This is a genomic window from Paraburkholderia sp. RL18-085-BIA-A (assembly GCF_046027075.1).
GTDB lineage: Bacteria > Pseudomonadota > Gammaproteobacteria > Burkholderiales > Burkholderiaceae > Paraburkholderia.
The window spans coordinates 54,617-105,368 of sequence record NZ_JARESU010000004.1 but is presented as its reverse complement, the minus strand read 5'-3'; the positions used below and the strand labels follow the sequence as shown (position 1 = coordinate 105,368).

Sequence of the window (50,752 nt, the reverse complement as noted above, 5' to 3'; positions counted from 1 at the left end):
CTAAATATGACTATTGGCTAAATAAAACCCGCGAACGGTCGATAACATGTTTAGCCGCTTCCTTCCCGGCGGTTGGACCTAACATGCAGAGCTCATATAACTTTTGGCTCGTGGCGATCTCGTTCGTGGTCGCGACGCTGGCGTCGTACACGGCGCTCGACCTGACCGGCCGCATTTCCCTGCTGGCGTCGGCGCGGCTGCGGCACGCGTGGCGCCTGGGCGGCGCACTCGCGCTCGGCGTCGGCATCTGGTCGATGCACTTCATCGCGATGCTGGCATTTTCGCTGCCGATCCCGCTCGGCTACGACCTCGCGACCACCGCCTGCTCGCTCGGGCTCGCGATCGGCGTGTCGTACCTGGCGCTATTCGTCACGACCCAGGCCCGGCTCACACCCGGCCGCCTGCTGGCAGGCGGCGTGCTGATGGGCTTCGGCATCGCCGGCATGCACTACACCGGCATGGCGGCGCTGCAGATGACGCCCGCGATCCACTATCAGCCGGCATGGCTCGCAGGCTCGCTGGCGATTGCGATCGGCGCGTCGAGCGCCGCGCTGTGGATGGCACACGCGCTCAGCAACGACGACGAGCGGCACGTGGTGCACAAGCGTTTCGCTGCGGCGCTGGTGATGGGCGTCGCGATCTGCGGCATGCACTACGCGGGCATGGCCGCGGCCGGCTTCGCACCAGGCGCCGTGTGCGGCGCGGCCAAAGGCGTGAACGCCGCATGGCTCGCGACCTCGGTGATCCTGCTCACGTTCGCGATCCTGATCCTCACGCTGATGCTGTCGCGCTTCGACGCACACACCAGTTTGCTCACCGGCGCGGTGTCGCGGCTGAACGGGGAGATCCTGCGGCTCGCCACGCTCGATACGCTGACCGGACTGCCGAACCGCAGCACGCTGACCGAGCGCATCGAACGCGCGATCAACGGCTCGCGCCGTCAACACGCGCCGTTCGCGATCCTCTTCATGGACCTCGACGGCTTCAAGACCATCAACGATTCGCTCGGCCACTCGGCCGGCGATGCCGTGCTGTCCGCGTTCGCGCAGCGCCTGCAGCAATGCGTGCGCGCCGCCGACACCGTCGCGCGGCTAGGGGGCGACGAATTCGTGGTGCTGGCGGAAAACCTCGGCTCGCGCGAAGCCGCGGCCGCACTGGCCGAAGCCGTGCTCGAACGGATGCGCCGCGGCATGTGGGCCGATTCGCAGCCGCTGCAGGTGATGCCGAGTATCGGCATCGCGCTGTATCCGCACGACGGCGACACCGTGGAAACGCTGCTCAAGCACGCGGACGCGGCCATGTACGAAGCCAAGCGCGCGGGCCGCAGCACTTACCGCTTCTTCGAGCGCAGCATGAACGAGGCCGCCACGCGCACACTGGAAATTCAGAGCGCGCTGCACGCCGGGCTTGCCGCGGACCTTTTTTCGCTGGAATTCCAGCCGAAGTTTCATGGCGGCAATGACTCGCTCGCGGGTGCCGAGGCGCTGATCCGTCTGCGTCACCCGCGACTGGGCACCTTGACGCCGGCCGAGTTCATTCCGATCGCGGAGCTCTCCGGCCAGATCGTACCGATTGGCTACTGGGTCGCGCGCGAAACCTGCCGGCGGATTCGCGGCTGGATCGAACAGGGCCTGCCGGCAATGAAGGTGGCGATCAACCTGTCGCCGCGTCAACTTCTGCAGCCCGACCTCGTCGCGAACATGCTGGAGATCGTCAAGGCCGAAGGTGTCGCGTGCGAACAGATCATGTTCGAGATCACCGAAACCGTCGCGATGCAGGACGCGCAGAAAACCGTCGAGATGATCCACGCGTTTCAGGCGAGCGGCTTCGAGATCGCAATCGACGATTTCGGCACCGGCTATTCGAGCCTCGCTTATCTGCAACGCTTTCGCGTGAAGCAATTGAAGATCGACCGCTTCTTCACCAACGGACTCGACGAGCACGGCGCGGAAGGCAGCGCGATCGTGTCGGCGATCATCGCGCTCGCGCACTCGCTGGAAATGGACGTGGTGGCCGAGGGCGTCGAAACCGAATCGCAACTCGGCCTGCTGCGCTCGATGAGCTGCGACGAGATGCAAGGCTTCCTGCTCGGCAAGCCCGTCAGCGCCGACGACTTCGGCGCGCTGCTGAGGGGACGCATGATGGCCGCGTGAGCACACCGGCTTTTTTGCAGCATTGTTGCGGTACGCAAGGCTGTGCCGCCGTGAGCCGCGCCATCACCGGCTGACGGATTCGGCTAACGGATTCGGCTAACGGATTCGGCTAACAACAGGCAACCGGCTTTTACGCGCTCGCCGCGTCGACGGCGTGTTTCGCGCTGCACCTCACGTGGCGCTGCGACCGGCCGATGGTAGCCGCCGCAACGTTCGCGCTGCAAAACCGCATCCTGATCTGGGAAGGCATGCGCGAGCTGGTCGGCAAGCCGGGCGCCGTGACGGGCCGGGCTCGGGCTCACGGCGCTGTTCTGCGTGCTGTACGGCAGCGCGTGGATGCGCGAGGCGCCGGTCGTGCTGCGTGTCGTGCTGCTCGTGCCGTTCTTCCTGCCGTGCCGCGCCGGAACACTCCATGAAGTCTGCCGCCAGCGCCGTGCGCATCTCAGCCTCGCGCATCTGATGGCCGTGCCGCGACGCACGCTCGGCCGCTGCCGGACACCGTCTGACGCGCGGCGGCGCGGGGCCGTGCTAGCCGGCCTTGCGTTCGTTATGTTCGTCGCGTGAGGATTCGTCCACCGCGACCAGAAGCGGCGGCGTGGCCTGCACGACCTCCGCCGCTTCACGCCGCGCGAGTTTGCCGTCGACCGACGCCCCGCAGTCCATCCTTAGCTGCTGGTAGTAGATGTTGCCGACCACATGCGCGTTGCCCTGCAACTCGACGAAGTGATCGGCAATCAAATCCCCGACGATCCTGCCGTTGACCACCACGTCGTATCCATGCACGGTGCCCTCGATCGAGCCGCGGTCGCTCAGCACCAGCAGCGCCTGGCTGCCCGGCGCGCCGCTGACGTTGCCCTTCACGTGGCCGTCCATGCGCAGACCCTCGCTGAACTCGAGGTCGCCGGTGATGCGCACGTCCTGGGCGATCAGCGTGACGAGCTTGGTCTGTTCGATGCCGGTGTTTTTTTTCTTGCTGAACATAACGGTTTCCTGGAAATGAAAAGGATCGTCGCGTGACGGCGCTGGGCCGACGGGACGGGTGGTTTGTCGCGGTAGCCTTTTGAGGCAGCTTGCCGCGGTCGCCCGCTGCAGTGCCCGCTCAATGTCGCGGCGCGTCAGGCTTCGCGTTGCTCTGAACGCGCAAAAACAACAATTCCGCACTGAGCCGGGCGACCTCGGCGGCCGCGCTGTCCGCCGCCTTCTGCACCGCCGCGCGCGCGGCCGATTCCTCCGCCAGCGCCAGCCGCGCACGGGCCAGTTCTGTCTGCTGGCTGCCTTCGTCAATGGATTCTGCCGAGCATGCTTCCGCCGCCGCGCCGCCGCGCGACGCGTGCCAGCCGGTCAGCGCCGCCGCGCCGAGCACGGCGCTGAGCAGGCACGCGACGCCCCACAAGGCGATCCGCCAGGCTAATGGCCGCGCAGGCTGCAACGTATAGTCGCGCCGGCTGAGAGCGCGCGCGATGCGACCTACCCGACGATCGATGCGCCCCTCAGCCATGAGGCGTCGGCGCGAACAGCGCGAGGTAGTCGGCGGGATTGACCGGCGTGCCGTTGACCAGCACTTCGAAATGCAGATGCGGGCCCGTCGAGCGGCCGGTCGAGCCGACATCGGCGATATATTGGCGCGGCAGCACCAGCTCGCCGACATGCGCAGCGATCCGCGATGCGTGACCGTAGCGTGTCATGAGCCCGTTGCCGTGATCGATTTCGACCGCGTTCCCGTATCCCGCCTTCTCGCCGGCGAACACCACGCGCCCGCCCGCTGCCGCCAGAATCGGCGTGCCGGTCCGGGCGACCAGATCGATGCCCGGGTGAAAGCTCAAACGATGCGTGAAGGGATCGCTGCGATTGCCGAACGGCGAGCCGAAGCGCGCGCCGTCGACGGGCAGGCGGCCGGGAAAAGCGGCGTACGCGATCGCGTGATCGGCGGTCTGCTGCTCCAGCGCCGACAGCGTCGCGGCGATGCAATCGACTAGCTGGCGCGTGTGTTCGGCATCGGCGTGGCTGCGCGTGGGCGGCGCCAGCTCGCTGCAGCGCCGTGGCGGCAACGCGGGACCGCCTGCGCCGTCGGTGGCGGACAGGTCGGCTTCGGACGCCGGGCCCGGCTTACCCGGCGCGCTCGGCGCACTCGGCAAAGCCGATGCGCGCGGTGCCGGCCGGGGCGTATTCAGGCGTGCTTCGAAATCCCGCAACGTGTCGACTTGCGCGGTCAGCCGCGCGATGCGCGGCTCGATCTGCGCGACCGACGCGCTCAGTTTGCCGAGCTGATCGATTGCGTAATCGTGTTCGATGGGGTTGTCACCGTGCGCGCCGGGCGCTTCATGCGCGGGCCAATGCCTGCCGATCGCGACGCCCCCGGCGAGCGCCAGCACCGCCGCGCCGCAAGCCGCGCCAAGCGCGATCGACAGCGCCGTGCGGCGCGTGACGAAACGGACCGAGCCGCTGGAAAGCCAGTTGCCGGCGCTGAACACGGAAGCCATTAACGGCTCCTCGTGCACGCGGCGCCTGCTGTGCGAACGCGTGCAAGTGGGGCCCCGCGCACGCACGGCGATGTAGACACGGTGAACGCGTGCGCGACGCGACGCGAGGAGAAACGGGACAGGAGATTGGTGAACGGGACTGACTGCATACGGCATCGGCCGGACACAGCCCGGCGGCGGATAAAGGACAAAGGGCGTCGATTATCGCCCGGCTGCGCCACGCTCCATCTCAAATACGGGGCGGCACGCGGACGTGCCGCGTGCGGTGCATCAGCGGCGTCCCGATTGCGCCGCCGCAATCCCGGTTGCGCAAGCTGTGCGATGGTCCGCTCAAGCCAATCGTTCGGAATCCTGCACGATTTGATCGAGCCCATCGAGCCCATCGAGCCCATCGAGCCCATCGAGCCCATCGAGCACCTTGAGCCGCGCGGCTAGCACGTCGCTCGCGCGCGTCATCGGCATGCGCAGTTCATCGCGGATCAGTCCTTGCGCGGCGAGCAGCGCCTTCACCGGCCCCGGATTCGGCTCCTCGAACGCCGCCTGGATCAGCGGCGTAAGCGCGTGGAAAATGCGTCGGCCCTCAGCGAGCCGCCCCTCGGCCAGCGCGCGATACAGCGCGACGAAGCGGTCCGGGCGCAGATGCGCGGACGCGGCGATCGCCCCGCTGCCGCCCAGACACAAGGTGTTGAAGATCGCCATGTCGTCGCCGGCGAGCACTTGCAGGCGGCCGTCGCGGATCAGCGCGAGCGTGATATCCAGCGAACCCGCGCAATCCTTCACAGCGCGAATCCGCGGATGCGCCGCGAGCGTGAGCAGCGTGTCGAGTTCGAGCCGCACGCCGGTGCGGTACGGAATGTCGTACAGCACGACCGGCTTGTCGCTTGCATCGGCAAGCGCGGTGAAATGGCCGACGATGCCCGCTTGCGACGGCCGGATGTAGTACGGCGCGGCGATCAGCAGGCCGGCGATCGGCAGCGGGTTCAGTTGCCCGATCCGCTCGCGCATGCTCGCCGTGTGATTGCCGGATACGCCGACCAGCACCGGCAGCGCCCGCGCAGCGGGCGCGTGATGAGCGGCGGCCTGCGCGGCGTCGAGAATCGTTGCCAGCACGGCGTCCTGTTCGGCGGCGTCGAGCGCGGCCGGTTCGCCGGTCGTGCCGAGCGCGACCAGCCCGGCGATGCTCGCGTCGGCATAGCGGCGCACCAGCGCGCGCAACGCAGCGTGATCGACAGCGCCGTAGGCGAACGGCGTGATGAGCGGAACCCAGATACCCGAAAAATCAGACATGTTTTTACCTCGATGACGCGACCGTATCGATTCCGTTCAGCGGTACGAGGGAGAAACTCAGGACAGGCCGCGGGCGGGCGGTTGACCGGCTGTTCCGTCGCACATCTGACGACGGAACAGAAGCGCAATGGATTTTCTGATTGCTCGCAAGCCAATCCTGGAAACCATTCTGGCCTGCGACATCTACCCCTGTCTAATGCCATGTCTAAGCGCTGTCTAATACATTGCTGACTTCACGCGCTGCGGGGAATTTTTAGACGCACCTTGCTGACCGGCACGGACCGCCGCTTGATGTAATCCTCGGTCTGCCTCGATGTCGAATGAGCCGCCGCTTCCTTCAGGTCTTCGATGTCGTAGCCAGCATTGCGCGCGTCGGTCAGCCCCTTGGCGCGGATCGCCTTCACCGTGTAGCCCAGCCCGTCAAGTTTCACCCGCTTCGCTGCCCTGAGCCATGCCGCCCGGACTGCAGTGGCCCCATACTCCGACCCATCTAGTGCGTGGATGACGTTCGCCTCGCCGATGCGCTTCACCTTGCCGTCAATATCCCGGATGCGCGCAAGGACCGCGGCGATCTCCGGCGAGATCACGATGTCGACTGCGATGCCGCTGGAATCCTCAGTCTTGGTCGGCAGGAAGTGAATCACGCCCTCCGATTCGTCGACCTGAGACCACTTCAGCAGCCGGATTTCGGTTGAGCGCTGCATGGTCAGATAGCACAGGTCAACAAAGCACTGCATCATCGGCCCGGTGTTGATGTGGGCGGTTAAGGTCTTGCCTCGCCATGTGTATTCATAGCTGGCCATCGCGGCTCGGATGGCGGCAAAGTGATCGTCCGTGATGTAGACCTTGCTCGCCTTGGGCTTCGCCAGCCACTTCTTCAGCTCGTTGCAAGGATTGGTCTTCATCTTTCGCTCTTCAATGCACCACCTGAAGAACCCGGACAGGAACGCGCGCATCGTGCGCTGCATGGGCAGCTTGCCCTTCCAGTGCTTCAGCACGTCCATCACAGTCGCCGCGTCGATATCCTCCACGTCGATGTTGCGCAGAGCGTTGCCGGCGTACTTTCCGTAGCTCGGCCACGCCTTCTCCCTATGTGCGTCCCGGTGCTTGAGCACGTACTCATCGATCAAGGGCCGGGCGTTGCCGGCTCCCTGCGGGCGCTCGAAGCGCTTGCGCTCCTGCGACAGGCGCTCGAGCAGCTTCGATTCGGGATCGGTCTGTTCGCATAGCCGGATCCACTTTCCGGTGCGCGGCTCGACCCAGTACCACGCGCCGTGTTTCGGATAGACGCGTGGATATTTTGCTTTCTGGCGAGGTGTCATGATGCCTACGCAAACGGTGAACAAACTTCGGCCTTTGGCCGCGCGCTATGAGACGTCGCGAGCCCGACCTTTTGTGCGGCGAGCGCTTCGTAGGTTGCCCATGTCATCACGACACTGCGATCGTCCCGCTGCGTCACTGTAACGCCGAACTGCGCCTTGAACCATTCCGCCTGCTTCGAATACCGGCGTTTGCCGGTGATCTCGACCAGGTCGGCCGGCGACATGAGGCGACTAGCCATCACAGCTCCTTGGATGTTCATTTCTCTTTCTCCCAATGTCGACAAGCCGGCGACCGAAACAATATGTCGCTGCCCGGCCCGCCCGTCCAATTTGCTCGCATCAGCGCGCACTTGCGATATGTGTTGGCAGTGCCGCTATTGACTAGCCTGGCGTGCTCACATGTCCCGCACTGCCCGCCTGCTGGTCCGGTTCCCGGCGGCGCTGCATAGCCGTTCGGCCTAGTCGGCTTGCGAACTCCCTTCGCCTCGCTGATCTCAATCACGACCGTCTCGCCGAACAGGTCGACTACCTCTCGTCGCTCCATTCCCCGCCTCCCAACCAATATTTGCGCGTGATTTCCAAGATTCTTTGTGCTGCTTCGATCATGCCCGTTTAAACTCCACCACCCACACCCACGGGTTGTCTGCCCATGTCGCGCCGGCGGCTGGCTTCAGTCCATCCCAAAGGCACATGTACAGCTCGCGCGGCGTCAACGTCTCGTCGGCGTCGGGCACGTGGCGAAGGAAGTTGATTCCTTCCGCTTCTGCATCCGTGTCGCTGCAGTCCTGCAACCGCTCGACGCGCACGCCGATGACTTCGAGCGTGATGCGCGACGCCGCGCGTGGCATGTGAATGCTTGGCGTCCATCGGACAGGCTGGCTGTCACCGACGTGGTGCCATTGCGCTTTGGGCATCGGACCATCTGCCGCGTACACATAGCGGCTTTTCCAATCGGGCCGCGCCGGAGATCCAGACGTTCCGATCGGGCCAGCCGGACGTCCCGCGGGAATATCGACCTCGAATACCTCGGCATGCGTCTCACGCACCCACAGGCGGTCGCCGGGCTTACCGTATGGGCAACGGATGTGCTTGCTAACAACGCTCTCAGAACTACCCCACGCCCATTCGCCGGTCGGTTCGTCGGCGCCGCACGCGTCATCCGTGCCGCGAAATTGGAAAATGTGGTGCGCTCCTGTCGGCTTCACGATGCGGCGCGTCTGCGTCTTGCTGCCGTCGAGCAGAGCGCGCACCATCGGGCCGCTAAATAAAATTGGTCTCTCTTTCACAGTCCCTCTCCTTCCCCATCCCCCAAAATCACCCCACCCACAATCGCCACCAGCGCCAGCGGCCATAACACTGCCAGGCTTGCCGATGGACGCCGGCCTTGCGACTCGATCAGGGACATGGTTGCGCCTATCAGGGCGTACACGGTTAAGAGCGTCATAGCATGAACCCCTCTTTCTTCAGTTCCTGAATCCGTTTCGTGGTGGCCTTGGCGATAACCTTTCGGGCCTCGTCAACCATCTCGCCCCAGTGCACCTCGATCTCGCGAGCCGAAATCAGATCGCACTCCGGGCACGACTCAGCCCATGTCTTTCCGTGGGAACAGCGTTCGCCTAGCATTGGGCCTCCTTGGCCAGATTCGACTCGACCCACTTACGCATGCGCTCCCAGCGCTGGGCACCGAGTGTCTCTTCCGGTATCGGAACGCGAACACTGCGAACGTGTTTGCCCCAGTCGGGAAACCCGCGCTGGACCGGTCCGCACAATACGAACTCCATCCATTCATAGTCGTCGATGCCCTCGTCGTTTTCATAGACGATCTCGCGCACCATGGCTGGAGCGATGTTGAAAGCCCTCGCTACGGCGTCCCAGTCGTCAGGGTCTAGCGGGTTCATGTTGAGGCCCCGCGCCTGACCAAGAACACCCAGCGTGCAGAACTCGCCATCCTCGGTCACAAGGGACTCGACTGCGAGTGTCTTCTTCGGCATTGCATCCATTGCTTCAGCCAGTTCCTTCAGCGCCGCCTGGCCACGCTTGCCTTTGATAGAACGCATCACGGCACCGCGCCAGAGGCCGCCAGTCCCCTCGTCGTCGCAATCGTCGCTATATCCGCTTCTGCTCATGCTGCCCTCCCTCTTCTCGGCTCCCGCACCACCCGAAGTCCAACGGGCAGCGCAAGAGTCACCGGACCGTCGAAATAGTCCGCGGCCATCTGGGTAAATTTTCCACACAGGTCGTGAACCTGCTGCGCGGTCGGCTGCCTGGCAAGCGAGAACGAGCGGGATGATTCTTCGTATGCGCGGCGGCTGTTGGTGTGGGTCATCGGCTATCCTTGTGCAACTCATAGCCGCCGCGCTTTCCGTTGAAGCGCTCGCGCGATGCCCAAGTCTTGCGGCCCAGAGCGTTCGTCGCAAGATCGATCGTTGCCAGCTTGATAGGCCTGACGGTCGTATCGGCAATTTCAACGACTTGAATGTAGCGGTCGAATCGCGGGTCAACTTCACGCCATATCTGCCCAACCTTGATTTCTTGTTTCAACTCTGTTCTCCAAACATATCAACCGTCCGCGTGTCGCGCTCGGGTTCGGGCGTCATGCCTGCGAGAATTGTCTTGAGGCCTGCTTCCCCGTCTCCGCCATATGGAAGGCATTCACCATCCCAGCCGTGCCTTATCAATTCCGCGTCTGTCCGGACGACGCCTATCACGTCAAAACGCTTGGACGCATCATCCCGAAAGGCATCATGCCCATAGTCCTCGGCCACGTCTTGCGCTCCCTCCTCACTGCCAGCCATCACGATCATCGTGAAGCTGACTTCTACGGCGTAGGGTTTCATACCCTCTCCTTCGCTGCCTGCTCGATGGCACGCACGAATTCTTTCTTCGAAGGTGGAACACCTACACACCTGAGTGTCAAATACGCTTCGCTTCCGCATTCGATGTTCCGGCGCATAAGAACTTCGTATAGCGCCTTCAGCGGCTTACGCGGGGCGCACTCGGCTTGCGGGGCGGTGCTCTTTAAGGCCGCATACCAACCGGCGGCGAATTCGTTGCGTAGTCCCGTCATGAAGTGGTCTGGATAAACGTCGAACTCATGGCGTTCGTTGAACGCGTCTTGCCACGCCACCGCCTCACTCTTCCCGCCATCGGCTTGCGCATCGCTCGATGCGAGAGCGGCGCGGATAGCGCTCGCGTAGATGGACGCATTGTCAGCGGCGATACCATTTTCAGCGCGACCAGCTTCGAGTACATCGGCGAGTCGTTTGAGTATCGATAGTTGGTCTTCAGTCATTTCTTCTCCTTGGCAATAGCCTCGTCTGCCTGCTTGGTAGCGATATGCTCGTCAAGCCAGTACTTCACGGCATAACGCCACCGCGCGGCATCCTTCTTCAGCCCGGCCGCTTCCCTGTCGGCCTTGTCGAGCGATGCCTCGTACAGCCGGCACTTTGCTGAGAGTTCGGTGATACGGGCATTAGCGGCTGTGAGAGCGTCGGCGCGCACGTAGGCGATGTCCGTTCCGTGGATGTTGTCGGCACACCACGTCACCTCTTGCAACTCACTGAAGTCGACTTCACCCGGGTCGAAGTCGTCGCCGATCTGGAGATAGATTAGATAGGGCCCGTTGATCACTTTCACGTCATCACTCACGATCACCTCCGCTTGCAGACTGCGCGGCGGTCAGGAGGGCGCGTAGGTCTTGCGCACGTCGATGCATCAGCGATCCGGGTTCCGGCTCATCCGCTTCTGCTGTGAGCACAGCCCACCATACCGACTTACGCTGCGCATCCGTCAGCGCCCGCTCCGTCTGTGTCACTAGTTGCGCGATAGTGCAATCAGGGCATGGCTCGCCACCTTCATCGGGCGCGTAATAGGAGGGTCCACCGATCATGCCGCGCCCCTTGCACGTCGCACAGACGGCTGGTTGCGGGGATGCGGCGCGAACTTGGCCCTTCCCCTGGCAAATCTCGCAAGTTACAGACCAGTCAAAGGGCCACTTCCCCCGGTAATAACCAAGACCGCAACATTGCGTGCATTTCGTTTTCGCCGCCCGCTCATCGTCCAGCACAACGGCAGATTGCTCGGATGCCTGGTCGCACAGAGGATGATGGAATCCCCTCCAATCACCAAGACGACGGCATTTGCAAGTCTCGCCAGCTTCCACGGGCTGGGATGGTTGCGGGGCGGCGTAGAGCGGATGCACTTCGTGGCCCACTGCGCGCCACTGGTCGCGTTCATGCTCGTAGCCCGTCGCACGGTACACCTCGCCGTTGTCGTCAGCGATGAACCACGCCACCGGCTCCCCCGATTGCGCTGGCGCGGCAGGAGATGCGGCGTAGACGTCCATGCCGACGTAAGGAATGACCGGCGCATCCGCTGCGGGCGCGAAAGCGTAATTACCTGGTTTACCAGTCGCCCAAAGCTTCCCGATGGGCGCGGCAGGCTTGCTTGCAGATAGCAGGGCGCGTACGCCCTCAATCACGCGCACCCCATCAAGTTTCGGCGTTCCGGCTGCGTCGCGCAGCATCATCGCTCGCTGCTCGAATTCGTCGAGAATCTTTTCGTCTGTCAGGCTCGGCACTGCGTCTGTATTAGTGGTCTGCATTCTTTCTCTCCAATTCGCGCGCCAGCGCATGTGCTTGTCGGTGATGCAGTCGGCAAAGCCAAACGACATCGAGGGGCTGCTTATAGTCGGCGTGATGCCCCTCAGACTTCTCCTCGCCGCAAACCCAGCAGGGATGCTTTTTAACGATGCCTTTTTGAAGCGCGCGCTTGAATGCATCATTCGCTGCGATTCTCTCTGGATGCTGCTTGCGATACTTCTCGCGCAATGCGGCGTTCAAATCTCTTTGCTTCGCCCGTCTTGCTAGAAGTTGCTCGGGGCGAGCCTTCCAATACTCTCGTTTGCTTGCCTTGGTGCACTCTTTGCATTCGTTGGCGAATCCTCCGCGACCAAACTTACTGCGCCAGAACGCCTCAATCGGTTTAGTCTCTGAGCAGATGCGGCATATCTTTGAGCCCATGTTGTGATTTGTTATTAATCCGTTTGGCAAAGAACTGAAAAAGAGCGGCCGGGACTGCGCCGCTTTCAACACGCCGCGCGGATCACCGCACGGATAGGGGCACTCTTTACGCTGCCGGGTTCTTCACCAGCCGGTAGCCCAGTTTCTTTGCTGCGCTCTTGAGCAAGCGCACGACTGCTGTATCGTCACCCTCGCCACGCATCCAAGATTGCGAATCAACGTGAGTGAACGCGGTATAGCCGTCCAGCATGGCGAGCGTCTGATTGTCGGCATGGACGCATTCGACCACGGCTCCATAGCCGCCGACAGAAGCCATGTCACGCCGCGCCGGGTCGCTTGCGTAATTCATCGCTCGCGATATCTTCTCGCCGAGCATCGCGTCTTTCTCCCATTGGTGGCACATATCGTTGCTCAGCATCACGACTGTTCGAAATCCCATTTCTTCTCTCTCAATTGGGGCGCACCTAGCGCGAGACTTATGCAGGAACACGCTTTCGCCAATCAGGCTGCTCGGCTAGGTGCGGGAGGGGTCATGCTGCCGCGGGTGCTGGCAAGCCAAATGCGCGCAACAGGTAGGGGTCTGGATCGGGCTGGCGTGCGTACCATGCTCGATAGTCGTATGGCACATCGGCAATGGGCTTGCCCGCATGTTTGCCAAACGCCATGTGTGTCGGCACGCGGGCCTTCTCCGAGAACTGATAGACGTCTTCCCACGTTTTCAGGTCTTCGCCGCAATGCTCAATGACGGCGTACAGCACGCGAGCACAGAGGTAACAGTCAGCCAAAGCATTGTGAGCATCGCGCAACTCCAGGCGTACTGCCTCCAGGTTATCGGAGAGCATGTAACTCAGAGCGCCCAGCGTGTGCGATTCGGCGCCCGGCCAAACCCGTCTAGCCATCGCCAGCGTGCAGATACGCTTGACGTTGAGCGACCCAGCGACCTCCCAATCAAAGTCCACCTTGTGTCCGATCATGTATTGAATGTCGATCGGAAGGCGGAATTCCGTGTTGGGAGGGCACTCGGCCAGATCGGAAGGCAGAATGTGATGCACCGCCATAGCGCCGAAGGTGATAGCCTTGGTCGGCTGATAGCGCTGGAGAAACGAATCCCTCGGCGCACTATCGGCGAGGTCACCGCTAACTAAAATCCATGCTGCCTCGATCAATTGAGGGTCATCTGCACTGGTCGTTTCGGTGTCGAAGATGTAGGCAGCCATTACTTGATCTCCAAACGAGTTTTTGTTTCAAGGTGGGCGCCTGGCACAACCTGACCATTCTTCAACGCATCTTTGAGTTTCGTCTTGTCCAGCATCGGAGGCGGCGGCTCGGGCGTCTTCAGGAACGACGGGGGCACCTTGGATTCGTCGTCCAGAACCAGCGACGCGGGGTTTTTCCGGATCGCCAGAACGAAGAAGGGCGACTCGATTTTCTGGATCTTGGCGTGCTCCATATTCGCCCGCAGATAGTCCTTAATGTGATCGGCCTTCTTACGGATAGCCTTAGAACGCTCCTCCATCGATTCAATCTGCATTTCGATGGCGGCGGCACTGGACTCAAGATTCCGGACGAACATCGCAACATTGATCGACTTCTCTTCAATGTCGCCACTGATCGACTCCAGCGTGTCCTGGAACGTCTGCTCGTCCAAGCCCATCTGCTCGAGTTGGTCGAGCTGCTGGCGGTACTCGCCCGCGATAGCGAAAAGACTTAAGCTCATGATTGCCGCCCCCCAAGCATCTGCATAACGTCTGCGATGATTTCGGTAGAGTACTTGTCCTGGCCGTCGCTGCCCTGCCACTTGCGCGTGCGAATGCGTCCCTCAATGTACAGCGACGATCCTTTCTTGACGTGCTCAGCGACAATTTCAGCGAGTTTTCCGAAGAACGCCACACGGTGCCACTCAGTGACCTCCTTCGGCTCGCCGGTTGTCTTGTCCTTGTACTTGTCGGACGTAGCCAGTCGCAGATTGGTAATCGCATCGCCGCTGGATGCATACCGCGTTTCAGGGTCAGCTCCGACATTGCCGACGAGAATTACCTTGTTGATCGATGCCATTACGCCGCCTTCTTCAGTTCGCCCATACGGCGGTTGAATGTCTCATTCACCGCAGCCTTTTGTTCCTTGGTAAGGCCGCTCATGATCTTGACCAACTCCGGAACAGAATCAGTGCTGTTCATCTGCTCGACAATTGCCATGTCAACAGGAGCATCTGGTGTCTCGCCACCCTTCTTCGCGCTGGCTAGCGTTGCCAGCTTCGGCGATTTTCCCTGGGCACCAGAGCCAGCGCTCTCGTCATCATCATTCTGTGAGCCATGCAAGTCGCCCTTATGCCAGAGATCAAGGGCCGCGCCGAAGCGCATCGCCGCATTGCGCAGCGCATCGCCTATGCGCTCCTTCATCGCGTCAGGGCCGGTCTTACCTTGGGCGTCACCATACCCAAGCCGGGTTAATCCGCACACGGTCAACTTGATCCACATGCCGCCCGACTGGTCGATCATCGGCAGACCATCCGGCCCATAGGAAAGCGGCTCCCACGTCCAGTGCTCATCGCACTCAAGCAACCGATCGGTCAGGGCTGCATGCCCCACGTAACTCAAATGGATCGCCGGGAGGCCATGCCAGCCGCCGCACTCCGGACATCTCCCCTTCGGGTTGTCTTTCTTCGTCGGCTGCGGCTTCGTGCTGATCTGGTGTTCCGCGAATGGCTCGCGCAGGCGTTGAAGCCCTGTCTTTTTCGATTCTGCTGCTTCTGCTGTCATGTTGTGCTCCGAAGGTTTCAAACCAGCCAAGCGCCTCTACGGCTTCTTGCTGTTCACGCTCTTCCTGTTCCTGCTGTTGGCGCCACCCTGGGCCGTCATCGCTAGTCATGAGACGGCCTCGATGGCTAGATACTCCTGAATCTGGCGGTCGATATCTGTGATGCGTTTGTTGAAATCTGCCATCAAGCGTTTCTTCTCGGCCTTGAGGTTCTCTGCTAGTTGCTGGCGAGGGTCGAAGCTGTCTGGAATATCAGCGATGATTTCGTGCGGGCCGACCAACGCTAAATCGCGGAAATGCTCCGATTTATGCAGATCGCCTGACGTCCAGAACGAGTACTCCGGGCCTTCAACCATCTTGAAAGTAGCAACGTCGAGGTGACGCGTGCCCTTGGCGTAGATAAAACCGGGGATAGAGATTTTCATGTCTGATTCCTCTGTTGAGCCACAAACTGCCATCGCAGCGAGGCGGTATTGTCTTGATCAGCCTGGTATGCCCATTGAAGGCATCCGGCGATAATCAGCGTTACGCCAATGGCCGTGAGAATCTTGTGGCGTTTGGCGAAGTTGTCGAGGTGTGTTACTAGGCGCATTGCACACCCTCTGCTAACTTGGCAATAGGCCACGTCTTGACGGTCTGCACAGCGCTCGCCCAACGTGCATCTTCATATCCCCGCTCGAATGCCCGAATAGCCCACATCGGCACATTTGAATCGATTCGGCACTGCCCATGATTGACGAATGCGCGCCACCCTAGCGAGTAGAACCAGCGCTTGCCGGCGAGGGGTTTCACGATCCCACCTTGACCAGAACAACGACATAGAGCAGCGCTCCAATGCCGATTCCATACCCAATCGCCCAGCACCAGCCGCGCAGGTTGTAGCGCTTCGGCGGGATGTGAAGTTGTGCGTATGGCCCGAACGCGTCGCTCAGGGTGCGTGGCGCACGTAGGCGCTCGTACTGCGTATTTCGAGGAAAGCTCATTTCGGCTCCTCGCCTTGTTTGAGTGCAAGCATCAGAAGGCCGCCCATCATGTGTTGGCCGTGGGCGATGTTTTCGTTCAGGTCATCGCTGACCATCTTCGGGATTGGCTCTGCCATCTCATTGATGAACTCGGAGACACCCTCCAACCGACCAGCCAGGCGATCCATGTTGACCTCGCGTAGCACCATTGCGACGTCGTCTATCATGCGAGTCGCGTTCATGATCTTGTGCGCCCGAGCGGTGATACTCAGTTCTTGCCTTTCGTCAAACATGTCCGGCCTCCATAATCTTGTTAAGCACCAAGCCAGCAATGGCGATCAAGCTGGCGGCGGTAGTCCACATAACGATCTCTGCGTGAGCGTGGCGCTGCTCGTCGGCGAGCGCGGCTTGACCAACGTCGGAGATAGTCACTTCGGCGTCTTCGGTACGGAAGTAGGTTAGGCTCATGATTGACTCCGCTTCCGATCACCGAGCTCATATCGTTTCTTGGTTTCAGTCATGAAACGCTCCAAATCGGCGCGATTGCGAAACGCCGCGATCACACAACCTTCAGCGTCTTCGACCGTGTACGGGTTATTCAGGTTGAACTCCCTTCGCTCCATCACAAGTGGCAATGTCGGAACATGGTCTCCGTCGTCGTAGCCATACCAAACGTGTCCATTTGTTTTCATCGCGTAGCCTCCACCTCATCAAACAGCCGCACGCGGGTGATGGGGAGCGCGTAAGCCCATCGTGCCTCCGCGCGATCCCGCTCCAGTTCTTCAAGTTGCGCACGCTGTTCGTCGGTGAGTGGCGGCTCGATTTCGTAGTACGCGTCCAGGTCTTTGTCGAGCCACTTGTCGTAGCCGGGCCAAATTGCCTGATTGTTAAATTTACCCATAGCAGTCCTCAATTCTGTTGAAATTGGCTTGCCCTCAGTGGATCGCACTTCGACACAGCCCATCGGTGTAGCCAGCGCAGCTAGGGCATGTACTCTGCGTTGCCCGGTGTTTCCACCGCCGATGCGATCCGCTCAGGGCACCCGGTTAAGCGCCGGGTTCGCGTGGCTGTTGATTCAGTCCAACGGCGCCAGCAGGGCGGCCCGAAACCTAAGCCAAGCAGCCTCATCCAACTCGCGCTGCCTGCTCTGCTGCTCGTCAAGCCACGCGCGGGAGTCTGCCAGCCACTTCTCTGATGCTTCACTCATGATTGCCTCGCCAGATTTTTTTGATGTCGCCAGCAAACAGCACGTAGAACAGGCCGGCGAAGCAGAGCAGAGCCCCTAGACAGGAAGCCAGTTCAGGCAGAGTGAATCCGCGTTGCTTTCTCACGCCTGCCTCCATTCCGTCTTCCGCTTCTGCGACTCGCCGCGACGTTCATCGGAGCCGCGCACAAACAGCACGAGCAGCCCATCGGCGAGCAGGAGGATGGCTATCCATAGGTAGATGTTCATGGCTGCCCTCACTGCAAAACTACGTTTCGAAAGTCCACCGTCCGCCGATACACCCAACGTCCTAGCCACCATGTGTATTCGGCATATGAATTCGCGTGAAGGTGGATCATGTTGTGTACTGCGCGTTGGGCGGTCATGGTGGGCTCACACTCTGGTTGCGTTGCGGATGTTTTCGAACACGTCATGTGCGCGCGTCCGCTCGACGCCGACCGGGCAAGCCTTGAAGTATTCGTAGGCCGCCTTCTCTGCAGCGTGGATCAGGTCCAGCGCATTGCGCTTCAACCGTTGAAGTTGTTCCGCTTCGTACGCCGCGTCGTCAATCAGCCCGGTTCCGCGCAGGCTCTCCAGAACTGCATCCTCGGCAGCCCGAACCTGCGCTGCACGAATCTGGTTAATCAGATCGCTCATGTGATTCTCCGTTGTGCGCCGCAGCGCTGAGTAGTACTAATTGGCTAAGCCGCCTAGCGGGCGGCATCCCCTATCGCTATGGCCTGATGGCCGGTCGAATGCCCCTTTGTCCGCAGGGCGAGGAATTCAGCAGTTGGGGAAGGTGGCAGTGCGCGACCTCTACCCGCGTGGATAGTGCTCTCTCGAAGCGATTACGGGCTTACCGGAGTCATCCACGCTAGCTAGGCGCGATCATTCTCTTTCACCCCTGCATCCCTTCGCCTACACGGGCTGCCTCGTCAGGCAACCCCATTCGGTATCTGAGCTACACCTTCCCCAACTGCTGTTCAGTGTTCAGCGATGGCGGCTGGATTCGAACCAGCGAAGACCCATTACCCAAGGTCCGGTTAATCCACTTCCGTACACCATCGATGAAAACTGCATCCAGACCGACCGTGCATCTTTGGCCGGTCTGGCGGTCTATATCGAGTAGCGGTACAAGTCCCGGCAGCTAGTACTTCAGCCTGGCTCGGATGCACCATCTCGATTAACGACGCGACATGCGCCGTGCGGGAATTCCCTTTCGGTACTCGTCCGCAATCCGTTGCAGTGATCGAATGTCGTCAGGGCTGGCGGCTCATCTAGCCTTACGCTCTCCTTCCCAATAATGTTAGGGCGAGTCACTTCTCGGAAAGCCGCCAGCACTGGCGATACTCGAAGCTGCATTGTTAAAGAACCCGGAGACTTCCCGGTGCGCCGTTGCGCGTTGTGCTTCTACTGCGGCGCTATTCGCACTGCCCAATCTCGAGACTGGGCGCTGAGAGCAGCTTTCAAATCTCGCCGAGCATGAACTGCAAAAGGGTTATTCCGATGCTCTCTTGACTTGCCTCGCCGTATTGCGCCAGCCAGCAGTTTGTGTAATCGCCCATCGTGTATTCGCCGCCCTTGTAGCCGGTGAGCGTGCGGCCGCTTGCGCTTTGAGCAGATTCGAGCATTGCGCCAACGGTTGTATCGCGCACTTTCTCGAACGCCAACTCTTCGTAGTAGCCTCGGTAGCTATGCGGATTGCCGAAACCAATCTTCACAGACTGCGACGGATCGCGGGCTTGAAGAAATTCGATCAGATTGATTAGGTACATCCCCTTCCCCTTGTTGCCGCGGTGATCTGCGGCGGTTTCGACCTTTAGGCGGTTGCGACCAGCGCCATGCCGTGCATGTCAACGCCGAGCCGGTACAGCTCATCCTCTCCGGTGATCACCCGATCCGAGAAAACGCAGATGCCCTCGGAATCGGATGCGAAGAGGCGAAACGCGTACTGCGAAATATGCACAGCTGTGTCTGGCAACTTGCGGCCGGTATGCTTCAGGACTGCGGCCTTGACACGCTCAGTTTTGGCGACCTTGGAACTCCAAGACATCACGGCAGCGTCCGTTTCCGGCAGCGATTCCATCGTCGCGAACTCGCCGAACTCATGACCGGCTTGCTCATATGCGCGCTCGATGTCAGCGAAGCCGATCATCTTTACCCACGCTCCATCGCGGAAGGTCACTTTCCAAACTCGGCGGTCTGTGTCCATGCTCGCTCTCCAGTTAGTAGTTGCTGCGGTGTTGCTTGCTGCGATGTGGTGTTGTGCTGCGAATGAAGTCATTCTACAAACTGCCTTGTAGCAATGCAAGGGGTGGCAACAATTATTTTTGTAGGCGCAGACGTAAAAAAGCCCCGTCCGGGCGGGGCTATTTACAAAGATGTTGTAAGTTCGCTACAAATCGAATCCGGCATGCATAACCACGCCGCAGAACTCATCGTCAGCCTGCAGCTTGATATACCGGTTGGGCCAGTCCGGGTTCAGCGCTTCCAGGTACAGCTCGCCGTCCACCATGGTGAGCCTCTTGAACGTGGCCGTGTTGCCATTGCGCCGCACGATCACGCATTTACCGGGCACCGCGTCCTCATGAGGCCGGACGTACAGAAGGAACCCTGGCGGGAATGTAGGCATGACGCCTGGCGGCGCCGTCATTGATAACCCCTCTACTCTCAATACGTATCCATCCGGCCCAAGGTCTATATGACAAGGGTATTGCTGCACCTCATCTGTCGGGACGAAGTTTTCTGCTATTTCGGTCCACATGCCAGCTTGCACCCACGAAATTTCTGGATAGAGCCTGGTTCTTAGACCAGGCCCCGCCGTGAAGTTGTCTCCGGTTCGCGGCGCTTCCGCATCCCTTGCTCGCCGGTGAACCTCGTCATCCTTACCGATAGTAGTTCCTTTGCTTACAGGGATACTGGTAATGATGCCCGAGATTTCCTCTTTTTTCGAGATATCAGTAGTTGCTGAAATGTGCTTGGACAGACGTGTTGGAGCTTGGCCTGAGCCATTCGTAAGCCACATGACATCACAGCCCAATGCAGTCGCGATTTGGGGTGTGTATCTGCTGGACTTCGCATTCTTATCGTGGTTCAGCAGGTATTGAATCGTCTGTGGCTTGACGCCTTCCCCGACACGTCGCGCCAGTTCGCTCTGGTCGGTACGTGGATTCAATCCTGCGCACGTCATGGCCCATTCAAGGCGGTCTGCGTACGTTTTCATACAAAAGATTTTGTACCAAATGGCTGTAAAAGTGCTTGTAGGTTCGTCCGCCCTATGCTACAAATACGCTTGTAGACAAACAGAACGCGAGCCATGAAGAAATCACCTACCACTGACGCAAAGACGGGCATCGAGAAGGCTATCGAAATAGCCGGGAATCAGGTCAAGCTCGCCGCCGCGATTGGAGCCAGCCAGCAAATGGTCGCGTACTGGAAGAAGACCGGAATTGTAAGCGATGCTGGTATGTGCGCCGCTATCGAGCAGGTTACAGGAGTCCGCTGCGAAGAACTCAATCCCAACGAGGACTGGGTCACGCTGCGCGTCGTTCTGTGTTCGCCGGGTCGCATTACTGGCGGTAGTAGCAAGAAGACCAAAGAAGCCCGTATGAACGGGCAAGCAATCTAACAACAACACATAACGAAGCAGTTGGGGGTTGTTCATAAGTTGGATCGGTTTAAGAAATGGAGTGCTTTGAACTGACTCCATTTTTGTTTGCAAGGGACCGTCAACGAAATTCAACCTTCAGCAAGGGGAATCAAAATGCAACGCGAATTGGCAGTTCATGGTGAGCCGAAGAAGCTTCAGAACGTTCCGGTTGAGCTTTTGAATATGTGCGACGACGAACTCGATGCGATCCGGTTGTGCATTCAACTGAGCCGCTTCACGCACGAGTACATCAGCAAGGAACTGTCAATCGACAAGGGGCATTTCTCCCGAATGATGCAGGGCCAGGCGGGTTTCCCGACGCACAAGCGCCTGGCTCTCATGCGCCTGTGTGGGAACCGTGCCCCGGTCCAGTTTGAGGCAATGAACAGCGGCTGCGATCTGGTGGAGTCGAAGGACGCCAAGATCCGGCAACTTGAAGAACAACTTGCGGCAGCGAGGGCAGCCTAATGCGCACCGCGATTTTCGTCCTTTGTGTTGTCGCCTGCGGCGCCTGCTTCGTGGCGTCGATCCTGATTCCGCTCTTCGGGGGTTGAAATGAACGCACGTGAGCAAGCCATTACTGACGAAGAGCGCGAGGCCCGCATAGAGCAACTTGGGGCGGCGCTGGTGCTCTGTACGGACCTGACAGAACGCGCATCGCTATGGCGGCGCCTGAAGGCTGAGATTCAGGCTCGTTCGTCGGCACAGGTAGCAAAGATGGAGTTTGAGAAGGGTTTGAACCGATAACAAAACGCCTTTCGTCCGGGCGAATAAATGCAACTGGGCCTGTAGGGCTGGCAGACGAGAAAACAACCGGGTGGCGAGCCCCGTAAAAGCGCGCAGGACAGGTCGGGGTGCTTGCAGGGGACCTCGGGGTTAGGCGGACACAGACGCCCGGCCAGGAACGACGCGAGAAAGGGGTGACGCCGGGTACGGTGGAGACAGAGTGGCCTTCTGGAGTTGACGGGCAGCGTTCGATATCGACCGGTTTTGCGACAAGTGTCACTGACTATGCGGTAAATCAAAGTGCAACGTTGCACCTTGATCGACGCGCATAGGACTCCTCACCGCCGCAGGGGCCGGTCGGAGCTTTCACCCCAACCCCTGCATTAGTCGGGGTCCGCCCTGGAGAAACGGAGGCTGGAGTGAAGAAAGTATTGAAGAGAACGCTGGTCTGGCTGTACTGCCGAGACCTTTTGAGCATGACCACGGTGGCGCGAATGTTTGAACGTTTTGATCTGAGGGGGCTGTAACTTGATTACCGAATTGCAACTTCATCCGCTCTGCACTCTCTTTCCGAGAATAGTCGGAGCGGAGTTTGAGGCGCTGAAGGCTGACATTGCAGAAAACGGCCTGCGTCAGCCGATCGTCATTCATAACGGGATGATCCTTGACGGCGGCAACCGTTACCGCGCTTGCGTAGAAATTGGTGTGGAACCGACGACCGTCGAGTTCGATGGCGGAAGCATCGTGTCGTATGTGCTTTCAGCGAACCTGCATCGTCGCCACCTGTCGACAGGCCAGCAGGCAGCAATTGTGGCGAGTGCGCAGGATTGGGCCAAAGCCCAGCCGCATGGTGGCGACCGCAAATCCAATCAAAGTGCAACGTTGCACCTTGATACCGCAGAAAAGCGCGCGGCTGAGTCGGGCGCTAGTTTGCGCACCCAAAAAATGGCCGACAAGGTCGCCAAGGCAAGCCCCGAACTCGCCAAGAAGGTGGCGCACGGCGAAGTCAGTCTTCCCAAAGCCGTCGAGCAGTTGTCTCCCAAAGCATCCGATCCGGAACCGGCTACACCCGCGAACGAAGGCGACGCCGACGACTTTGGCCCGAGCGCCGCAGAACTGGCGTTCCTCGAGGAGAAAGAGCAATCGGATCGCGAAGCGTATGACGCATTGGTTGAGGTCGCCTTTTCCGACGACAAGTTGGGCGAAGCGCTGAAATTGGTCGCGCAGCAGGCTGAAGAAATCGGCTGCCTGAAGGCTGAGGTCCGGACTCTCAAAGAGGCGCGTGATAGCCATATGAATGCCAAGAATGAGGCAATCCGCATGGTCAAGAGCTTGCAGAAGAAGTTGGCAAAACTCGAGAAGGAGGCTGCATGATTATCGACGCACCCTACTTGTTCGACCTTGAGCCGAACTACGAGACGCTGACTTTCCCGCCCGAGCGGAGTTTTCAGACGGTCGCCCAGCAGCGCCTTCACGATGGCTGGGTCGCCGGCCACAAGAACCAGATGATCATGGCGCCTACTGGTGCCGGCAAGACGTATCTCGGTCTCAAGATTATCTCGAAGGCTCTACAAAACGGTAAGCGCGCCGTCTTCGTTTGTGACCGAACAACGCTGATCGACCAAACTAGCCAGCAGGCGGATGCTTTCGGTCTGATCCATCACGGCATTATTCAGTCCGATCATTGGCGTCAGAATGACATGCCGTTTCAGATTGCGAGCGCCCAGACTCTGGCGCGTCGGGATCGTTGGCCACGTGCGAATCTGATCGTTGTTGACGAGGCGCACACGCAGCTTTCGACGTGGGTCGACCACATCCAATCGAATCCGGCTAAGGCCGTGGGACTTTCCGCGACGCCGTTTTCTAAGGGGTTGGGGAAACTGTTCTCCAACCTGATTAACGCCACGACGATGAACAAGATCACCCTGGCGGGCGAGCTTGTACCGATGCGCGTACTCAGCTGCACGAAAACGGACATGCGAGGCGCGGCCACGAGTGGCGGCGAATGGACGGACGAATCTGCCGCCGAACGCGGTATGGATATCGTCGGCGACGTAGTTACTGAATGGATCAAGTACGGCGAAAACCGCAAGACGATCGTCTTCGGATCGAACATCGCTCACTGCGAGGAAATCTGCCGGCAGTTCTCCGAGTTCGGCGTGATGGCCGCAGTGTTCACATCAAAGACTTCGAAGGCGGAGCGGAAGGTATTACTCGAGGAATACTGCAAGCACGACTCGGCAATCCGCATCCTGATTAGCGTTGAGGCGCTGGCTAAGGGTTTCGACGTCAAGGATGTTTCATGCGTGGTTGACTGCCGCCCGCTGCGCAAATCGCTTAGCACGGCGATCCAGATGTGGGGACGCGGACTTCGCTCCTCGCCAGCGACCGGCAAGATCGACTGCTTGCTTTTGGACCATAGCGGAAACATCCTTCGGTTCCTAGATGACTACACCGACATCTATTTCAACGGTCTCGACGAGTTGGATCTGGGCGAAAAGCTGGACAAGCAGATTCGCCGTGACGACGAAGAAAAGGAAATCGTCGCCTGCCCTTCCTGCGGCTATAAGCCGTTCGGAAAGCGCTGCATGGCTTGCGGCTTCGAGACGAAAACGCAATCCCTGGTCGAGACGAAGCCCGGCGAGATGGTCGAAGTCATGCTCGGCAAGAAGAAACTGGCCGACGACAAGCGCCATCTCTGGGAACAGCTCTCATCCTACGCGCGCGAGCACAGCCACCCTGACAAGCAGCAGGGCCGCGCATGGCATCTGTATAAGGCAATCACCAATACGGAACCGCCCAAGGATTGGAAGGTGAGCACTGCTCCCGATGTGAAGGTTGAGCGCAACACGATCAACAAAATCAAGCAAATGGACATTGCATTTCGCGCAGCGAGGGGGAAGAAAAATGGCTGATTTCGTTAGTTTTGCTCAATCGCACGGCGTTCTGATCAACCGTCTGGATGACTCCGGCCGAATCCGCCGTTGTGGCACGGCCGAGCACCCGCGCAGCACGAACGGTGCCTATTTGTGGGATGGGCATCGTGGTTTTGTATTTGCCTGGGATGGCGACGCTGAACCGAAGTGGTTCAACGATCCGAGCGCGAAGCCGTGGACGGATGAGGAAAAGCGCGCCTTCGCAACCAAGCAGGAGATGGAGCGTCGCCAGAAGGTGGAGCGTTACAGGCGCACTGCACAGCACGCACAGGAGTTGCTGACGACGGCCAAGCTTGATGAGCATAGCTATTTTCAGTTTAAGGGCTTGCCGCTTGCACGCGGGCTAGTTCTGCCGGATGGCGGTCTATTTGTGCCGATGCGCTCTCTGACTGGGAATCTCCAGGGCGCCCAGGTTATCCGCTGGGATTATGAGAACCGCCGCTACGACAAAAAGATGCTGTCTGGAATGCGTGCTAAGGGTGCGGTCCTTCGCATCGGCCCTCCTCGCGCTATCGAAACAGTTCTTTGCGAGGGGTACGTGACGGGCCTGTCAATCGAAATGGCAATTCGCCAGATGCGCCTCAATACCTCGGTACTGATTTGCTTCTCGGATTCAAACATGGCTTTCGTTGCGCCGTCCGTCACTGGCCGGAAATTCGTATTCGCAGATAACGACGTATCGGAAGCCGGCGAAAAGGCCGCCAAACAAACCGGCCTGCCCTACTGCATGAGCGACCAAGTTGGCGAGGATGCGAATGATCTGCATGTTCGTGCTGGGCTGATGGCTGTGTGCCAAAAGCTGATTCAAGTCAGACGAGCTGAGTATGCATGATTCGCGACCCAACGAGACTGCGCGAAGTACTCGAGGAAATCGCCGAATGGACATTGCAGCAACGCCGCGAATATCTGGCAGACATGCGCAAGGCATTCGGAGAAGCGGCAGAGCGGCAACTGAAGGATGGGCTAACGGGGTATTGGAAAGAACGGGGATAAGCGAAATGAATATGGAACAGGTAGCCAATATGGTGGGTAGGAGTGCTTACGGGGTGGCCTTTACGGTTCCCGGCGTCCCACAAGGAAAAGGTCGACCCCGCTTCGCACGCCGCGGCAATTTTGTGTCGACCTATACGCCGGCTAAGACAGTCAGCTATGAGAATCTGGTGAAGATGGCAGCAGCCGAAGCAATGGCCGGCATGGTGCCCTTCAAGCGCCCTCTTTCGATGCTTCTGACGATCCACATGCCGATCCCGGAGAGCTGGTCGAAGAAGCGCAAGGATCTGGCTTTCAGGGGGCTTATCGGCGCCACCGTCAAACCCGATTGGGACAACGTTGGAAAGCTAGTGGCTGACGCCATGAACGGAATCGCATACGTCGACGACAAACAAATCGTCAGCGCAACGGTAGCGAAGCAATACGGAACAGTGCCGCACATTGCTGTGCGGATTCAAGAGTACGCAGAAAGGGAGGCCGCATGAGCCGCAGCCAGAAGAATCGCAAGCTCCACATAGACCGCAACAAGACCGCCGTCTGCCACCTCGCGGTCATGACCCGGCTAATGGCGGCGAAGATCGAGCGCGAGCCGCTGAGGTCGACGGAAGTGGACCGGCTGGAAATGCCTGTGCTCTCCGCTATCGACGCCATCGAGAAAGGCCGCGGCACGCCGGAGAACTGGGACGTGCTTGCGCGGACGCTGAATCAGGCGTGGGTATTCGCTACGGGCGGCGGCATCGGCGAGGAAGCAAAGCCCTATCTCGTCGTTGCGCTCGACGGCATGCGAGCCGTCAAGCAGCGCTTTCTCGATACCGGGGCGATGGCGCTCGACGCACTCGAACTGGAAGCGGTACGCAGCGCACTCGAGATGTGGCGCGAGCAACTGAAGCTCGCCACGCTCGGCGAGCTGCATACCGCGAGCGACGTGGCGCACAAGTACATTTATCAGAAGGAGGCTGCGTAATGGCTAAGCAATGGAGTAACGAAGAGAAAGCAATCATGCAATTGCACTACCCCACCGCTCCGAGCGTGGAAGACGTCGCGAAGATGATTGGACGCCCGGCGTCCGTGGTGTACCGGAAGGCAATCTCGATGGGGCTGAGCCGCGTGAAGCACGTCGATAGATTGCCGGACGTTCTTGGCGCGAAACTGATGACGTCGGGCGAGGTTGCCGTTGCACTCGACATGACCCGCAATGCGACGAATGATCTTCTCCGCCGAGCCGAAGCTGAGGGGCTTTGCCATATTGCCAGCTACAAGTCTGGTGGAGGACGCTCAAAAAAGGATGTGGCGATGTGGGCAGCAGGCAAGGCGGGAACCTTGCCGTCGACGCGGCAGAAGCAAGCACGCGCCGATCGTATCCGCCGGATCTTCGAGGAAGCCAACCGCCTGCCCGCGCGTGACCCGATTTCGATCGCATGGTTTGGCAAACCGGCGCAGCACTTTGCGAGCGCTGATCTTAGTCGCCGCGTCTATCAGCATCTGTTGGATGACAAGGAGGCCGCATGACCGCGATCGGACTTTTGATGTTTGTAAGCGGAATGCTCGCTGTCGGTTTCATCGGCAAATGGCCCGGCATGGCAATTGGAGCTTCCGTGCTGCTGTGGACGTTTGGCGGGCTCGGACTATTTTTCCTTGGGATTGCCGTTGTTCTTTGGAGGGTTATGCCATGAGCCCCGAGTACACCCATGACCTGACGCCTCAGGAAGTCGGCAACAAGGCCGCCAATCTCAACATTAGCGGGCGCCCCGAAAACCTGATGGAGCTCGTCTACTGGGCCCAGCGTCGCGCGCTCGCCCACACCGATTCGAAGGAAGAGAAGGAGGCTGCAAATGAAGTTGCTCGTTAAACCTCTGCTGTGGCTCCATGGGAGAGCGCGCAGCACGCCCTACTACGACTTGCCGGGTTACATGCTGCGAGATTGGGTTTTCGGCTATCGAAGCCCGGAACGCAATATGGATAACCCGCTCTGGAAAGAAGGATTCCGGCCCACATCCAGCGCGCTCTACCGCTGGCTGTGCCGTCACATCGCAGTGCGCGCCCACACGATTCTGCGCAGCGATTCGGATCGCCACTTGCATGACCATCCGTCTTGGTCGCTGTCGATCGTGCTGGAAGGTGGCTATTGGGAAGTCTGCGAGCCTGACGCGCAGTATGCCGACAGCACCGTCTATCTCGAAGTGCTCGACATGATCGAAAGTGGAGCGCCCTTCGTTCTCGATGGCTGGTGGCTGGAAGTGGCCAAGCGCTACAACATCTACTGGCGCGGACCCGGCGCAATCGTGCTCCGTCGCGCTGGCGCATTCCATCGCCTGATCCTGCCGCAAGGCACGATCGCCAAGTCCATCTTCGTGATGGGCAAGAAAAGCAATAGCTGGGGCTTTAAAACCCCGGCCGGCAAAGTCTACTGGCGCACCTATCTCGGACTGGACAAGGAGCAGGCATGAAAGACCTTCCCCACATTATTGCTCTCGTCGGGAATGCCGGCGCAGGGAAAAGCACGGTCGCAGAGTATTTGACCAAGGTCCACGGCTATCAGGTCGTGAAGTTCGCTGGGCCACTCAAGAATATGTTGCGCGCGATCGGGTTGGGCGATGACGAACTAGAAGGCCATCTGAAGGAAGTGCCGAGTGGCCTTCTATGCGGCCACACTCCCCGCCACGCGATGGTCACTTTAGGCACCGAATGGGCTAGAGACCATATCGGCGTCAATTTCTGGATCGGCCTGTGGGAAGACGCCGTATGCGGCGTGCTGGATATGGGCGGCCGGGTTGTGGTCGATGACTGCCGCTTCAGCAATGAACTTGAAATGGTATATGCGCTGGGCGGTATCGCATGGCACATCAGCCGCCCCGACCACGCCGGCTCATCCATTCCGACGCATCGCAGCGAAGGTGCCCTGTCTGCACACTACGAAACCATGCGCGAGCTGGTCAACGATGGCGACGTCTGCGCGCTGCATCTGAAGGTGTTCGACGCGCTGCGGGCTGAGTTGAATGCGGAGGTCGAATGACCTTCACAGCAAAATTCACCGGCACAGAAAGCACGAGTGGCGTCGGGATCTTCACCATCGGCGAATGGAAATGGCAAATCCGATTTCCAGACGCATTCGCTTTCAACGCCACGTGCGCATTGATCGAGGCGGCAACTCACGAGGGGGAGCGGAAAGCAGTGCGGGAATTCGTTTCAAAGGTGCGGGAATGGGCGGGGGAGAAATCTTGAGCGAGAAGATGGTATTCAGGCTAGTCCACGCAACGGCGCGTCAAATGGCCAGTCGCGCCGTTATCAACGCGCCGGACGTTCGGAGAGGAATTTACTGATGGGCGGAAAGAAAAAACAAATCGGGCCATTGCGTCGCGCGCAACTCGCTTATCGGGCGCCAATTCCCGTTCGAATCGAAATGAATATTGAGCGTATCCCGGAATGTGGTTGCTGGATATGGATGGGTGCCGTAAATGACCAAGGGTATGGGTTTATGAAGGCGAACGGCCGGCAAGGATTCGCGCATCGCCGGTCATACGAAGCCCGTAACGGGGCAATCCCCAAAGGAATGGTCATTTGTCACCGTTGTGATGTGCCGGCATGTGTCAATCCCCATCATTTGTTTCTTGGCACTTATCTCGACAACGCCAAAGACTGCGTGCAGAAAAATCGGCAACCGGCGCTGACGAGGAACGGCAGGGCGAAACTCACCATTGAGTCGGCCGCCCGGCTGAGGTTGATGAGATTAAACGGCGCGTCCCTGAAGGAGTTGGCGAGTGAATTTGGGATCACCGAAGTCCACGCGTGTCGCGTTGCCAAGGGTGCGGTCTGGCCATCGGAGGATTCTCATGGGTAAGCAGGCGTTTGTTTTGTCTCATCCTGCCGCTCGCTCAAAAGCTATCGAAGCGATTAGGTGCGCGCCGGACGGATTTTGTGTCGAAGTGAAGCCCGCAACTCGCTCCATTCTGCAGAACGCTCGCCTCTGGGCAATGCTGACCGACATATCGCGTCAGGTCGAGTGGCACGGCCTGAAACTCGCGCCGGAGGATTGGAAGCACATCTTCAGCGCGGGACTCAAGAAGCAGCGCGCGGTGCCCGGCTTGGACGGTGGCTTTGTGGTGCTGGGACAATCGACAAGCAAGATGACGAAGGCGGAAATGTCGGAGTTGCAGGAATTGATGAGCGCATTCGGGGCCGAGCGCGATGTGCAGTGGAGCGAGCCGGCGGAACAGGGTTATGAGTCTTTGGTGCGGGAGTTTGCATAATGGAAATCTACAATAAAGTGCTGAAAGCTATCAGCGCAATCACAATGGCGACCGCAACCTTTGTGTCGATCAGAGACGTCCAGCACGGAATATTCGGGATGCTTATAGCGATTCTTCTCCACATGTGGAGCGAAGAGAAATGAAGCGCAGCGGATTCGGCCCGCGCAAGTCCACACTCAAGCGCTCGCCCTTCAAACTACCCGACCGCCAAACATTCGAGCGCAACCAGGAAGCCAGGAAGCGGGTAAGCCGGAAGAAGGTGACGGTAGCCGAGGGATCGAAGTATCTGGCGGCTTGCCGCGGTGAGCCGTGCTTTCTCAGGATGCACGGCTGTTTTGGCGGCGGCGATACGGTTGTGCCGTGCCACTCGAATCAAGCGCGACATGGAAAGGGCATGGGTATCAAGGCAAAGCATGAGTTCACCGTGCCTGGGTGCGCCAATTGCCATGCGCTGATTGATCAGGGCCCGGGGCTGCGCGAACACAAATTCGCCGCATGGGATGTTGCATTCGAGGCGTGGGGGCCGGTGCGGGCTAGAAAAATGGGAATTGAACAACAAGAATTGGAGGTCGCTTGAACATATTGATCGGATGCGAAGAATCAGGAACCGTGCGCGATGCGTTCGCCGCCCGCGGGCATAAGGTCCTTTCATGCGATCTTCAGCCGACGCGATCGCGCGGCCCACATTACGAAGGCGACATATTCGACGTCATTGATTATCCATGGGATCTGGCTATTTTCCACCCGCCCTGTACCCACACGTCGGTAAGCGGCGCCAAGCATTTCGCGGAAAAGTGGAGGGATGGCAGGCAGGCAGCCGGCGTGGCTTTCTTTATGAATCTCGTACGTCGATCCGCCCACATTCCAAAGACGGTTTTCGAGCAGCCAGTGTCGGTCATGAGCAGTCTGTATAGAAAGCCTGATCAGGTTATTCAGCCTTGGCAGTTCGGGCACGGCGAGACAAAGGCGACGTGTCTTTGGTTGAGAGGCGTTCCGGCGCTGCAGCCGACGCAGATTGTTGACGGTCGCGCGGATCGGATTCACAAGATGCCGCCCGGGCCCGATAGAGCGAGGGAGCGGTCGAAGACATATGAAGGTATCGCGAACGCGATGGCGGAGCAATGGTCACTTTCAATCAACCAGGAGGCAGCATGAACCTTTGTGCATGCATGGGCCAGCAGCGCGGCGATCCCTATTGCTGGTGCGAAATGCATCGCCGTGGATTGACGCCGACGCCGCCGAGCCAAGAGGATGTCGACAAACTTAATGCCGCGCTGGATCAAGTGTTCAAGCGCGGTAATGACGAGGAGAAAGCATGATCGACATCGACGCACTGGAAGCGCTGGCGAAAGCGGCGACGCCTGGGCCGTGGCGCGGCGACCGCATCGACGGCACCGTTAAGTACGACATCGTGTCTGGCGACTATCCGAACGGAGAATACGCGGTCGTCTGTCATGGCGATAACGGCAATGCATGTGATGGTGGGTATGGGTTCACGAGCGGCGAGAACGAAGCATATGCGCTCGCTGCCAACCCCGCCGCAATCCTCGCCCTTATCGCGGAGGTGCGGTCGCTGCGGGAGGATAAGGCGCGACTCGACTCGGGCTGCATCCTGACGCACGAGCGAGACGAGTTCGGCGAAGAGTACTTCTGCGAAAGGCGCGGCAATAATTTACGCCAGATGATCGACAACGCAATGGCGCTAGCGCAGCGTATTGAAATCGGCGTCGAGGTTCAATCATGATCGGATCACTTTTGAAAGGTATCGGGATTCTATACGTCCTGGTGTGGCTACTCGGATCGGCCGACATCATCGACTTCAAGTTTTGCATCGCTCCGGCCGGTACTTGCTCGGTTGAGGTGCGGAAATGAGCGCCCTCCCCTACATCGCCGCCTACCTACTCGGCGTCCTCTCATTCGGCGCGTTCATGCTCGTGATGCTGCTGCGAGTGCACAGGACGCCGCCGCCAGTACTGCGCAGAAGAAAAAACCGCGACCGCTTGCCCGAAGTGCGCAACGTTCCGCCGATGCCGGTATGCAAGGTGGCGCGGGAGGCGGACTTTGCGGAAGTGGGCGGTATCTCTTATCAATGGCTGGGTGTTACTGGGAGTGAGCAGGAATGAAAGGAGTGATTCGACTTACGCCGATTGTGCCGGGCGAGATGCAGCCGGTTATCTTCATCGATGGCCAGATTCGCGAGGGGTTTGTTGGCGGCGAATGCGCAGAGGGTCGCGGCTTCCCGCAATGGGGAATGAAAATATTCGCTGGCGACAAGGTGCATTGGTTTCGTGGAGATCTGAACAGGTATGGCGAACGGCACTCGCTATGCGGTCGCGTCTACGCTGTAGACCGTCAAATCCATCTGCCCGGCAACTATCCGCGATGCAAGGCATGCGAGAAAGCGCTGGCTGTTCAGAAGAAGCATGGGATACGCGAAGAATGATCGCAACTTGCTGATTGACAACTGCAAACAATTGTAGTTGTCCTGATTGTTAGGTACAATATTGTCTACCGGTTGTGTTCTTTCTGCGTGTCTTCACTACATATCGCGTCGGGGTTCCACATGAACGAAAACTGGATTGACCATGAGTTGCGGAACTGGGCCCGGTGGGCGAATTCCGGCCCGTCCGAATGCCCTGCTATGCCCGGCAGCTTCTTGGGCACTTGGGTGCTCCCGGAGCCGGATTCGGGCGATGTTGATGCGAAGCCCGCGCCTATTCACGAGGACAACGCTAAGCGCGTGCAAAAGGTATTCGACGTGGCGAGGAAGATCGAGCGCAAAGTACTACAGGCCGAGTACCTTTCCCCTTGGCGGTATGGGCGCAACAAGGGAATCCCATCTGCCATCCAACGGATCAAGGCCGACGATCCAGACATGGTCCTCAATGTCGCAGGCTATGAAACTGTTCTCGGCATCGTTAAGCGACGTGTTGCGAAGGTATTTCAATGAAGTTTGCAGCCGAAACAATGGCGCTCCTTGCCCCCTATCCTGGCCGGGAATTTCGCATGCGCCAGATCGTGAATTACGTTGCGCCGAAGAAGGCGGACGAACGAGAACGCAAACGCGTGCAGATGGCCGTTTATAGGGTACTGCAGGCGCTTGCGGAATCAGGGCAAGTCATCGTCAAGGAACGTTCAACCAACGGTGCGCCGGCAACGTATTCTTGGCGGGTAGTTGAGCAAGTCCAAAACCGTTACACGGACTGCTTGAATACCGTTACGTGAAGCGGTACATTTAGCCCGTCCACAGTTGCGTCTGCATGAAGCGCAACTTGTTTGAGTCTCGCGCCCATGTGGCGATGAGCAACCGGAGGCCCTTCACTGGAAACAGTGCGGGGCCTTTGTCATTTCCAGAACCAATTCCATGGCCCGCTCAATCACATTCTCAGGTTCGTTCGGCGGCGATCCGTTGCGAGCATTGGAAAAGAGCCGTGCCGATGAATCGCGCGCGCTGGTTTCCAAGCGAGATCGGGCGACATGGGGAAATGCCCCAATCCCGGAACAACCTCGCCGAATGACAAAGACGCTCGAAGATTTTCTGGCTGAAGAAGGCGCGACCAAGGGTTGGAGCGAAGCTCGCAAGGCGGCAGAAGCGCTGTTCGTTGCGCCCGCTAAAGGCGGCGACCATGAGTAAAAGCAAGTCGAAAGCTTATGAACGGCTGATTAATGGCTTGGTTGCCTACCCTTCCGGCGACGTGAAGCCGCCTCGCAAGTGGCCGCCCAGTAAAACGCATCGCATCTCTTGCGCCAGTCGCAAGCCGAACGAATCCGAATGGCTTAGAAGGCTGGCTCTATCGTGAATCCCTTTACCGCATGGATGCTCTGGCTATCGACCGTGCACATCGGCCTAGCAGAAGGCTATACCGAATGGGCGGACTGGCTGATTGACAGGACTGAGGGCGATATTCGTCCGCTCGTCTGGTGATCCCCCGCTTCCCTCGCCAGCCGGTTGGCCCGGCAGCTTGTCACGGGTGAGGGAAGCGCCTATTTGATAAGTCGGGCGGTTAAATCAAATGACCGTCAAATAGCACTTTCACGCATGACGCTTTGGCTTCGGGAGCTACCGGGGCAGGCCAACAAGGCGTCAGCCGTGAGAGTCCAGTGCACAGATGAAAAACCAGTAGCGTACGCCCGCCCATACCTTCGCGAAGGTCAACCGGTGACTACGTCTTAAGCTCTGTGCCACTCTCTTCAATTTGTACCTCTCGGGCGTCACTGATTGGCGAAAGTCGCTGATCCAGTAGCCTTTGAGCATCACGGGTGGTAGCTCAGGGAGCAGGCCGGATTCCAAATCCGAGCCGAGCGAGGTTCGATTCCTTCGCCGCCCGCCAGAATTCTCCTCTCGACGATCCCCTTCGTCGCTGCCGTCTTCGGACGGCTTTTTTATTCCAGGTAAATCCCTTGGCACGACAATACGATCCGCGATTACGTGAGTTCGCCGACAGCCGTGAAAGGGAATTCCTCGAAGCAATCGAGAAGCACGGCAAACCCACTCACGCAGCCAAGGCGCTAGGACTGCATCACAGCGTCGTGATTCGCGCGCTGGATAGTCTCGAGAAGCGGGCAGCGAAGCAAGGTTATGCACCGGCCTTCGATATGACGCATGCGGTGCCCGATGGATTCATGGTCAAAGGCGTGTCGACCTACTACGACGACGAGGGGAAGCCTCGCGCGCAGTGGGTGAAGTCGGCAGTCAATGCGGAGCGTCAGGCGGAAATCTTCCGCGAAGCATGCGCCGCGATGGCGGAGACGTTGCCTAGATTGGCGCCGTTGCCGGGCCCCGCGCATGGCAATTCCAATCTACTGAACTGCTATGTCATAACTGACTTTCATTTTGGGGCCCTGTCCTGGAAGGAAGAGACCGGCGCATCGTGGGATATCGATATTGCCGAGCAAATGATCCTGAAGTGGTTTGAACAAGCTATTGCTCAATCGCCTGACGCTGAAACGGCGGTCTTCGCACAAATCTCGGACCTGCTACACGCTGACGGGATAGAAGCGCTTACCCCGGCATCAAAACATTTGCTCGACGTCGATACGCGGTTCGCCAAGGTAGTCCGTGCGGTTATCCGGATCATCCGAACGGTTATAGATATGCTGCTGGCGAAGCATAAGCGCCTACACATCATCATGGCGGATGCGAACCACGACCCAGTTTCGCAAATCTGGCTGCGAGAATGGATTGCGGTGATTTACGAAAACGACCCGCGCGTAACGGTCGATCGCAGTCCCTCCCCCTACAACGCCTATGAGTTCGGCAAGGTCGCCCTGTTTGTGCATCATGGCCACAAGCGCAAGGTGACGAATGTGTCTGAAGTCTTCGCGGCCCAGTTCCGCGAAATGTTCGGGCGCACCAAGTACGCCTACGCCCACATGGGCCACCTGCACAGCATCGATGTGAAAGAGAACAACCTGATGGTGGTTGAGCAGCATCGGACGCTGGCGGCACCTGATGCGTATGCGGCGCGCGGTGGCTGGATATCTGGACGGGACGCGAAGGTCATCACGTACCACCGCGAACACGGCGAAGTAAGCCGCATCACCATCAACAGCAACATGCTGAGTTGAAGTAAAATAGCTTTTGTGTGGCTAGGGGGATACCCCGAAAAGCCGGCTGATTACCGGTCTGCCACACCTCCTAAACAATCGACCCCTAATCAAGGTCAGAAAATGAAAATAATCTCTCGAGATGAGGCGATGGCCCTCGGTCTTAAGCGTTACTTCACTGGCGTCCCATGCAAATTGGGCCACGTCTCAGAGCGCCAAACAGTGAATTGGACTTGCTGCGAATGCGTGAACGTTAAAGCGCGCGCACGTTATGGCGCCGACCCTGAGGCGGCACGCGAACGCCAAAACACGTATTACCACGCTCACAAAGATCGCATAGCCGAAACGGCGGCAGTCTCGCGCGCCAGGAATGCAGAGAAGATCAAGGCGCGCAAGAAGGCAGCATATGAGCGCGTCAAAGACGATCCGGAGTTTATCCGGAAGCGCAATGCTTACGCAGCCAGCGTCAAAGACCAGAAGAGAGAATACGACAAGCGGTACCGGGCCGAGAACGCCGATCGTTTGTCTGCTGTGAAGGCCGCGTGGCGGGCTGAAAACGCTGGCCTGATGCGTATTGTGAAGATCAATTACAAGGCGCGGCGCCGAGCTCAAGAGGCAACTGGCGATAGCGCGCAGGACATTGCCGCTTGGGAGAGCGCCGCCAGGAAGGTCTGCTACTGGTGCAGCACAAAGTGTGCTGATGATTACCACATCGACCATTACCAGCCGCTGTCCAAGGGTGGTGAGCACAGAGTTTCGAATCTCGTCATCGCCTGCCCTACCTGCAACCTTCGCAAGAACGCCAAAGACCCGCTTGAGTTCGCGGCGAGTGTCGGACGGCTCTTCTAGCCGCCTAACCTACCCCTCTCCACCGCGTGACAGGGTATAGCCGATAGATCACAATGGACATCGCATTCCACATTCCGACCTGGGTGTTTTGGTCACTCGGCATCCCGGCGGGCGCCATCATTCTCGCGTTAGCAGGCCTTGGCATCGCATTCGTGCAGTGCTTTAGCGATGGGATGCGGTGGTAGAGGTGAATTCCCCCAAAGCGCCGCGAGCGACAAGCAAAGAAATTCTCCAATAAGTTGATTCTTGAAAAGATATCAAGGTAAATCAAATGGCAAGAGGCGGGAAACGACCTGGTGCGGGGCGTCCAGCCGGTGTGCCCAACAAGATCACGGCGGATATCAAAGCACTCGCGCAAGTCCACGCAGAGTCGGCTATTCGAGAACTCGCAACCATTCTGACCACGTCTGAAAACGACCAGGCGCGCATCGCTGCAGCCAAGGAATTGCTTGATCGCGGCTTTGGCAAATCGACGCAGCACGCCGAGATAACAGGCAAAGACGGCGGCCCGATCAAGACGCAGCAAGCACCGGTCGACCTTTCGGATTTGACCGATGAAGAACTCCAAGTCCTCGAACGTCTCGCTGCCCAGTCTGGAGCAGATCAAGGCTGAGAAGCTTCGCCGGCTGCGGTTGAAGCTCGAGGCCGATCATCTTGAGTTCACGAAGCACTTCTTCAGGATCCGCCAGGGCATCGACTTCCGGGTCAACTGGCACCACGTCTACATTGCCTACGTCCTTGAGAAGGTCATCCAGGGTGAGATAAAGAACGTTGTTTTCAACGTTTCTCCCGGTTCTTCGAAAACTGAAGAAGTGGTGATCAACCTGATCGCCCGCGGCTTGGCACTAAATGCGCGCGCCCGCTTCCTGCACATCTCGTATTCGGATGATCTCGCTGTCCTGAACTCCGAAACAGCGCGCGAAGTCGTGCGATCGCAGGAGTATCAGGAACTATGGCCGCGCAAGATTGCCGGCGATGCAGACTCGAAGAAGCGTTGGAACGTCGAGGATAACGGCAAGAAGGCCGGCGGCGTCTACGCTACTTCGCTAGGCGGTCAGATCACCGGCTTTCGTGCTGGTCACATGGCTGAAGGATGGCAAGGCGCCATCCTGATCGATGACCCGCTGAAGGTCGAAGACGCGTACAGCAAGACCAATCGGGACAAGGCAAACCGCAAGATCATCTCGACGGTCAAGAGCCGACGAGCCAATCCGGACACGCCAATTGTCCTTATCATGCAGCGCCTGGCTGAGGAAGACCCAACGGGATTCATCAAGGCCGGCAAGGTTCCAGGCGAATGGACGTTCATCGAGATTCCAGCGCTCATTGACGACGAGTACGTCAGAAATCTTCCTGAGCAGATCCAGCCGCTGGTCGATAGTTCGGAGCGTGACGCGCATGGCCGATTCAGTTACTGGCCGTACAAAGAACCTCTTCAAGACCTGCTGGCGTCCGAGCAGGCTGACCGCTACGTATTTAGCGGCCAATACATGCAGCGCCCTACTCCTCTGGGTGGCGGCATTATCCAGTCGGGCAAGTTTGTCCGCTATGGCGCATTGCCTCAACTGCAATTCCGCAAGATCTACGCCGATACGGCTCAGAAAACCGCAGAGCGCAATGACTACAGCGTTTTCGAATGCTGGGGTTATGGCAAGGACAAGCGGATCTATCTGATCGACATGATCCGCGGCAAGTGGGAGGCGCCTGAGTTGAAACGCCGTGCGATCGATTTCTGGAACAAACACGTTGCTATCGGTGTAGGCGATCCGGATGCGCCCATGTTGCGTCAGATGCTGGTCGAAGACAAGGCGAGCGGAACTGGCCTGATTCAAGAAATCAAGGCTGACGGCGGCATTCCTGTAAAGGGCATCGAGCGCACGAAAGACAAGCTAACGCGCGTCATGGACGTGGTAAGCCAGATCGATGCAGGCAACGTCTGCGTGCCGGCAAACGCCGAGTTCGTGAGTGACTTCCTGACCGAGTGCGAATCGTTCACTGCTGACGATACGCACGCGCACGATGACCAGATAGACCCGATGGTCGACGCAATTTCCGACATGCTGGGCGGACTTCGCCCTATGGTCGTCACCGCCGACGCCGTTAAACAATTCGCCTCAATGGGCCAAAGACGATGAGCCAATCTCACAAGAGGCTTGGGCCGATCAGCTTCACGAAAGTGGGGCATGTCTGGCTGTTCAAGGCATGGCGTCTCGAAATCGCCGGAATTAATCGCTGTTTCGCTATTGGCTTTTCTCGCACATGACCCGCAAACTCCGCAAACCCGCACAACTGAGGCCAGCCATTGCGCCGGCACAGGTCAAGCCTGCCGGGATGCGCGTGTCCGATAATGCTGTCGTAGCAATGCGTCATAAGCTGCCGACGCGCGTGACAAAGCAGGAACTGTTCGCGCCGTACGAGCCGCCGAAAGGTGTGCTCCCGAATGGCACGACTGGCAAGAAGCTCGCGATGGACGCGGGTTTCGACGTCAACGCCGCGGCCAATAGCTGGGAGTACGGTGGCGACGACATCTTCAGCCAGGGCTATACATGGCCGGGATTCACGATCCTCTCCGCATGGGCTCAGGTTCCTGAGTTTCGCCGCCCTGCCGAGGTCTACGCGCGGGAAATGACCCGCAAGTGGATCAAGATCAAGGCGAAAGGCGACGCCGACAAGACAGAGAAGATCAAAGTCATCGAGGCCGAGTTCGAACGGCTGAATGTGCAAGCGGTCTTCCGCGAGGCGATTCAGCAGGACGGCCTGTATGGTCGCTCGCAGATCTTCATCGAGATGGGCTTGGAATCGTCCCAGATCGATCCGGACGAACTGAAGACCGAACTGATCGAGTCGCCGGCCAAGGTTGGGATTGGCTCGCTCAAACGGCTCACGGTTATCGAGCCGATCTGGTCGTATCCGAACCGGTATAACGCGAACGACCCGCTTGATCCGACCTTCTACAAGCCGATGTCGTGGTATGTCATGGGCAAGGAGGTCCACTCCTCGCGCCTGCTGACCATCGTCACGCGCAAAGTGCCGGACATCTTCAAGCCAGCGTATGCATTCGCTGGCCTGTCGCTGTCACAGATGGTCAAGCCATATGTCGATAACTGGCTTCGCACGCGTCAGAGCGTTTCAGACATCATCCACGCCTTCACGGTCTGGGTGTTGAAGACGGACATGTCGCAGGTGCTAAATGCCGGCGGCGCAGAGAACTTCTACAACCGCCTGCAGATCTTTAATCTCGGTCGTGACAATCACGGCGTGATGGGGGTCGACAAGGAGCACGAAGACTTTTCCAACGTCTCCGCTCCGATTGCTGGATTGGACAAGCTTCAGGCGCAGAGCCAGGAGCAGATGTGCGCTCCGACTGGCCTGCCGCTGGTCTACCTCACTGGTATCACGCCCGCCGGCCTGAATGCTTCATCACAGGACGAGATCGAGATATTCCAGGACACCGCCGCGGCGAATCAGGAAATCTACTCGCCGCACGTGTCCAAGGTGCTCAATCTGGTGCAGTTAAGCAAGTTCGGCGAGATTGATCCAGATATCGGGTTTGAGTGGAACCAGCTTAAGGTCGTCACCGACGAGCAGCGCGCGACGATCCGCAAGACCGAAGCCGAGACCGACCAGATCCACATCACAAACGGCGTGCTGTTCCCCGAAGAGGTGCGCACGCGCATCGCCGACGAGGAAGACTCGCCGTATCACGGCATCGATCTGAGTCGCGAGCTACCTGAGCCTGTCACGCAGAACGGCGATCCTGGGCCGAATGAACTCGGTCTGGACCCGCTCGAGCAGCAGCCGCAAGCCGTTAAGACGGGTGAAGCCGAACCAGCCGAGGCGGCGTAATGAGCCGCTATCGCATCGTGTTTCGCGTGGAGGACGGAGCGGGAGAAACGGTCATGCGAGAGCGCGCGGTCCCCTTCGAGGCGGATGCCACATCGTTTTATGAGCATTTTGGCGACTCGCTTCTGGTCATTGCAAAACTCGTCAAGCAGGCGCTGATTCCACGCGTTGAAAAAGATGCCGCAACTCCGCGCGCCTAGCCGAAAGCCTGTAGTGCTGGCTCCAGTGCATCCAAACGCGGGCCTGACGGCCGCCTACCAGAAGAAGATTGACGCGCTGGTAGATGCGATGCAGAAGTCGCTCGTCTATTGGCTGACCGCGGCATATCGCGCCACACCTCCAGAGCTCGCGCAGGATGCCAGCCCTGCCGCAACGTTGCGCGCGGCGATGGGGAAATTGAGCCGCTACTGGCAAAAGCGTTTTGACGATGCCGCGCCCGACCTCGCAAAGTGGTTCTCCGAGAATGCCATGCGTAGATCAGATGGTGCCCTGCGGGACATCCTCAAGCGCGCCGGATTCACGGTCGAATTCAAGCTATCGCGCGAGGCCAATGACGTACTCCAAGCCACAATTGGTGAGCAAGTCAAGTTGATCTCGAACATCGGCAGTGATCATCTGGCCGACATCGAAGGCTTGGTGATGCGCAGCGTGGCGTCGGGCCGCGACCTGTCGTATCTGTCCGAAAAATTGCAGGAACGACACGGGATCACGAGGCGCCGAGCGGCGCTGATCGCGCGCACCGAGAACAACAAGTGCACCGCGAACATTACCCGGGTGCGTCAACAGTCGCTAGGCATCACAACCGCTAAATGGCTTCACAGCCACGGCGGCAAAGAGCCACGCAAGTCGCATCAAGACGCAGACGGAAAAGTGTTTGACGTGTCGAAAGGCATGCTGATCGACGGCGAATATATTTGGCCGGGGCAGTTGATCAATTGCCGGTGCGTGAGCCGCAGTGTGATACCTGGGCTCGAAGACTGACTACGGCGGCTTGAGGTTGTGCCAATCCCGCAACGGATCGACCGGCAACACGTGATCCCGCTCCGGCATCACCGGATACAGCCGCTCGTGCCACTTGATCATGATCTGCACGCTCTGCACCGAGTACCCGAACATCCGCGCAATCGTGAACAGATACACGCCCTCATTCCTAAGGGAGCGCATCGTATAGGCGCGGCAAAGCGCCTCGTGGCGTCCGGGGATCTGTTCCATATCCATAGTTTACAACTATCTGTCAAGCCGTCACCGTGCGGCTCTTCTCATTTCTGATCTATGCCCAAGACCGCTACAGACGAAGCCATCAAGGGCGCCGGGATCATGCTCATCACCCCACAGGACGAAGTGCTGTTCCTGCTGCGTTCGCCCACATCGAACCACCCAAACGAGTGGGATCTGCCCGGCGGGAAAGCGGACGATGACGAAACGCCCGAAGAGACCGCAAAGCGCGAATGTGCGGAAGAGATCGGTGCCTGTCCATACGGCGAACTGTCGAAGATCGCCGATACATCGAGCAAGGATGACGGCGGCTCAGACGTCGACTTCATTACCTTCCGGCAGTTCATCCGCCACAAGTTCAAGCCGAAGCTTGACCCGGGCGAGCACACCAAATTCGTATGGGCGTCTCTCAACAGCCCACCCGAACCGCTGCACCCTGGCGTGCGCGAAGTGGTGAATATGGCGCCTGGCAAAAAGACCGCCAACGATATGGCGATGGACAAGGCGATGGTATCTGCCCTCGCCTCGCGTGACCGACTCGCGTTTGATCGCGGCAGTGTTCGAACCTACGACCACGATGGACGGCTGCATATCTCGCTGACGCACATCAGCAAGGCCAATATCTGCCCATATCGCGGCGACGAGATCCCCGAGTATCAATCGCTTGGCCTCGATCCGAGGCGCATCTACATGCTTCTGCGTGACCCGCAGGAGCTTGAGAAAGCGGTCGCCACCGCGAACCTGATTCCGGTGCTCAACGAGCATGTACCGGTCAGCCCGATCGATCCAAAGCAGAAAAACGTTGTTGGATACACCGGGACCAATGCTGCATTCAATGCACCGTACGTCGATAACTCGATGGTGGTGTCAGTGCAGGACTCGATTCGCAAGATCGAGAACGGGACGCAGCAGGAACTAAGCTCAGCATACTACTACCGCGCCGACATGACGCCCGGAACGTACGAGGGCGCGCAATACGACGGTGTGATGCGGGATATCAAGTTCAACCACGTCGCACTAGTAGAAAAAGGCCGCGCCGGGCCGGACGTTATGGTCGGCGACAACTCACTTAATCTCCATGGAGCAAAAACAGTGAAGCTCAGCAAGAAAGCTGTAATGGTGAAGGGAGCCCTTATGGCTTTCCTGCAGCCCAGGATGGCGGCAGACGCTGCAGCCGCGTTCAATCTGGACACGATCCTCTCGGGCGTGAAGCGCAAGAACTGGCTTGAAAAGAAGCCGGGGATTGTTGCGGCAATCAAGCCGCATCTCGCGCAAGACGCCGACCTTCAGGATGTCGTGGCACTCCTCGACAAGCTCGACAGCGCAACGCCGGACAACGACGACGTTGCGATGGACGATCCCGATCCGAAGTGCGCACAGATCCTCGACATGCTGCGCGGCAAGATCAGCGATGAAGACCTCGCACAGGTCCAGGCTGCATTGAGCGCCCCAGCTGCAGCACCGGCTGCGCCTGCCGCTACGGATGAGCCCGTGCAAACCACTGGCGCCGCGACTGCCGACCCCAAGAGCGATGTGAACAAGGCGGCCGTCCCCGGCGCCAACGATGACAAGGATGACAAAGTGGACGTAGCGGCTATGGACAAGGCCATCAAATTGGCCGTTGATGCGGCTCGCAAAGAGACCGCGAAAGAGGTTGAGACCTCGACGATTGCCCGTCTGCGTGGCATTTCGGAAGCCGAAGAGGCTGTCAAGCCGTACGTCGGCAAGCTGGCTGCAATGGACAGTGCCGACGCCGTCTACAAGGCTGCGCTCGAACTGCTGAAGGTCGACGTCAAGGGTGTTCATCCGAGCGCCTATCGCCACATCCTCGCAGCGCAGCCGAAGCCGGGCGACAACAAGCCGGGCCTCGCATCGGACAGCGCGATCACGCCTCCGTCCGACATGAGCGAGGTGTTCCCGGACGCCAATCGCCTTGGCAGCCGCTAATCCAATTCAGATCAGGAGCAAGACATGGGATTTCCCCGTCAAGTTAATGTGCAGAGCGCGCCGGCCGTAGTCGGTGACTTCTGCGATTCCAACCCGCGCTCGACCGTCGACAGCGGCGAAGGCGCATTCGTTGCAGGCCCGAATGGGCTGGCAGTCGGTCTGTTCGCATGGGCAGATCCGACCAACAAGATGCTGAACAACTACGGCCCGGGCGCACCGACCGGCTTCATCCATCGCGACCAGCAAGCGCTGATTACTGCGTTCCTGGGTGATGACTCGATGGTGATCCCGGCTGGCTACCAGGCGACCGCATTCAACGCGGGCGGCTTCTGGGTCTACAACTCGGGCTCGACTACGACCGCGATCGGCCAGACCGCCTACGCGAACAACTCCACTGGCGCTGTGACATTCGGCACCGCGGGCTCGCCCCCGACCTCGGCCAGCGTGACCGGCTCGATCGCAGCCAACACGACTTCGGCTGGCTCGATCGCGCTGAACAGCGTAACGGGTTCGCTGAGCGTTGTTGCTGGCGTGCCGACCCTGACCGTGACCGCAGTCACTACCGGTGCATTGGCTCCCGGCCAGACGCTCTCCGGTACCGGCGTTGATCCGGCCACCACCATCGTTTCGCAGACCTCGGGCACGACCGGCGGCGCTGGCGTGTACGTGGTCTCAGTCGCTCAGACAGTTGCCAGCGGGACAATCACGTCTTCGGGCGCAACACTGACTGTAGGCGGCACGATCACCGGCACGTTCCTCGTCGGCCAGACGCTGACTGGAACCGGCGTTACCGCAGGCACAACGATCACCAACGCAATTTCGGGTACGGGTGGCGCAGGCACGTATGCAGTCAGCATCGCGCAGACCACGACCAGCACGGCTATCACTGCATCGGGCGGCACGTTGACGGTTTCGGCCGTTGGCTCGGGCGCCTTGGTGCTGAACGACACGATCACCGGTTCGGGCGTGACCGCTGGCACCTACATCAGCGCATTCATCACTGGCACGGGCGGCGCCGGCACCTACGCCGTGAGCGCGGGCCAGACCGTCGCATCGGAAACGATCACGGTCGCTGCCGGTACGGCCACGAAGTGGGTCGCTGCATCGATCAATGCGCCGGGCGAACTCGTGAAGATGACGACGTGGATGAATGGCTAAATCGCCAAACTGACAACTGCATACGGCCGCCTTTGGGCGGCTTTTTTATTGCTCAAAGGATATCAAAATGGCCAAGATGGCTTATGACATGTCGCCGCAAGACCAACGTGCAGCGATCGAGTTTCACCGCAAGAACTGGTTGATCGACTTCGGCGAAGCGCGAGCATTTACCCGCCCCGAGTGGAAGGAAAATATCAACCTCGCGATGGATGCGCAGCCGCAACTCGTGACGGTCGCATCGTCGGGCATTCCGGCGTACCTGACGTACTTCATGGACCCGGACGTTCTGCGCGTCCTCACTGCGAAGAACCAGGCTGCCGAGATTTTCGGCGAGAAGCAGAAAGGGGACTGGACGTCATCGGCCCTGCTCTTCCCGGTTGTGGAGCGCACGTATGACGTCGCTTCGTATGGCGACTACAACAACAGCGGTCGCGCAGGCATCAATATGAACTTCCCGGAGCGCCAACCGTATCTGTACCAGACCATCTGCGAATACGGCGATCTGGAAATCGAGCGCGCTGGCCTCGCCAAGATCGGTTTCGTCTCCGAGCAGCGCGAAGCTGCAATCGACGGCCTGAACAAGTTCCAGAACTTGACGTACTTCAAGGGCGTCGCGGGACTTGCCAACTATGGTGCGCTGAATGACCCGGCGCTCTACCCGGCGATCGCCCCGATTCCGAAGGCCAACGGCGGTATCTCGTGGCTCAACGGCACGGCGCCGAATGCATCGGCAAACGAAGTGCTCGAAGACATCCAGCAACTCGTGACGCAGGCCATCAACCAGTCAAGCGGCCAGATCGATGTGCGCAGCGAGTTCGTGCTGGGCATGTCGCCGAAGAGCGAAATGGCGATGACCTTCACGAACACCTTCAATGTGAACGTGTCGGATTTGATCCGCAAGAACTTCCCCGGCCTTCGTGTGCAGACGGCGATTCAGTACGGCGCGCTTACGGCACAGAACCCGCAAGGTTCGGCGCTGGGCGAAATCGTGCAATTGTGGGCGCCCCGTGCGGCCGGTCAGGATGCGGGTTACACCTCGTTCAATATGAAGCTGAAGTCCGGCCGGATCATCCCTGACATGAGCTCGTTCAAGCAGAAGCTCAGCCAGGGCACGAACGGCTTTATTCTCCGCGAGCCCTTCGCGATGGCGCAGCTGATCGGCGTGTAAGTGCAGCACAACGCGCGATAGGGTCGCACCTGACAAGATGGGTTGACCGCCATCTTCGCGCGTTTCCCCGGTCTCTTTTGTCATCAACCCGAATACAAGGCGGTCACATGGCTGGCGATACTCTCACCATCAAGAAGCACAACGAAACCGGCGCGAATGCAACGGTCACCGTCGCATCAAAATTTCCGATGGACTTCACCTTGCGTATCTATGACTTCGTGAAGCGCTACGAGCCCGTCATGGGTGGCGGCACGCGCGAGGTAAAGATCGCGGAACGGCGCCGCGGCTCGAAAGAGTTCATTGTCCAGGGCAATAGCTGGGCACAAAATCGCGGGCCGCATCAGACGCTGAACTTCGGCTACGCAATTACATCGGGCATTCCCAAGGCATTCTGGGATGAGTGGCTCGAACAGAACAAGGATGCGGACTACGTCGTGAACGGCATGCTCTTCGCCCACGCCGAGACCGCAAGCACGATGTCCGAAGCCCGCGAGAAGGAAAAGGAAAAGTCGGGGCTTGAGCGCCTCGATCCGAATAAGTTGCCCAAGGGCATCGAAACGGCCGACGAAATGCGCCGCGCTAGCTGAATATGAGCACGCCCTGCACTGGCGGTATCGTTGCCTTTTCCTATGCCGACTGGATCGCCGCATATCCAGAACTGGCCTATTCAGTTACGCGGCCGCAAGCGCAGGGCTACTTCAATCAGGCGCAACTCTACTGCGACAATACGCCCCAAAGTCTGATCACCGATGCAAGTCCGGGCGGCATTCGAGAAACGCTGCTCAATATGGTGACGGCACATATCGCGGCATTGAATGCGCCACTCAATGGTCAACCCTCGTCGCCGCTCGTTGGCCGCATCAGCAGCGGCACGCAAGGCAGCGTGTCTGTGCAGACCCAGTTCGATGTGCCGGCCGGCTCTGCGCAATGGTTCGCGCAGACGAAATACGGCGCGGCCTATTGGCAGGCGACGGTGCAATACCGCTCCATGCGCTACGTGCCTGGACCGCAGCCGTTCCGGGCTGGCCGCACTCCCTGGAGGTTGTGATGGGCATGAAGGGCGGCGAGAAGTTGAAGGCCAAGCTCGAGGAAATCGCTCGCATGGCGGGAAAGGCCGATAAGGTCAATGTCGGCTTTCTTGAGAACTCGACATATCCGGATGGCACTTCGGTTCCGATGGTAGCCGCCATTCAGGAGTACGGCGCCCCCAATGCCAGCATCCCGGCACGCCCATTCTTCCGCGGCATGATCGCCGCTCGCAAGGGCGAGTGGGGCCCGCAACTCGGCAAGATCATCAAGGCGGCTGATTACGACTCAGATGTGGCGCTTGGCCGGATGGGCGAGAACATCAAAGGGCAGTTGCAGGAATCGATCATCGCGACCAGCGATCCAGCGCTCAGCCCCATCACTGTCATGCTCCGCGGCATGCGCTCGCATGACCAGGCTTTGGTGGTGACCGGAAAAACGGTTGGCGAGGCAGCACAGCGCGTTGCAAACGACGAAGACAACTACGGCGCATCGACAAAGCCCCTCATCGATTCCGGCCACCTTCTAAACAGCGTCGATTATGAAGTGAAGAAGGACGGTCAATCGTGAACCTAAATGCAATCGTCGGCCCGGTCTGCGCATCGATCAATGACTGGGTGATCGCCTATATGCAGCAGTCCCAAGGCTACACGACTGACGGGGACGGCTCGCGCGTGCCGGCGTATGGCCCGATGACGCCGATGCAGGTTCAACTACAGGCACTCCAGTACAACGACTTGATGCAGGTGAACGGCCTGAATATCACCGGCATACGTCACGCCATGTACATCAATGGCGCTTGGGAGCCGGTGGTCCGGTCGCAGCGGGAGGGCGGCGATCTGGTGACACTCCCGGACGGGTCGGTGTGGCTGATCGTCTTCCTGTTCGAGAACTGGAACCGAACCGGAGGATGGTCCAAAGTCTGTATAACGCTGCAAAACGGTTCATGAGCGCCACCCTATCCCTCACCGAAAGTCAGACGCTCACGGCCCTGCGCTCGTTTCTGCTGTCGGTGCTACCGGCTGGAACGGAGGTGGTCAAGGGCCAGGATAACCGGGTGAGTGAGCCGGTCGGCCCCAACTTCGTGACGATGACGCCGCTGCTGAAGAGTCGTCTGTCAACCAACGTCAACACCGCGCAAGACTGTGCATTCAACGGGGCCATCTCTGGCAACACGCTCACCGTGTCCTCGATGATCCTGGGCGCGATCGCACTCAACGCGACTCTATTCGGCCCGAACGTGCTGGTCGGCACCACGATAACCGGTAACGTAACCGGTAACGGCGGCGTAGGCACCTATACCGTGAGCCCGGCGCAGACGGTCGCGCAGCAGGTCATGGCCTGCGGCACGCAAACTATGCTGCAAGCAACGAAGGTCACGGTCCAAATCGATGTGCACGGTCCGAATAGTTCGGACAACGCCCAGATCATCACGACGGCGTTCCGCGACAGCTATGCAACCGACTTCTTCCAGTCGACCGGCTATGACGTCAGTCCGCTTTACGCCGATGACGCGCGGCAAATGCCGTTCCTGAATGGCGAGCAGCAGATTGAGGAGCGGTGGTCGATCGACGCAGTCCTGCAGACCAACCCAGTCCTGACCCTGCCCCAGCAATACGCCTCAGAACTCAACGTCAACATCATCGACGTCGACGCGACCTACCCCGCTTAACCCGCCTCACCCCTTTCTTTCGAGCCCGCCACTGAGCGGGCTTTTTTCATTGGAGCTTTCGAATGCAGAGCATTCCAGCATCAGCCATTGTCGGTGCGTTTCCTAGCGTTCTCAGCGCTGGCGGTAGCGCGCTGGAATTGATCGGCCTGGCTTTGTCCACCAACACACGCACGCCGATCGGCAGCGTTCTTTCGTTCCCCTCGTCGGCCGCCGTGTCGAGCTACTACGGCCCCGCATCGGAAGAAGCCGAGCAAGCAGCGATTTACTTCGCCGGCTTCACGGGTTCGAACGTCCTGCCGGCTGCGATGCTGTTCGCGCAGTACCCGCAATCGGCTGTGGCGGCATACCTCCGCGGCGGCAGTCTCGCTGGTATGACACTGACGCAGTTGCAGGCGTTGACCGGCACGCTGACGATCGTATCGGATGGCGTATCGGAAACGTCGAGCACGATCACGCTCACGAGCGCAACCAGCTTCTCTTCGGCTGCTGCACTGATCCAGGCCGCGTTCACTTCGCCGACGTTCGCGGTGACGTATGACAGCGTATCGAGCGCGTTCGTCTTCACCACGACGCTGACCGGTGCAACGGCGACGATGGCATTTGCGACCGGCACGCTGGCTGCCTCGCTTGCATTGACGCAGGCGACTGGCGCGGTGCTGTCGCAGGGCGCCGCAGCAGTTACCTCCCCCGCGGCGTTCATGGCCGGCATCGTTGCGCAGACGACCAACTGGTGCACGTTCTTCACCCTGTTCGATCCGGACAACGGCTCGGGCAACGCGATCAAGTATGAGTTCGCCCAATGGGTCGGCACGACGAATGATCAGTTCGCGTACGCCTGCGAAGACACCGACATCACGCCGACCGCGTCGACGGACGCTGTCTCTTCGCTCGGCCAGATGATCAAGGCGGCAGGGATATCAGGGGTGATCCTCGATTGGGTTCCTTCGATCCCTTACGGCCAAGCAGCATTCACCGCTGGCTCCATCGCATCAATTGACTTCACCGAGACCAACGGCGAAGCGACGCTGGCGTTCAAGTCGCAATCGGGCCTGGTGGCTACGGTGACGAATCAGACCGTAGCGGCGAATCTGATTGCGAATGGTTACAACTTCTATGGGGCCTATGCGACGGCGAATCAGGGATTCGTTTTCAAGTACCCCGGCTCAATCAGCGGCCCGTTCAAATGGGCGGATGCCTATATCGGCCAGATCAGCATGAACTCGCAATTTCAGCTCGCGCTGATGGAATTGCTGACCAACGTCAAATCTGTCCCGTACAACCCGGCAGGCTACGCCTTGATCCAGGCGGCCATGCAGCCGGTCATCACGCAATACCGGACCTTCGGGCTGATCTCGCAGAACGTCGCGCTGTCGGCGGCACAGATCGCGGAAGTCAACAATGCGGCCGGCGTCAATATCGGCAGCGTTCTCCAGTCGCAAGGGTATTACCTCCAGGTACTCCCGGCGACGGCACAGGTTCGTGCGAATCGCGGTACGCCGCCCATCACGTTCTGGTACGTGCAGGGTGGCAGCGTGCAGTCCCTGAACATCAGCAGCGTTGAGGTCCAATAATGGCAGATATCACTAGCGCGAACAGCACCCTCCTGATCGGCATCAGCGGTCTTTTCACGGTACCCCAGCAACTTCAAGGCTTCTCGGCTGACGACGCCTACGAAATGGCCGCAGTCGATAACAAGGAAATCAGCCTCGGCGTTGATGGCGTCTTGTCCGCGGGCTGGATTCCCGCCGTCAAAGTGTTGTCTGTCACGCTTCAGGCCGATAGCGCTTCGAACACATTTTTCGAAACGTGGTTCGCGTCCGAGGAAGCCGCAAGGACTCCCTATTTCGGATTCGGCGTTATCACCCAACCGTCGATCAACCGAATCTATACGCTCACGAACGGCGTACTCAAGAACTACACGCCGCTCGCGCAGGCGGCCAAGACCCTGCGGCCCCGGAAGTTCGAGATCCACTTCCAGACCGTCCTCGGAGCGCCGACCTGATGCGCAAAGAAAAGACCATTGTCATTTCGGCTGCAGGGCGTGATCAGGGAAAGATGTATCACGTCGAGGAGCTCGCGGCGTCGGAAGCTGAAGCATGGGCCACCCGCGCCCTCTTCATCATGATGAACTGCGGTGTAGAGGTTCCCGACGATCTTCTGTCAGCCGGCCTCGCCGGGCTCGCGGCGATCGGCATCAAGTCGCTGACTCGCGTCCCCTACGAAATGGCGAAGCCCCTGTTCGACGAGATGATGCACTGCGTGGCCATCGTCCCCGATCCGAAACAGCCGATGATTAGGCGCGGCTCCCGTGCCGGTTGTGTCGGCCCGATGATCGAGGATGACATAGAGGAAGTTTCGACGCGACTCCAACTTCGCAAGGCGGTGATGGAACTGCATCTTGATTTTTTTCTAGGCGCCGCCCGATCAAAACAAGAAGCGGCGGCGGAAGCGTCGAAGGCCTGATCGATTATCCGAACGTCTCGCGGGCGATTGGGCTTGTGGTTTCGAGGAAGTTTGCGACGCTGCATGAAATGCAGACCGTCTATGGCTCGGAAGACCTATACGACTTCCTGGAAATCATCGTCGTTGATAG

General features: G+C 59.2%; 81 protein-coding genes, 1 tRNA gene and 1 pseudogene. 48 read left to right on the top strand and 35 right to left on the bottom strand.

The window, feature by feature from the left end:
- The first annotated feature begins 83 nt into the window (after positions 1-83).
- Together P0D89_RS04260 and P0D89_RS04255 are read left to right on the top strand one after the other, a co-directional pair.
- Positions 84-2,153, top strand: coding sequence for a putative bifunctional diguanylate cyclase/phosphodiesterase (locus tag P0D89_RS04260; RefSeq protein ID WP_408358386.1), 2,070 nt, complete (start codon positions 84-86; stop codon positions 2,151-2,153).
- 315 nt (positions 2,154-2,468) lie between these two features.
- Entirely contained in the window at positions 2,469-2,717 is a 249-nt protein-coding gene (locus P0D89_RS04255; RefSeq protein ID WP_408358385.1) for a hypothetical protein, read from the top strand.
- Here P0D89_RS04255 and P0D89_RS04250 read toward each other — a convergent pair.
- From P0D89_RS04250 to P0D89_RS04085, 34 genes and pseudogenes are all read right to left on the bottom strand, one after another.
- Entirely contained in the window at positions 2,682-3,134 is a 453-nt protein-coding gene (locus P0D89_RS04250; RefSeq protein WP_408358384.1) for a bactofilin family protein, read from the bottom strand. The two genes, P0D89_RS04255 and P0D89_RS04250, sit on opposite strands and share 36 nt — an antisense overlap.
- Before the next feature lie 118 nt (positions 3,135-3,252).
- On the bottom strand, positions 3,253-3,651 hold the full coding sequence (locus P0D89_RS04245) for a hypothetical protein (RefSeq protein WP_408376194.1): 399 nt from the start codon (positions 3,649-3,651) through the stop codon (positions 3,253-3,255).
- Positions 3,644-4,633: a M23 family metallopeptidase gene (locus P0D89_RS04240; protein ID WP_408358382.1), complete on the bottom strand. Its 990-nt coding sequence runs from the start codon at positions 4,631-4,633 to the stop codon at positions 3,644-3,646. Before P0D89_RS04240 ends, P0D89_RS04245 begins: the two co-directional genes overlap by 8 nt.
- A gap of 330 nt (positions 4,634-4,963) precedes the next feature.
- Positions 4,964-5,920: a 4-hydroxy-tetrahydrodipicolinate synthase gene (dapA, locus tag P0D89_RS04235; protein WP_408358381.1), complete on the bottom strand. Its 957-nt coding sequence runs from the start codon at positions 5,918-5,920 to the stop codon at positions 4,964-4,966.
- Between the two features lie 233 nt (positions 5,921-6,153).
- Positions 6,154-7,242 (bottom strand): tyrosine-type recombinase/integrase, encoded by a 1,089-nt coding sequence (locus tag P0D89_RS04230; protein ID WP_408376193.1) that lies wholly within the window; start codon positions 7,240-7,242, stop codon positions 6,154-6,156.
- A gap of 5 nt (positions 7,243-7,247) precedes the next feature.
- Positions 7,248-7,481, bottom strand: a complete 234-nt coding sequence (locus P0D89_RS04225) for a DUF4224 domain-containing protein (protein WP_408376192.1) — start codon at positions 7,479-7,481, stop codon at positions 7,248-7,250.
- A 363-nt stretch (positions 7,482-7,844) separates the two neighbouring features.
- Complete coding sequence (locus tag P0D89_RS04220; protein WP_408376191.1) at positions 7,845-8,528, bottom strand: hypothetical protein; 684 nt, start codon at positions 8,526-8,528, stop codon at positions 7,845-7,847.
- 154 nt (positions 8,529-8,682) lie between these two features.
- Positions 8,683-8,865: a hypothetical protein gene (locus tag P0D89_RS04215; RefSeq protein ID WP_408376190.1), complete on the bottom strand. Its 183-nt coding sequence runs from the start codon at positions 8,863-8,865 to the stop codon at positions 8,683-8,685.
- Positions 8,859-9,368, bottom strand: a complete 510-nt coding sequence (locus P0D89_RS04210; RefSeq protein ID WP_408376189.1) for a hypothetical protein — start codon at positions 9,366-9,368, stop codon at positions 8,859-8,861. The genes P0D89_RS04215 and P0D89_RS04210 overlap by 7 nt, the downstream gene beginning before the upstream one ends.
- Positions 9,365-9,568, bottom strand: a complete 204-nt coding sequence (locus tag P0D89_RS04205) for a hypothetical protein (RefSeq protein WP_408376188.1) — start codon at positions 9,566-9,568, stop codon at positions 9,365-9,367. The genes P0D89_RS04210 and P0D89_RS04205 overlap by 4 nt, the downstream gene beginning before the upstream one ends.
- Positions 9,565-9,783 (bottom strand): hypothetical protein, encoded by a 219-nt coding sequence (locus P0D89_RS04200; RefSeq protein WP_408376187.1) that lies wholly within the window; start codon positions 9,781-9,783, stop codon positions 9,565-9,567. The genes P0D89_RS04205 and P0D89_RS04200 overlap by 4 nt, the downstream gene beginning before the upstream one ends.
- On the bottom strand, positions 9,780-10,079 hold the full coding sequence (locus P0D89_RS04195) for a hypothetical protein (protein ID WP_408376186.1): 300 nt from the start codon (positions 10,077-10,079) through the stop codon (positions 9,780-9,782). The genes P0D89_RS04200 and P0D89_RS04195 overlap by 4 nt, the downstream gene beginning before the upstream one ends.
- Positions 10,076-10,534 (bottom strand): hypothetical protein, encoded by a 459-nt coding sequence (locus P0D89_RS04190; protein WP_408376185.1) that lies wholly within the window; start codon positions 10,532-10,534, stop codon positions 10,076-10,078. Before P0D89_RS04190 ends, P0D89_RS04195 begins: the two co-directional genes overlap by 4 nt.
- The gene (locus P0D89_RS04185; protein ID WP_408376184.1) at positions 10,531-10,890 is read right to left on the bottom strand and encodes a hypothetical protein; all 360 of its coding nucleotides are present in this window, start codon (positions 10,888-10,890) and stop codon (positions 10,531-10,533) included. The genes P0D89_RS04190 and P0D89_RS04185 overlap by 4 nt, the downstream gene beginning before the upstream one ends.
- Positions 10,883-11,845 (bottom strand): hypothetical protein, encoded by a 963-nt coding sequence (locus P0D89_RS04180; protein WP_408376183.1) that lies wholly within the window; start codon positions 11,843-11,845, stop codon positions 10,883-10,885. Before P0D89_RS04180 ends, P0D89_RS04185 begins: the two co-directional genes overlap by 8 nt.
- Positions 11,832-12,263, bottom strand: a complete 432-nt coding sequence (locus P0D89_RS04175; RefSeq protein WP_408376182.1) for a hypothetical protein — start codon at positions 12,261-12,263, stop codon at positions 11,832-11,834. The genes P0D89_RS04180 and P0D89_RS04175 overlap by 14 nt, the downstream gene beginning before the upstream one ends.
- Positions 12,264-12,369: 106 nt before the next feature.
- Entirely contained in the window at positions 12,370-12,681 is a 312-nt protein-coding gene (locus P0D89_RS04170; protein WP_408376181.1) for a hypothetical protein, read from the bottom strand.
- Positions 12,682-12,793: 112 nt separating this feature from the next.
- Positions 12,794-13,480: a putative quorum-sensing-regulated virulence factor gene (locus tag P0D89_RS04165; protein ID WP_408376180.1), complete on the bottom strand. Its 687-nt coding sequence runs from the start codon at positions 13,478-13,480 to the stop codon at positions 12,794-12,796.
- The gene (locus P0D89_RS04160) at positions 13,480-13,980 is read right to left on the bottom strand and encodes a siphovirus Gp157 family protein (RefSeq protein ID WP_408376179.1); all 501 of its coding nucleotides are present in this window, start codon (positions 13,978-13,980) and stop codon (positions 13,480-13,482) included. Before P0D89_RS04160 ends, P0D89_RS04165 begins: the two co-directional genes overlap by 1 nt.
- A gap of 5 nt (positions 13,981-13,985) precedes the next feature.
- Positions 13,986-14,318 (bottom strand): annotated as a pseudogene (gene ssb / locus P0D89_RS04155) (single-stranded DNA-binding protein); the annotation flags it as partial.
- Positions 14,318-15,022, bottom strand: coding sequence for a hypothetical protein (locus P0D89_RS04150; RefSeq protein ID WP_408376178.1), 705 nt, complete (start codon positions 15,020-15,022; stop codon positions 14,318-14,320). The gene P0D89_RS04150 and the pseudogene ssb, both read right to left, overlap by 1 nt.
- A gap of 105 nt (positions 15,023-15,127) precedes the next feature.
- Positions 15,128-15,445: a hypothetical protein gene (locus P0D89_RS04145; RefSeq protein ID WP_408376177.1), complete on the bottom strand. Its 318-nt coding sequence runs from the start codon at positions 15,443-15,445 to the stop codon at positions 15,128-15,130.
- Positions 15,446-15,808: 363 nt separating this feature from the next.
- The gene (locus P0D89_RS04140; protein ID WP_408376176.1) at positions 15,809-16,003 is read right to left on the bottom strand and encodes a hypothetical protein; all 195 of its coding nucleotides are present in this window, start codon (positions 16,001-16,003) and stop codon (positions 15,809-15,811) included.
- Entirely contained in the window at positions 16,000-16,275 is a 276-nt protein-coding gene (locus P0D89_RS04135; RefSeq protein ID WP_408376175.1) for a hypothetical protein, read from the bottom strand. Before P0D89_RS04135 ends, P0D89_RS04140 begins: the two co-directional genes overlap by 4 nt.
- Entirely contained in the window at positions 16,268-16,450 is a 183-nt protein-coding gene (locus tag P0D89_RS04130; RefSeq protein WP_408376174.1) for a hypothetical protein, read from the bottom strand. The genes P0D89_RS04135 and P0D89_RS04130 overlap by 8 nt, the downstream gene beginning before the upstream one ends.
- A complete protein-coding gene (locus tag P0D89_RS04125) occupies positions 16,447-16,674 on the bottom strand; it encodes a hypothetical protein (RefSeq protein WP_408376173.1) in 228 nt (75 codons plus the stop codon). The genes P0D89_RS04130 and P0D89_RS04125 overlap by 4 nt, the downstream gene beginning before the upstream one ends.
- Positions 16,671-16,883 (bottom strand): hypothetical protein, encoded by a 213-nt coding sequence (locus tag P0D89_RS04120; RefSeq protein ID WP_408376172.1) that lies wholly within the window; start codon positions 16,881-16,883, stop codon positions 16,671-16,673. The genes P0D89_RS04125 and P0D89_RS04120 overlap by 4 nt, the downstream gene beginning before the upstream one ends.
- 298 nt (positions 16,884-17,181) lie before the next feature.
- A complete protein-coding gene (locus tag P0D89_RS04115) occupies positions 17,182-17,313 on the bottom strand; it encodes a hypothetical protein (protein ID WP_408376171.1) in 132 nt (43 codons plus the stop codon).
- Positions 17,310-17,435, bottom strand: coding sequence for a hypothetical protein (locus P0D89_RS04110; RefSeq protein ID WP_408376170.1), 126 nt, complete (start codon positions 17,433-17,435; stop codon positions 17,310-17,312). Before P0D89_RS04110 ends, P0D89_RS04115 begins: the two co-directional genes overlap by 4 nt.
- 144 nt (positions 17,436-17,579) lie before the next feature.
- The gene (locus P0D89_RS04105; protein ID WP_408376169.1) at positions 17,580-17,843 is read right to left on the bottom strand and encodes a hypothetical protein; all 264 of its coding nucleotides are present in this window, start codon (positions 17,841-17,843) and stop codon (positions 17,580-17,582) included.
- Positions 17,844-18,180: 337 nt separating this feature from the next.
- Positions 18,181-18,252 (bottom strand) — tRNA-OTHER (locus P0D89_RS04100).
- A 400-nt stretch (positions 18,253-18,652) separates the two neighbouring features.
- Positions 18,653-18,961, bottom strand: a complete 309-nt coding sequence (locus P0D89_RS04095; RefSeq protein ID WP_408376168.1) for a hypothetical protein — start codon at positions 18,959-18,961, stop codon at positions 18,653-18,655.
- Positions 18,962-19,005: 44 nt separating this feature from the next.
- Positions 19,006-19,398, bottom strand: a complete 393-nt coding sequence (locus P0D89_RS04090; RefSeq protein ID WP_408376167.1) for a hypothetical protein — start codon at positions 19,396-19,398, stop codon at positions 19,006-19,008.
- Between the two features lie 183 nt (positions 19,399-19,581).
- The gene (locus P0D89_RS04085; protein WP_408376166.1) at positions 19,582-20,409 is read right to left on the bottom strand and encodes a S24 family peptidase; all 828 of its coding nucleotides are present in this window, start codon (positions 20,407-20,409) and stop codon (positions 19,582-19,584) included.
- 93 nt (positions 20,410-20,502) lie between these two features.
- On the opposite strand from P0D89_RS04085, the gene P0D89_RS04080 reads away from it, so the two are divergent.
- The 35 genes from P0D89_RS04080 (at position 20,503) to P0D89_RS03910 (ending at position 40,954) form a co-directional block, all read left to right on the top strand.
- Positions 20,503-20,814 carry a transcriptional regulator gene (locus tag P0D89_RS04080; protein WP_408376165.1) on the top strand — a complete coding sequence of 104 codons (312 nt, stop codon included), beginning with the start codon at positions 20,503-20,505 and terminating at the stop codon, positions 20,812-20,814.
- Between the two features lie 135 nt (positions 20,815-20,949).
- Complete coding sequence (locus P0D89_RS04075; RefSeq protein ID WP_408376164.1) at positions 20,950-21,303, top strand: hypothetical protein; 354 nt, start codon at positions 20,950-20,952, stop codon at positions 21,301-21,303.
- 87 nt (positions 21,304-21,390) lie between these two features.
- Positions 21,391-21,582 (top strand): hypothetical protein, encoded by a 192-nt coding sequence (locus tag P0D89_RS04070; RefSeq protein WP_408376163.1) that lies wholly within the window; start codon positions 21,391-21,393, stop codon positions 21,580-21,582.
- Positions 21,583-22,089: 507 nt separating this feature from the next.
- Complete coding sequence (locus P0D89_RS04065) at positions 22,090-22,935, top strand: ParB N-terminal domain-containing protein (RefSeq protein WP_408376162.1); 846 nt, start codon at positions 22,090-22,092, stop codon at positions 22,933-22,935.
- Positions 22,932-24,476 carry a DEAD/DEAH box helicase gene (locus P0D89_RS04060; protein WP_408376161.1) on the top strand — a complete coding sequence of 515 codons (1,545 nt, stop codon included), beginning with the start codon at positions 22,932-22,934 and terminating at the stop codon, positions 24,474-24,476. The genes P0D89_RS04065 and P0D89_RS04060 overlap by 4 nt, the downstream gene beginning before the upstream one ends.
- The gene (locus P0D89_RS04055; RefSeq protein ID WP_408376160.1) at positions 24,469-25,329 is read left to right on the top strand and encodes a toprim domain-containing protein; all 861 of its coding nucleotides are present in this window, start codon (positions 24,469-24,471) and stop codon (positions 25,327-25,329) included. The genes P0D89_RS04060 and P0D89_RS04055 overlap by 8 nt, the downstream gene beginning before the upstream one ends.
- Positions 25,326-25,490, top strand: coding sequence for a hypothetical protein (locus P0D89_RS04050; RefSeq protein ID WP_408376159.1), 165 nt, complete (start codon positions 25,326-25,328; stop codon positions 25,488-25,490). The genes P0D89_RS04055 and P0D89_RS04050 overlap by 4 nt, the downstream gene beginning before the upstream one ends.
- A gap of 5 nt (positions 25,491-25,495) precedes the next feature.
- Positions 25,496-25,972, top strand: a complete 477-nt coding sequence (locus tag P0D89_RS04045) for a RusA family crossover junction endodeoxyribonuclease (protein WP_408376158.1) — start codon at positions 25,496-25,498, stop codon at positions 25,970-25,972.
- On the top strand, positions 25,969-26,451 hold the full coding sequence (locus P0D89_RS04040) for a hypothetical protein (RefSeq protein ID WP_408376157.1): 483 nt from the start codon (positions 25,969-25,971) through the stop codon (positions 26,449-26,451). The genes P0D89_RS04045 and P0D89_RS04040 overlap by 4 nt, the downstream gene beginning before the upstream one ends.
- Positions 26,451-26,996: a hypothetical protein gene (locus tag P0D89_RS04035; protein WP_408376156.1), complete on the top strand. Its 546-nt coding sequence runs from the start codon at positions 26,451-26,453 to the stop codon at positions 26,994-26,996. Before P0D89_RS04040 ends, P0D89_RS04035 begins: the two co-directional genes overlap by 1 nt.
- Positions 26,993-27,160 (top strand): hypothetical protein, encoded by a 168-nt coding sequence (locus tag P0D89_RS04030; protein WP_408376155.1) that lies wholly within the window; start codon positions 26,993-26,995, stop codon positions 27,158-27,160. Before P0D89_RS04035 ends, P0D89_RS04030 begins: the two co-directional genes overlap by 4 nt.
- On the top strand, positions 27,157-27,336 hold the full coding sequence (locus P0D89_RS04025) for a hypothetical protein (RefSeq protein ID WP_408376154.1): 180 nt from the start codon (positions 27,157-27,159) through the stop codon (positions 27,334-27,336). The genes P0D89_RS04030 and P0D89_RS04025 overlap by 4 nt, the downstream gene beginning before the upstream one ends.
- On the top strand, positions 27,320-27,934 hold the full coding sequence (locus P0D89_RS04020; protein WP_408376153.1) for a hypothetical protein: 615 nt from the start codon (positions 27,320-27,322) through the stop codon (positions 27,932-27,934). Before P0D89_RS04025 ends, P0D89_RS04020 begins: the two co-directional genes overlap by 17 nt.
- The gene (locus P0D89_RS04015) at positions 27,931-28,500 is read left to right on the top strand and encodes a deoxynucleotide monophosphate kinase family protein (protein WP_408376152.1); all 570 of its coding nucleotides are present in this window, start codon (positions 27,931-27,933) and stop codon (positions 28,498-28,500) included. The genes P0D89_RS04020 and P0D89_RS04015 overlap by 4 nt, the downstream gene beginning before the upstream one ends.
- Positions 28,497-28,709: a hypothetical protein gene (locus P0D89_RS04010; protein WP_408376151.1), complete on the top strand. Its 213-nt coding sequence runs from the start codon at positions 28,497-28,499 to the stop codon at positions 28,707-28,709. Before P0D89_RS04015 ends, P0D89_RS04010 begins: the two co-directional genes overlap by 4 nt.
- A gap of 97 nt (positions 28,710-28,806) precedes the next feature.
- Positions 28,807-29,325, top strand: coding sequence for an HNH endonuclease signature motif containing protein (locus P0D89_RS04005; protein WP_408376150.1), 519 nt, complete (start codon positions 28,807-28,809; stop codon positions 29,323-29,325).
- Complete coding sequence (locus P0D89_RS04000) at positions 29,318-29,734, top strand: recombination protein NinB (protein ID WP_408376149.1); 417 nt, start codon at positions 29,318-29,320, stop codon at positions 29,732-29,734. The genes P0D89_RS04005 and P0D89_RS04000 overlap by 8 nt, the downstream gene beginning before the upstream one ends.
- Positions 29,734-29,877 carry a hypothetical protein gene (locus tag P0D89_RS03995; protein WP_408376148.1) on the top strand — a complete coding sequence of 48 codons (144 nt, stop codon included), beginning with the start codon at positions 29,734-29,736 and terminating at the stop codon, positions 29,875-29,877. The genes P0D89_RS04000 and P0D89_RS03995 overlap by 1 nt, the downstream gene beginning before the upstream one ends.
- A complete protein-coding gene (locus tag P0D89_RS03990) occupies positions 29,874-30,311 on the top strand; it encodes a hypothetical protein (RefSeq protein ID WP_408376147.1) in 438 nt (145 codons plus the stop codon). Before P0D89_RS03995 ends, P0D89_RS03990 begins: the two co-directional genes overlap by 4 nt.
- Positions 30,308-30,889 (top strand): DNA cytosine methyltransferase, encoded by a 582-nt coding sequence (locus tag P0D89_RS03985; RefSeq protein WP_408376146.1) that lies wholly within the window; start codon positions 30,308-30,310, stop codon positions 30,887-30,889. The genes P0D89_RS03990 and P0D89_RS03985 overlap by 4 nt, the downstream gene beginning before the upstream one ends.
- Positions 30,886-31,053, top strand: coding sequence for a hypothetical protein (locus P0D89_RS03980; RefSeq protein WP_408376145.1), 168 nt, complete (start codon positions 30,886-30,888; stop codon positions 31,051-31,053). The genes P0D89_RS03985 and P0D89_RS03980 overlap by 4 nt, the downstream gene beginning before the upstream one ends.
- Complete coding sequence (locus P0D89_RS03975; protein WP_408376144.1) at positions 31,050-31,478, top strand: hypothetical protein; 429 nt, start codon at positions 31,050-31,052, stop codon at positions 31,476-31,478. The genes P0D89_RS03980 and P0D89_RS03975 overlap by 4 nt, the downstream gene beginning before the upstream one ends.
- A 124-nt stretch (positions 31,479-31,602) precedes the next feature.
- Positions 31,603-31,857: a hypothetical protein gene (locus tag P0D89_RS03970; protein ID WP_408376143.1), complete on the top strand. Its 255-nt coding sequence runs from the start codon at positions 31,603-31,605 to the stop codon at positions 31,855-31,857.
- Between the two features lie 5 nt (positions 31,858-31,862).
- Positions 31,863-32,177 carry a hypothetical protein gene (locus P0D89_RS03965; RefSeq protein WP_408376142.1) on the top strand — a complete coding sequence of 105 codons (315 nt, stop codon included), beginning with the start codon at positions 31,863-31,865 and terminating at the stop codon, positions 32,175-32,177.
- A 120-nt stretch (positions 32,178-32,297) separates the two neighbouring features.
- Positions 32,298-32,684: a hypothetical protein gene (locus tag P0D89_RS03960; protein WP_408376141.1), complete on the top strand. Its 387-nt coding sequence runs from the start codon at positions 32,298-32,300 to the stop codon at positions 32,682-32,684.
- Positions 32,681-32,959, top strand: a complete 279-nt coding sequence (locus tag P0D89_RS03955) for a hypothetical protein (RefSeq protein ID WP_408376140.1) — start codon at positions 32,681-32,683, stop codon at positions 32,957-32,959. The genes P0D89_RS03960 and P0D89_RS03955 overlap by 4 nt, the downstream gene beginning before the upstream one ends.
- A gap of 139 nt (positions 32,960-33,098) precedes the next feature.
- Positions 33,099-33,368, top strand: coding sequence for a hypothetical protein (locus P0D89_RS03950; RefSeq protein ID WP_408376139.1), 270 nt, complete (start codon positions 33,099-33,101; stop codon positions 33,366-33,368).
- Between the two features lie 162 nt (positions 33,369-33,530).
- Positions 33,531-33,659, top strand: coding sequence for a hypothetical protein (locus P0D89_RS03945; RefSeq protein WP_408376138.1), 129 nt, complete (start codon positions 33,531-33,533; stop codon positions 33,657-33,659).
- 476 nt (positions 33,660-34,135) lie between these two features.
- The gene (locus P0D89_RS03940; RefSeq protein ID WP_408376137.1) at positions 34,136-35,302 is read left to right on the top strand and encodes a hypothetical protein; all 1,167 of its coding nucleotides are present in this window, start codon (positions 34,136-34,138) and stop codon (positions 35,300-35,302) included.
- 225 nt (positions 35,303-35,527) lie between these two features.
- On the top strand, positions 35,528-36,130 hold the full coding sequence (locus P0D89_RS03935; RefSeq protein ID WP_408376136.1) for an HNH endonuclease: 603 nt from the start codon (positions 35,528-35,530) through the stop codon (positions 36,128-36,130).
- 316 nt (positions 36,131-36,446) lie between these two features.
- Positions 36,447-36,743 carry a hypothetical protein gene (locus tag P0D89_RS03930; RefSeq protein WP_408376135.1) on the top strand — a complete coding sequence of 99 codons (297 nt, stop codon included), beginning with the start codon at positions 36,447-36,449 and terminating at the stop codon, positions 36,741-36,743.
- A complete protein-coding gene (gene terL / locus P0D89_RS03925; RefSeq protein ID WP_408376134.1) occupies positions 36,685-38,265 on the top strand; it encodes a phage terminase large subunit in 1,581 nt (526 codons plus the stop codon). Before P0D89_RS03930 ends, terL begins: the two co-directional genes overlap by 59 nt.
- A 124-nt stretch (positions 38,266-38,389) precedes the next feature.
- A complete protein-coding gene (locus P0D89_RS03920; RefSeq protein WP_408376133.1) occupies positions 38,390-39,976 on the top strand; it encodes a DUF1073 domain-containing protein in 1,587 nt (528 codons plus the stop codon).
- A complete protein-coding gene (locus P0D89_RS03915) occupies positions 39,976-40,173 on the top strand; it encodes a hypothetical protein (RefSeq protein WP_408376132.1) in 198 nt (65 codons plus the stop codon). Before P0D89_RS03920 ends, P0D89_RS03915 begins: the two co-directional genes overlap by 1 nt.
- A gap of 13 nt (positions 40,174-40,186) precedes the next feature.
- Complete coding sequence (locus P0D89_RS03910) at positions 40,187-40,954, top strand: phage head morphogenesis protein (protein ID WP_408376131.1); 768 nt, start codon at positions 40,187-40,189, stop codon at positions 40,952-40,954.
- Here P0D89_RS03910 and P0D89_RS03905 read toward each other — a convergent pair whose 3' ends face one another.
- Positions 40,955-41,185, bottom strand: coding sequence for a hypothetical protein (locus P0D89_RS03905; RefSeq protein WP_408376130.1), 231 nt, complete (start codon positions 41,183-41,185; stop codon positions 40,955-40,957).
- A gap of 105 nt (positions 41,186-41,290) precedes the next feature.
- On the opposite strand from P0D89_RS03905, the gene P0D89_RS03900 reads away from it, so the two are divergent.
- The 11 genes from P0D89_RS03900 to P0D89_RS03850 all read left to right on the top strand — a co-directional run bounded on the left by P0D89_RS03900 (position 41,291) and on the right by P0D89_RS03850 (position 50,622).
- On the top strand, positions 41,291-43,135 hold the full coding sequence (locus tag P0D89_RS03900) for a DUF2213 domain-containing protein (RefSeq protein WP_408376129.1): 1,845 nt from the start codon (positions 41,291-41,293) through the stop codon (positions 43,133-43,135).
- Between the two features lie 24 nt (positions 43,136-43,159).
- Positions 43,160-44,293: a gp53 minor capsid family protein gene (locus P0D89_RS03895; protein WP_408376128.1), complete on the top strand. Its 1,134-nt coding sequence runs from the start codon at positions 43,160-43,162 to the stop codon at positions 44,291-44,293.
- 67 nt (positions 44,294-44,360) lie between these two features.
- Complete coding sequence (locus tag P0D89_RS03890; RefSeq protein ID WP_408376127.1) at positions 44,361-45,461, top strand: major capsid family protein; 1,101 nt, start codon at positions 44,361-44,363, stop codon at positions 45,459-45,461.
- A gap of 107 nt (positions 45,462-45,568) precedes the next feature.
- Positions 45,569-46,048: a hypothetical protein gene (locus P0D89_RS03885; protein ID WP_408376126.1), complete on the top strand. Its 480-nt coding sequence runs from the start codon at positions 45,569-45,571 to the stop codon at positions 46,046-46,048.
- Positions 46,049-46,050: 2 nt separating this feature from the next.
- Positions 46,051-46,509, top strand: a complete 459-nt coding sequence (locus P0D89_RS03880) for a DUF4054 domain-containing protein (RefSeq protein ID WP_408376125.1) — start codon at positions 46,051-46,053, stop codon at positions 46,507-46,509.
- Entirely contained in the window at positions 46,509-47,057 is a 549-nt protein-coding gene (locus P0D89_RS03875; RefSeq protein WP_408376124.1) for a hypothetical protein, read from the top strand. The genes P0D89_RS03880 and P0D89_RS03875 overlap by 1 nt, the downstream gene beginning before the upstream one ends.
- Entirely contained in the window at positions 47,054-47,437 is a 384-nt protein-coding gene (locus P0D89_RS03870; protein WP_408376123.1) for a hypothetical protein, read from the top strand. The genes P0D89_RS03875 and P0D89_RS03870 overlap by 4 nt, the downstream gene beginning before the upstream one ends.
- A complete protein-coding gene (locus P0D89_RS03865; protein WP_408376122.1) occupies positions 47,434-48,159 on the top strand; it encodes a phage neck terminator protein in 726 nt (241 codons plus the stop codon). Before P0D89_RS03870 ends, P0D89_RS03865 begins: the two co-directional genes overlap by 4 nt.
- A 62-nt stretch (positions 48,160-48,221) precedes the next feature.
- Positions 48,222-49,730, top strand: a complete 1,509-nt coding sequence (locus tag P0D89_RS03860; protein WP_408376121.1) for a DUF3383 domain-containing protein — start codon at positions 48,222-48,224, stop codon at positions 49,728-49,730.
- Positions 49,730-50,161: a phage tail fiber protein gene (locus tag P0D89_RS03855; protein ID WP_408376120.1), complete on the top strand. Its 432-nt coding sequence runs from the start codon at positions 49,730-49,732 to the stop codon at positions 50,159-50,161. Before P0D89_RS03860 ends, P0D89_RS03855 begins: the two co-directional genes overlap by 1 nt.
- Positions 50,161-50,622 carry a hypothetical protein gene (locus P0D89_RS03850; RefSeq protein WP_408376119.1) on the top strand — a complete coding sequence of 154 codons (462 nt, stop codon included), beginning with the start codon at positions 50,161-50,163 and terminating at the stop codon, positions 50,620-50,622. The genes P0D89_RS03855 and P0D89_RS03850 overlap by 1 nt, the downstream gene beginning before the upstream one ends.
- Positions 50,623-50,752 lie beyond the last annotated feature (130 nt).

What these genes read in the sequence shown, in the direction of transcription:
- P0D89_RS04025 (WP_408376154.1), top strand. Translation starts at nt 27,157, where the DNA reads ATGAGCCCCGAGTACACCCATGACCTGACGCCTCAGGAAGTCGGCAAC.
- P0D89_RS04160 (WP_408376179.1), bottom strand. Translation starts at nt 13,980, where the DNA reads ATGAGCTTAAGTCTTTTCGCTATCGCGGGCGAGTACCGCCAGCAGCTC.
- P0D89_RS04230 (WP_408376193.1), bottom strand. Translation starts at nt 7,242, where the DNA reads ATGACACCTCGCCAGAAAGCAAAATATCCACGCGTCTATCCGAAACAC.
- P0D89_RS03880 (WP_408376125.1), top strand. Translation starts at nt 46,051, where the DNA reads ATGAGCACGCCCTGCACTGGCGGTATCGTTGCCTTTTCCTATGCCGAC.
- P0D89_RS04175 (WP_408376182.1), bottom strand. Translation starts at nt 12,263, where the DNA reads ATGGGCTCAAAGATATGCCGCATCTGCTCAGAGACTAAACCGATTGAG.
- P0D89_RS03975 (WP_408376144.1), top strand. Translation starts at nt 31,050, where the DNA reads ATGATCGACATCGACGCACTGGAAGCGCTGGCGAAAGCGGCGACGCCT.
- P0D89_RS04135 (WP_408376175.1), bottom strand. Translation starts at nt 16,275, where the DNA reads ATGTTTGACGAAAGGCAAGAACTGAGTATCACCGCTCGGGCGCACAAG.
- P0D89_RS03875 (WP_408376124.1), top strand. Translation starts at nt 46,509, where the DNA reads ATGGGCATGAAGGGCGGCGAGAAGTTGAAGGCCAAGCTCGAGGAAATC.
- P0D89_RS04010 (WP_408376151.1), top strand. Translation starts at nt 28,497, where the DNA reads ATGACCTTCACAGCAAAATTCACCGGCACAGAAAGCACGAGTGGCGTC.
- P0D89_RS04190 (WP_408376185.1), bottom strand. Translation starts at nt 10,534, where the DNA reads ATGACTGAAGACCAACTATCGATACTCAAACGACTCGCCGATGTACTC.
- P0D89_RS04210 (WP_408376189.1), bottom strand. Translation starts at nt 9,368, where the DNA reads ATGAGCAGAAGCGGATATAGCGACGATTGCGACGACGAGGGGACTGGC.
- P0D89_RS04085 (WP_408376166.1), bottom strand. Translation starts at nt 20,409, where the DNA reads ATGAAAACGTACGCAGACCGCCTTGAATGGGCCATGACGTGCGCAGGA.
- P0D89_RS04055 (WP_408376160.1), top strand. Translation starts at nt 24,469, where the DNA reads ATGGCTGATTTCGTTAGTTTTGCTCAATCGCACGGCGTTCTGATCAAC.
- P0D89_RS04005 (WP_408376150.1), top strand. Translation starts at nt 28,807, where the DNA reads ATGGGCGGAAAGAAAAAACAAATCGGGCCATTGCGTCGCGCGCAACTC.
- P0D89_RS03895 (WP_408376128.1), top strand. Translation starts at nt 43,160, where the DNA reads ATGGGATTTCCCCGTCAAGTTAATGTGCAGAGCGCGCCGGCCGTAGTC.
- P0D89_RS04020 (WP_408376153.1), top strand. Translation starts at nt 27,320, where the DNA reads ATGAAGTTGCTCGTTAAACCTCTGCTGTGGCTCCATGGGAGAGCGCGC.
- P0D89_RS04045 (WP_408376158.1), top strand. Translation starts at nt 25,496, where the DNA reads ATGAATATGGAACAGGTAGCCAATATGGTGGGTAGGAGTGCTTACGGG.
- P0D89_RS04150 (WP_408376178.1), bottom strand. Translation starts at nt 15,022, where the DNA reads ATGACAGCAGAAGCAGCAGAATCGAAAAAGACAGGGCTTCAACGCCTG.
- P0D89_RS03885 (WP_408376126.1), top strand. Translation starts at nt 45,569, where the DNA reads ATGGCTGGCGATACTCTCACCATCAAGAAGCACAACGAAACCGGCGCG.
- P0D89_RS03865 (WP_408376122.1), top strand. Translation starts at nt 47,434, where the DNA reads ATGAGCGCCACCCTATCCCTCACCGAAAGTCAGACGCTCACGGCCCTG.
- dapA (WP_408358381.1), bottom strand. Translation starts at nt 5,920, where the DNA reads ATGTCTGATTTTTCGGGTATCTGGGTTCCGCTCATCACGCCGTTCGCC.
- P0D89_RS04240 (WP_408358382.1), bottom strand. Translation starts at nt 4,633, where the DNA reads ATGGCTTCCGTGTTCAGCGCCGGCAACTGGCTTTCCAGCGGCTCGGTC.
- P0D89_RS04040 (WP_408376157.1), top strand. Translation starts at nt 25,969, where the DNA reads ATGAGCCGCAGCCAGAAGAATCGCAAGCTCCACATAGACCGCAACAAG.
- P0D89_RS04000 (WP_408376149.1), top strand. Translation starts at nt 29,318, where the DNA reads ATGGGTAAGCAGGCGTTTGTTTTGTCTCATCCTGCCGCTCGCTCAAAA.
- P0D89_RS04125 (WP_408376173.1), bottom strand. Translation starts at nt 16,674, where the DNA reads ATGAAAACAAATGGACACGTTTGGTATGGCTACGACGACGGAGACCAT.
- terL (WP_408376134.1), top strand. Translation starts at nt 36,685, where the DNA reads ATGAAGAACTCCAAGTCCTCGAACGTCTCGCTGCCCAGTCTGGAGCAG.
- P0D89_RS03855 (WP_408376120.1), top strand. Translation starts at nt 49,730, where the DNA reads ATGGCAGATATCACTAGCGCGAACAGCACCCTCCTGATCGGCATCAGC.
- P0D89_RS04080 (WP_408376165.1), top strand. Translation starts at nt 20,503, where the DNA reads ATGAAGAAATCACCTACCACTGACGCAAAGACGGGCATCGAGAAGGCT.
- P0D89_RS03970 (WP_408376143.1), top strand. Translation starts at nt 31,603, where the DNA reads ATGAGCGCCCTCCCCTACATCGCCGCCTACCTACTCGGCGTCCTCTCA.
- P0D89_RS04245 (WP_408376194.1), bottom strand. Translation starts at nt 3,651, where the DNA reads ATGGCTGAGGGGCGCATCGATCGTCGGGTAGGTCGCATCGCGCGCGCT.
- P0D89_RS03890 (WP_408376127.1), top strand. Translation starts at nt 44,361, where the DNA reads ATGGCCAAGATGGCTTATGACATGTCGCCGCAAGACCAACGTGCAGCG.
- P0D89_RS04075 (WP_408376164.1), top strand. Translation starts at nt 20,950, where the DNA reads ATGCAACGCGAATTGGCAGTTCATGGTGAGCCGAAGAAGCTTCAGAAC.
- P0D89_RS03850 (WP_408376119.1), top strand. Translation starts at nt 50,161, where the DNA reads ATGCGCAAAGAAAAGACCATTGTCATTTCGGCTGCAGGGCGTGATCAG.
- P0D89_RS03995 (WP_408376148.1), top strand. Translation starts at nt 29,734, where the DNA reads ATGGAAATCTACAATAAAGTGCTGAAAGCTATCAGCGCAATCACAATG.
- P0D89_RS04145 (WP_408376177.1), bottom strand. Translation starts at nt 15,445, where the DNA reads ATGAAAATCTCTATCCCCGGTTTTATCTACGCCAAGGGCACGCGTCAC.
- P0D89_RS04095 (WP_408376168.1), bottom strand. Translation starts at nt 18,961, where the DNA reads ATGTACCTAATCAATCTGATCGAATTTCTTCAAGCCCGCGATCCGTCG.
- P0D89_RS04050 (WP_408376159.1), top strand. Translation starts at nt 25,326, where the DNA reads ATGATTCGCGACCCAACGAGACTGCGCGAAGTACTCGAGGAAATCGCC.
- P0D89_RS03955 (WP_408376140.1), top strand. Translation starts at nt 32,681, where the DNA reads ATGAAGTTTGCAGCCGAAACAATGGCGCTCCTTGCCCCCTATCCTGGC.
- P0D89_RS03905 (WP_408376130.1), bottom strand. Translation starts at nt 41,185, where the DNA reads ATGGAACAGATCCCCGGACGCCACGAGGCGCTTTGCCGCGCCTATACG.
- P0D89_RS04120 (WP_408376172.1), bottom strand. Translation starts at nt 16,883, where the DNA reads ATGGGTAAATTTAACAATCAGGCAATTTGGCCCGGCTACGACAAGTGG.
- P0D89_RS04170 (WP_408376181.1), bottom strand. Translation starts at nt 12,681, where the DNA reads ATGCTGAGCAACGATATGTGCCACCAATGGGAGAAAGACGCGATGCTC.
- P0D89_RS04090 (WP_408376167.1), bottom strand. Translation starts at nt 19,398, where the DNA reads ATGGACACAGACCGCCGAGTTTGGAAAGTGACCTTCCGCGATGGAGCG.
- P0D89_RS04015 (WP_408376152.1), top strand. Translation starts at nt 27,931, where the DNA reads ATGAAAGACCTTCCCCACATTATTGCTCTCGTCGGGAATGCCGGCGCA.
- P0D89_RS03915 (WP_408376132.1), top strand. Translation starts at nt 39,976, where the DNA reads ATGAGCCGCTATCGCATCGTGTTTCGCGTGGAGGACGGAGCGGGAGAA.
- P0D89_RS04180 (WP_408376183.1), bottom strand. Translation starts at nt 11,845, where the DNA reads ATGCAGACCACTAATACAGACGCAGTGCCGAGCCTGACAGACGAAAAG.
- P0D89_RS04060 (WP_408376161.1), top strand. Translation starts at nt 22,932, where the DNA reads ATGATTATCGACGCACCCTACTTGTTCGACCTTGAGCCGAACTACGAG.
- P0D89_RS04195 (WP_408376186.1), bottom strand. Translation starts at nt 10,079, where the DNA reads ATGAAACCCTACGCCGTAGAAGTCAGCTTCACGATGATCGTGATGGCT.
- P0D89_RS04130 (WP_408376174.1), bottom strand. Translation starts at nt 16,450, where the DNA reads ATGAGCCTAACCTACTTCCGTACCGAAGACGCCGAAGTGACTATCTCC.
- P0D89_RS04215 (WP_408376190.1), bottom strand. Translation starts at nt 8,865, where the DNA reads ATGCTAGGCGAACGCTGTTCCCACGGAAAGACATGGGCTGAGTCGTGC.
- P0D89_RS04140 (WP_408376176.1), bottom strand. Translation starts at nt 16,003, where the DNA reads ATGAGCTTTCCTCGAAATACGCAGTACGAGCGCCTACGTGCGCCACGC.
- P0D89_RS03950 (WP_408376139.1), top strand. Translation starts at nt 33,099, where the DNA reads ATGGCCCGCTCAATCACATTCTCAGGTTCGTTCGGCGGCGATCCGTTG.
- P0D89_RS04205 (WP_408376188.1), bottom strand. Translation starts at nt 9,568, where the DNA reads ATGACCCACACCAACAGCCGCCGCGCATACGAAGAATCATCCCGCTCG.
- P0D89_RS04070 (WP_408376163.1), top strand. Translation starts at nt 21,391, where the DNA reads ATGAACGCACGTGAGCAAGCCATTACTGACGAAGAGCGCGAGGCCCGC.
- P0D89_RS04110 (WP_408376170.1), bottom strand. Translation starts at nt 17,435, where the DNA reads ATGAACATCTACCTATGGATAGCCATCCTCCTGCTCGCCGATGGGCTG.
- P0D89_RS04030 (WP_408376155.1), top strand. Translation starts at nt 26,993, where the DNA reads ATGACCGCGATCGGACTTTTGATGTTTGTAAGCGGAATGCTCGCTGTC.
- P0D89_RS03900 (WP_408376129.1), top strand. Translation starts at nt 41,291, where the DNA reads ATGCTCATCACCCCACAGGACGAAGTGCTGTTCCTGCTGCGTTCGCCC.
- P0D89_RS04225 (WP_408376192.1), bottom strand. Translation starts at nt 7,481, where the DNA reads ATGGCTAGTCGCCTCATGTCGCCGGCCGACCTGGTCGAGATCACCGGC.
- P0D89_RS03860 (WP_408376121.1), top strand. Translation starts at nt 48,222, where the DNA reads ATGCAGAGCATTCCAGCATCAGCCATTGTCGGTGCGTTTCCTAGCGTT.
- P0D89_RS03920 (WP_408376133.1), top strand. Translation starts at nt 38,390, where the DNA reads ATGACCCGCAAACTCCGCAAACCCGCACAACTGAGGCCAGCCATTGCG.
- P0D89_RS03990 (WP_408376147.1), top strand. Translation starts at nt 29,874, where the DNA reads ATGAAGCGCAGCGGATTCGGCCCGCGCAAGTCCACACTCAAGCGCTCG.
- P0D89_RS04260 (WP_408358386.1), top strand. Translation starts at nt 84, where the DNA reads ATGCAGAGCTCATATAACTTTTGGCTCGTGGCGATCTCGTTCGTGGTC.
- P0D89_RS04105 (WP_408376169.1), bottom strand. Translation starts at nt 17,843, where the DNA reads ATGAGCGATCTGATTAACCAGATTCGTGCAGCGCAGGTTCGGGCTGCC.
- P0D89_RS03980 (WP_408376145.1), top strand. Translation starts at nt 30,886, where the DNA reads ATGAACCTTTGTGCATGCATGGGCCAGCAGCGCGGCGATCCCTATTGC.
- P0D89_RS04165 (WP_408376180.1), bottom strand. Translation starts at nt 13,480, where the DNA reads ATGGCTGCCTACATCTTCGACACCGAAACGACCAGTGCAGATGACCCT.
- P0D89_RS04250 (WP_408358384.1), bottom strand. Translation starts at nt 3,134, where the DNA reads ATGTTCAGCAAGAAAAAAAACACCGGCATCGAACAGACCAAGCTCGTC.
- P0D89_RS04035 (WP_408376156.1), top strand. Translation starts at nt 26,451, where the DNA reads ATGGCTAAGCAATGGAGTAACGAAGAGAAAGCAATCATGCAATTGCAC.
- P0D89_RS03960 (WP_408376141.1), top strand. Translation starts at nt 32,298, where the DNA reads ATGAACGAAAACTGGATTGACCATGAGTTGCGGAACTGGGCCCGGTGG.